Here is a 55,034-nt window from a genome sequence, read left to right on the forward strand (position 1 = left end):
CCCGGCGAGGCCGGTGACGGGCTCGTTGACGACCGCCTCGCGTCCGATCACGGCGTCGCAAACGCGCGCGCGAGGGCCCAGCCGCGCGCCTTCCCAGACCACGGAGTTTTCGATCCGGCACCCTGGCGCCCGTTGCACGTTCGGACCGATCGCGGCAAAGCCCCGGGTATCGGCCGGGCCGGGCCGGCCGGCACGCCGCCCGCGCTTCAGGATTTCCGCGTGGGCTTCCAGGTACTGGCGCGGCGTGCCGAGGTCGGCCCAGAAACAGTCCGGGACGCACACGCCCGCGATGCGCTCGCCGCGTTTCATCGCGCGCTCGTAGGCGGGCACGATGCCGGCGAAGCCCTCTTCCGGCAGGAAGTCCAGGATGCGCGGCGAAAGGAGGTGCAGCCCGCAGAAGGTGAAGGTTCCGCCCGCGCCGGGAACCGGCGCGCGGAACGACGTGACCAGGCCGTTCTCCATGCTCACCGTCCGCGGGCCGAGCTCGGGATGGAGCCACAGGGCGGCGAGCGGGCGGACGCGGGCGAAGGCGCGGAGCAGCGGGGCCGGCTTGAGGTCCGCGGCGACGTCGGCGTTGATCAGCCAGAAAGGCCGGTCATCCAGGAACCAGGCCGCGCGCCGCAGGGCCCCGCCGGTGCCGAGGATCTCCGGCTCGAAGGAGAAATTCACGCGCAGCCCCGCCACCGGGCGGCCGGCGGCCCACCGGATCAGTTCGCCGGGCCGGTGATGCGTATTGACCAGCACGTCGCGCACGCCCCAGTCGCGGAGCAGGAGCAGGACATGCTCGAGGAGCGGCCGGCCCCACAGCGGCATCATGGGCTTGGGCAGGTCGCGGCTCAAGGGGAGCATCCGCGTGCCGAATCCGGCGGCGAGCACGAAGGCCTTGTTCGGGAGCGCCGTGCGCATGCGGGAAAATGTAGAGCATTTCCCGCGCAAAGCCAACGCCGCGCCGGGGCGGACGCCAGGACTGATTCATAAAGGATCGCAACCCGTTCCAACCATGGAAGAACAAGGCCCGCGCACACCAGGGCCTGCGCCGGCCTCGAGGGCGAGGCCGCGCTACACGGACGCCGAGGATGCGGCACTCGGCGTAGCCCGCGACCGCCCCCGGTCGCGGAGCCGGTTGGCCCCGCGGATTCCGGCCCCCCACGTTTCGCAAGGTGAGTCCCATCGAGAAAAATCGCATTCCCTTCACGGATCGAGGCTTCACCATTCTCATGAATCAGTCCGGGGCGGACGCCGATCCCGATCTTTCGGGCTTGACCGGCGCGGCCCCGGCTGGAAGCGTAGGGCGCGACAGGCGCAGGAGGACCGTCATGGGCAAGACCGGCAAAAAGGGCGCGGCCTACGCGCGGGCGGGCGTGGACATCGACGCCAAGATGAACGCGCTGCGCGCGGTGCGGGCGGACATCCGCGGCACGTTCACGCGCGGCGTGGCCGGGGATATCGGCCATTTCGGCGGGCTGTTCCGCGCGCCGGGCCGCGACCGCCTGCTCGTCGCCAGCACCGACGGCGTGGGCACGAAGCTCAAGGTCGCCTGCCTCGCCGGCCGCCACGACACCGTGGGCGAGGACCTGGTCAACCACTGCGTAAACGACATCCTCGTGCAGGGCGCGGAGCCGCTCTTCTTCCTCGACTATGTCGGCATGTCCCGGATGAACCCGGTCGTGTTCCGGCAGGTGGTGCGCGGTCTCTGCCGCGCCTGCCGCCGCAACGGCTGCGCGCTGATCGGGGGCGAGACCGCCGAGCTGCCGAACCTGTACCCGGACGGCGAGTACGACCTGGTCGGCACCATCGTCGGGTCCGTGCCGCGGCGGGAATTGATCACCGGCGCCGGGATCCGGCCGGGCGACGTGCTGATCGGCCTGCCGTCCAGCGGCCTGCACACGAACGGCTACTCCCTCGCGCGCCGCGTGATCCTCGAGGAGGCCGGGCTGAAGCTGCGCGACCGGCTGCCCGGCACGCGCGGCACCGTCGAGCGGGCGTTGCTGGCGGTGCACCGAAGCTACCTCCAGCCCGTCCGCGCGCTGAAGCGCGTCGTGCCGATCCGCGGGATGGCCCACATCACCGGCGGCGGATTCCCCGACAATATCGCCCGCATCCTTCCGCCGGACGTTCGCGCGGTGGTGGACCGCGCCCTGTGGCGCCCGCCCGCGCTGTTCCGGTTCATCCAGGAGGCCGGCCGCGTGGACCGCGACGAGATGTACCGGGTCTTCAACATGGGCGTGGGCCTGGTGATCTTCGTGCGCGAGGGCCGGGCCGTCGAGGCCGTGGAAGTCCTGCGCGCGGCGGGCGAGCGGGCCGTCGCGATCGGGCAGGTGGAGAAGGGGCGGGGCGAAGTCGTGCTGGCGGATTGAGCGATTCCGGCGGACCCCGGCGGGCTGGTCCCGCCGGTGAAGAGGGTTGCGGGAACGGGTGGCGTAGCGTCAGAACTGCCGCCCCTGCCGCGCAAGGCGGCAGGGGGCGCAGGGAGATCGGTTATGAAAATCCAACGGGCGCTGATCAGCGTGTCGGACAAGACGGGCGTCGCGGAGTTCGCGCGCGCGCTGGCGGGGATGGGCGTGGAGATCCTCTCCACCGGCGGCACGGCGAAAAGCCTGCGCGAGGCCGGCGTGCCGGTGCGCGAGGTGTCGGACTTCACGGGGTTCCCCGAGATGCTCGACGGCCGCGTGAAGACCCTGCACCCGAAAATCCACGCCGGGCTGCTCTACCTCCGCGGCAAGCCCGACCACGAGGAGACCATGACGAAGCACGGGCTCCTGCCGATCGACCTCGTCTGCGTCAACCTCTATCCCTTCGAGGCCACCGTGGCGAGGGACGGGGTGCTGCTGTCGGAGGCCGTGGAGCAGATCGATATCGGCGGGCCCTCCATGCTGCGCTCCGCCGCCAAGAACCACGCGGCGGTGACGGTGGTGACCGACCCGGCCGACTACCCGCGCGTGCTGGAGCAGATGCGGACGCACGGGGGCGGCACGACACCGGACCTGCGCCTGGAGCTGGCGCAGAAAGTCTACGCGCGGACCGCCGCGTACGACGCGGCCATCGCCGCCTTTCTCGCCGGCCGGCTCGACGCCTCGACGCCGCCTCCGCTGGCGCTCTCGGCGTACGATCCGGTGAAGCTGCGCTACGGGGAAAACCCCCACCAGGAGGCCCTGTTCTACCGCGAGCCCGACCCGCGGACGGCCTGCATCGCGCGGGCAGAGCTCCTGCACGGCAAGGAGATGTCCTACAACAACTTCCTCGACGGCGACGCGGCCCTGGAGTCCGCGCGCGAACTGTGCGGGTCGCCCGCCGCCTCGATCATCAAGCACAGCAATCCCTGCGGGTACGCCACCGGCCGGACCCTGGCCGCCGCCCTGGCCGCCGCGTGGGACGGCGACCCGGTCTCCTCCTTCGGCAGCGTCATCGCGGTGACCGTGCCCTTCACGCTCGAGGCCGCGCAGTTCCTCAAGGGCCGTTTCGTCGAGGCGCTGATCGCGCCGGACTACGAGCCGGACGCGCTCGAGTTCCTGAAAGCCAAGAGCAAGGACCTGCGCATCCTGAAGCTCAACCGGCCGCTAACCCCGCCCATGCGCGGCCGCGTGCTGCGCCAGGTCCACGGCGGCCTCCTGGTCCAGGATCGCGACGTGATGGAGATGGAGCGATGGGTGATTCCGACCGAGGCGCTGTTCCCGGAGGAGAAGCGGGCCCTGGCGGAGTTCGGTATCCGGGCGTGCAAGCACATCAAGTCCAACGCCATCGCCATCGTCCGCGAATACGAGCCCGGCCAGTTCGCCCTGCTCGGCATGGGGGCGGGGCAGCCCAACCGGGTGGACGCGCTGCGGAAACTGGCTGTGGCCAAGGCGCGGGAGAATCTTGCCCTGCTGGCCAAACACGCATCCACCTACGGCCAGGCGCCCAAGGAATTCGAGTGCCGCGTCATGGGCGGGTGTGTGCTCGTCTCCGACGCCTTTTTCCCGTTCGCGGACAACATCGAGGCCGCGGCCGAGGCCGGTATCCGCTACATCGTCCAGCCCGGCGGCTCAAAAAAGGACGAGGAAGTCATCGCCGCCTGCGACAAGTTCGGCATCGCCATGGCCGTCACCGGCGTCCGGCACTTCCGGCATTGAAAAACTACGGCGCCCGGAGCGGCCGGAGACGCGGGGGAAGCTTCCGTATTTTATCGCCCCTGGCCTCGTCCAGCAGGTTCCAGTCCACGCGGGACTGGATGGACGGCGGCTCGTATTTTTCGGTGATGACCGTGCCGTCGGTCGCCAGGACGCGGATGCCGTAGCCGGCGATGTCGTCCTTGACGACGCCGGGATTCGTTCCGTCCGTCCATTCCCGGGCTTCAAGTTCGACGGGCTCGGTCTCCAGCTTGACCGATTGCCCGAGCGGCAGGCTGACGCTGCGGCGGCCCCAGGTTCCCGGGAATACACGGCCACCGCCCCCTTCGACCAGGATCAGCCACTCGACATTCAGGTCCGTCGGCGTCGCCGCCGACCAGCTCTTGAGTTCGATTTCGTAGGCAACCTGCTTGTTCACCGACCGGCTGGTGCCGCGCCACAAATCCTGTTCGTTGCCCTTGAGGGTGTCCAAGGTCTTTTTGGTGGCCGTGATCTCGATGTGGTCCCGGGCGCCGGCCACGGACACCAGCAGGCCCAGGATCAACCCGAATAGGATATACCGCTTCATAAGGGTTCCTCCCTCGTTGCATTCATGCTAATCCTCCGGGCCGGTCGCTGTCCAGTCCTGCCGCGTGCTAGGACTGATTCATAAGGGATCGCCACCTGCGCCGGCCTCGAGGGCGAGGCCGCGCTACACGGACGCCACGGATGCGGGGCTCGGCGTAGCCCGCGACCGCCCCCGGTCGCGGGCCGGCCATGATCAGTTGTTCGGTGGCGCGGCGGGAGCCGATCCCGCACTGGGCCAGGTACTTCTGGAGGCGAATCATGCTTCGAGCAGGGCGCGGACGAGCCGGCCGGACACCCACTTCCGGTACGCGGCCGTGGAGCGGATGTCGTCAATCGGCCGGACCTCTTCGGACGCGCGGCGCTCGACCTCTTCAAGCAAGGCGGCATCCAACGTCCGGCCGGCGACCCACGCCTCGAGTTGGGGCAGGCGAACCGGCACGGGCGCCACGCTGCCCAGCGCGACGGCCAACGACACGACCGATCCATTCTGCATATCGACGCGGCAGGCGCCCATCACTTTGGAGATCGCCTGCGCGGCGCGCGTGCCGATCTTGTGGAACGTTTCCCGGGCGCCCGCCGGCAGGGCCGGGAGCGTGAAGGATACGATCAACTCGTCCGGCCGAAGATCGAGCTGGCGGTAACCGAGGAACAGTTTCGTGAGCGGAACTTCCCGCCGGCCCGACGCGGAGGCCACGGTGGCCGAGCCGCCGGTGATCAGCAGGGCGGGGGCGAGGTCGCCGGCCGGGCTGGCGTTGGCGACGTTGCCCGCGATGGTCCCGCGGTTCTGGATCTGGCGGCCGCCGACGGTCGCCGCGGCGGCCGCGAGCGCCGGGAGCTTGCCGCGGACAAGGGGCGACGATCGCAACTCGGTGTGCGTCGTCAGCGCGCCGATCTCGATGCCGCGCGGAGTTTCCCGGATGCCCTTGAGCTCCTTCAAGCCCCAGAGGCTGACCGCGCGCTCGGGGATGGCCGCGACCCCGGATTCCCACTGGACCATCAGGTCCGTGCCGCCCGCCAGCGGCCGGCCGCGCGTCTTCTCGTCCGCCTGCCACGCCAACGCCTCGGCCAGGCTGCCGGGGAACCGGATTTCGATGTCTTCCACCGTTCTCATTTTTCGGGCCACCGGTCGGCGGCCTGCTTGACCGCCTCGATAATTTTTTCGTAACCCGTGCAGCGGCAAATATTACCGGCGTGCGCCTCGCGGATCGCCGCGTCGTCCGGCGCGCGCGTCTTCGAGAGCAGCGCGAACGAGGACATGATCATGCCCGGGATGCAGAACCCGCACTGCGCCGCGCCGCGCTCGATGTACGCCTCCTGGAGGATGCGCCCGCCCTCGGTCTTCTCCAGGCCTTCCACGGTCATGATCTCGGCGCCGTCGGGGACCTGGCCCGCGGCGACCAGGCAGGAGGTCACAGGCTCGCCGTTCAGCAGGACCGTGCAGGCCCCGCACTCGCCCTCGCCGCAGCCTTCCTTGGTGCCCTTCAGTCCCAAATCATTCCGGAGCGCGTCGAGCAGCCGCCGCCCGGGCGGGAGTTCCACCGTCCATCGCTCGCCGTTCACGATCCACGTTCTCTTGACGGTGTTCATAAAATCAGGTCATCACGATGGTGCGAGGGGGCGTCGCGGGAGCTCCGCCCTCCAGAAGAAGGCCTGGAATTGGAGGGTCGAGCTCCTGCGAGACCGACTATCCACCCGTGCTCGTCCGCTCTCTTCATTTCGCGCCTTTCGCGTGTTTCGCAGTTAACTCCTCAAAGAGCTTTTCCGGCGTGATGGGCAGGTCGCGGAGGCGGAGCCCCGTCGCCGCCTCGATCGCGTTGGCGATCGCCGGCGCAAGGCCGTCCATCGGGAGCTCGCCGACTCCCTTGGCGCCCGGCGGCGCGTGGTCAAAGGGAAACTCGACGAAGTGCAGGTCCATTTCGGGGACGTCCTGCATCGTCGGGATGATGTACGTCTGCATCCGGCTGGCGTCGAACCGGCCCTTCTTGCCGATGCCGACTTTTTCCATCACGGAGTAGCCGAGGGCTTGGACCAGGCCGCCCTCGATCTGGCCCTTGGCCAGCACGGGATTGACAACCTTGCCGATGTCGTAGAAGGCCGTGATCTTCTTCACGCGGATTTCCAGCGTGCGCGGGTCGACCTCGACCTCGGCGACGTTGCAGCCCCACGAGTAGCCGGGATAGGAGTCGCCCTTGAAGGTCTTCTGGTCCCACTGCGTGCCCGGCGGCAGGACGAAGAGGTGCTCCACGCGCAGGCGGCCGTTTTTGTTGAGGTAGGCGGAGGCGATCTCGTCGAACTCCTCGCCCGACGTAATCGGCCGCCCCGCAAATTCTTCCAGCGCCTTTTTCAGCTTGCCCGCGGCGCCGTAGACGCAGCTGCCGACGACCATGGTCGTGCGCGAGGCGACGGTCGGGCCGCTGTTGGGGACGAGGGCGGTGTCGGGGAAGGGGCAGAGCACGCGGGAGAGGTCGAGGCCCAGCCCGTCGGCGGCGAGCTGGCTCAAGACGGTCAGCGCGCCCTGGCCCATCTCGGTGGAGCTGACGCGGACGATGCCGCCGGGCCGGCCGGGCGCGAGCCAGTCGAGGTCCATCGCCGCTCGCGCCTTGATGCGGGCCTCGCCGTCGCCGGTGAAGGCGGCGCCGTGCGCGAAGAAGGAGACGCCGATGCCGTACCAGTTCTTCGCGCCGGGCTTTCCGCGGCTGCACTTCTTCCACTGCTCGCCGAACCGGCAGCGCTCGAGCGATTTCTCGAGCACGGCGGGCGAGCCGACGCTCCACTTCAGCACCTGGCCCGTCGGCGTCGTGTCGCCCTGGACGAGGCAGTTCTTCAACCGGAACTCGTGCGGGGTCATGCCGGCGGCGGCGGCGAGGGCGTCCACGTGGCTTTCGAGGCCCCAGATGGCCTGCGGCGCGCCGAAGCCGCGGAACGCGCCGGAGGGCACGGTGTTCGTGCGCGCGACGAGGCCGTTGACGAAGACGTGATCGCAGCGGTAGCCCATCGCCGCGTGCAGGATGCCGCGGTACATGACCACGTCGCTCAAGGTCAGGTACGCGCCGCCGTCGAGCAGGAAGTCCACGACGATCGCCGCGATCGTCCCGTCCTGGTTCAGCCCGGCCCGGTAGCGGGACCACACCGGGTGCCGCTTGGTCGTGTAGAGGATGTCCTGGTGCCGGTCATAGACGATCTTCACCGGGCGCTTCGCCTTGAGCGCGAGCAGGGCCACGTAGCCGGCGAGCCACGTCGGGAATTCCTCCTTGCCGCCGAACGCGCCGCCGACCGCCGCCTGCTTGACGCGGATCTTCTCCGGCGGCAGGGCGAGGGCCTCGCAGAGCTCGTGGACGATGAAGTAGGGGCACTGCATGCTGCCGTAGATGAACACGCCGCCGTCCGCGGTCGGCTCGGCGACGAGGCCCTGCGGCTCGATGTAGAGCTGCTCCTGGTGGCCCGCGGTGTATTCCGCCTCGACGACCTTGTCGGCGCGGGCGAGCGCGGCCTCCGCGTCGCCCTTGCGGATGGTCTGGCCGCAGAGCTTCACGAGGGCCGGGTCGTTCCGCTTGAACTGGTCCGCGACCTCCCGCAGCGTCAGGACGGCGGGCAACTCCTCGCAGTCAATCCGCAGGTGCTCCGCGGCCTCCCGGGCGAGCCGCAGCGTGGGCGCGGCGATCAGGGCGACCGGCTCGCCCGCGTACAGGAACTCGTCCGACGCGATGACGGGCATCGAGCGGTCGTGGCTGACGATGCAGTTGGGCCCCGGGATGTCCTTCGCGGTGACCACGACCACGCGCGACCAGTCGAAGGCGGGATCGGGCGTCAGCCCGCGCAGCCGGCCGTGGGGGACGGGCGCGCGGACGACATGGCCGAACCAGCCGTTCGGAACCGGGAGATCGTCGACATACTGGGCGCGCCCGCGGACCTTGTCCCCGGCGTCCACGCGGGGGATGCCCTGGCCCACCCAGTGAGGGGCGCGTGTCTGCACGGTCGTCGGCATAGGTTGCTCCAACCCATGGAATTTACACGAGCCCGGACGTATTTGAAGCAGAAAAACTCGCGCCCGGCGGGGTCCGGAAAGTGACACGGCCGTCCCGGCCGTGCCGGGCGCCGGCCGTGACCGGCTTCCGGGGCTTCAACTGCCGGAAGAAGGAAACCAGTCCGAGCAGGGCGCCGATCGAGTAGCCGATCGCCCACGGGAGCGACCGCGACTCGAGCCACGCGTACCGGGCTAAAAGGATCGCGACCGGGACGACCGCCGCGCCGGCGAGGGCGCAGGGCAGGGATCGACCTCTATTGACGAGGCCCCACAGGCTTAGCCCGAGAATGATCAATGCCGCAAGCAGTATGAGGGCGCCGGCTCCATGCATGTTATTTCCTTTGTGTGTTTTTTACCTTGGGTCCGTTAAACCGCGGCCGGGACCGGGGCCGTCGCCGGCGCGGCGCGCGCCGGCTCTTTTCGTTTGGCCGGGTCCCACCCGCGAATCTTCCACCGGAACGTGCGCCCGTAGTAGGCGAGGTTCACGGCCGCCAGGTAGGGAAGAGAGGCCAGCCCGCCGGGCCGGAACGCGTGTCGCCACATCCGGCGGACGATGCGCCAGGGACGGTAAAACTGGTGCGTCACCCAGTCGTGCCCCGCCTGCAGGTCCGCGGCCGACATGTTCCGCGGCCGGAATACCGCGTGGTGGAAATCGTAGTGCGACCAGTCGCCGTCCGCGAGCCGGTCCTTCATCATCGCGTACCGGGGCGTCCCGGGCAGGGGCGTGAAGATCGAGGCCTGGATCACGTCGATCTCCAAGTCGTCCAGCTGTTTCAGCGTGGCGGAAAAGACGTCCGGCGTGTCGCCGTCGAACCCGAACACGATCCCGGCCTCCACGGCGATGCCATGGCGGTGCAGTCGGCGTACGGCCTCGCGGTACCCGCTGACGCGGTTGAACGACTTGCTGACGCCGTCGAGGTTGCGGTCCGAAAAGGTCTCCAATCCCACGAAGACGCCCTTGCAGCCCGCCCGCGCGGCCAGGGCGACCAACTCCGGGTCGTCGGCGATGGCCAGCGTGGCCTGCGTGATCCACCATTTCCGCAGGGGGACCAGCGCCTGGAACAGGCGGCAGGCGTAGTCGCGGTCCGCCGTGAGGTTGTCGTCGACGAAGATGATGAACTTGCCGGGGATGGCGGAGACCTCGGCGATCAACTCGTCCACGGGGCGCTGCCGGTGGGTCTTCCGGTTGAACGCGGAGATGGCGCAGAAGTCGCAGCCGTGGGGGCAGCCGCGGGTGGCCTGCACGGCGTGGGCCGTCGCGTAGCGCCGGCCGTGGAGCAGGTGCCGGGGCGGCGGGCGCAGGCCGCGCAGCGAGTGCAGGGCGTCGGACCGGTAGATTCCCCGCAGGCGGCCGGCGCGCGCATCCTCGACCAGGCGGGCCCACAGGCCCTCCGCCTCGCCGGCCAGGACGGCATCCGCGTGCCGGATGGCCTCCTCGGGGCAGAGGGACGGGTGCATGCCGCCGAGGACCACGGGCACGCCGCGCGCGCGAAACCGGCCCGCGATCTCGTAGGCGCGGGGCGCCAGCGCGGTCATGCACGTGATGCCCACGAGGTCCGCCTCGGCGTCCCACGGGATGTCCTCGATCTGCTCGTCCACGATGCGGATGTCCACGTCCGCCGGCGTTTCCGCGGCCACGCTCAACAGGCTCAACATCGAGAACCGGAACACCCGGCCCCCGAACAACCGGCTCTTCCCGACGCGTGTCCACCGTCCGCTCGCCGGCGCGATCAACAACAGTTTCATGCGATCCCCTTTCCGTGGTTCCCTGTCCGCCTTCCCTCTTAGCAGCAAGCCTGCCAACCGGAAGGGGGGAATTTGTAACATCCTTATAATGAAGAATTTATTAGATAACCGCGAGGCCATGCCGGGTTTGTATTCATTCGTTTGCATTCATTTTATGTATATGATATATACATTTAATGTATGACAAGTCGCCTTCACATACCGGCCTCCGATCAGCCGCTGTTCCGGCTGGTGGAGGCGGCCGCGATGGCCAATCCGTTCAGTGACGACCGGTTCGAGGTGGAGCGGCACATCGCCGGCGCCGCGGGCGCGACCGCCGCGCAAGTCCGCGAGCGCGCCATTCAAAGGGTGCGCGAGCGGATGGCGGAGTACGCTCGCCGGGGCCGGGCCGATATCCGGCTCTATCCGCGCGGGGACGCGGAGCGGCTCCGGACGGTCATCCTGTTCGACGTGTTCCATCGATACATCCAGGAGATGGACGCGCTGATCGTGCGGCAGCAGGAAGCGGGCGATATGCCGATCGAGGTGCCCTTCGCGGCGGGTATTCTTCGGGAGATGACCGAGGCCGGGCTGCCCCTCGAGGGCGCGCAGCACGTCCTGGCGGAGTTCTACCAGTTGCGGCGCGCGTTCTACTTCATCCGCCACGCGGCGCTGGGTTCCAGCCCCTGCATGCAGGCGCTGCGGTGCGAGCTCTGGACCAACGTGTTCACGCACGATTTCCACCTGTACGATCGCTTCCTGTGGAACCGCATGGAGGATTTTTCGACGCTGCTCCTGGGCGAGACGGGCACGGGCAAGGGCATGGCGGCGCGGGCCATCGGGTGTTCGGGGTTCATCCCCTACGACCCCGCGAAGGGGCGTTTCGCCTGCAGCTTCACCCGGACGTTCATCTCGCTCAACCTGTCGCAGTTCCCGCCGTCGCTGATCGAGTCGGAGCTGTTCGGCCATCGCAAGGGGGCCTTCACCGGGGCGATCGAGGAGCACCCGGGCATGCTGGCGCGGTGCAGCCCGCACGGGGCCATCTTCCTGGACGAGATCGGGGACGTGGACGCGCCCATCCAGATCAAGCTGCTGCAGGTCCTCCAGGAGCGGACCTTTTCGCCCGTCGGCAGCCACGAGAAGAAGCGGTTCCAGGGCCGGGTCATCGCGGCGACGAATAAGCCCCTGGATCAACTTCGGCGCAGCGGGCGGTTCCGCGACGACTTCTACTACCGGCTCTGCTCCGACCAGATCATCTTGCCGCCGTTGGCGCAGCGCCTGCGCGAGAACCCGGCGGAACTGGGCGACCTGGTCGGCGCCATCCTCCGGCGATTGTGCGGCGAGGACTTCGCCGAGCTGAAGGCCGTTGTCCTGGACGCCCTGGAAAAAAGCCCCGGGAGGGACTACGCGTGGCCCGGCAACGTGCGCGAACTGGAGCAGGCGACGCGGCGGATCCTGCTCAAGGCCGGCTACGAGGGCGACGCGAAACGCGCGGACGGCGGCGCGGAGGCCGAACTCCTGGAAGGAATCCGCGCCGGGACCGCGGACGCGGCCGCGCTGCTCGCCGGGTACTGCAAGGTCCTCTACGAGCGGCACGGCACCTACGAGGAAGTGGCGCGGCGCACGGGCTTGGACTGGCGCACGGCGAAGAAGCATATCGCCGCGGGCCCGTGAGGGCGCGGCGCCCAGGATCCGCGCGTAAGGATGGCGTTCACTCGGACATTCCCTGCGCACGCCGCCGTCGTTGCGGCTCGCGTGGACGCTCGCCCTCCAGAACGCTTTCTGTGCGAAGCGGATAGATTTCCCGCCTGGAGGGCGAGCGTCCCCGCGAGCCATGACAGCAAAGGAGAACCCGGGTGGAATCGCGCAGGGTCGGAGGTCGTTACGCGCGGATTCGCTGGCGCACATCGGGCTTGTCCTGCGGGACGGGGGTATGGCATCGTGCGGCCATGTTCAAACCTTCACTCCTGGTCGCGGCCGGCGTACTGATCGCGGCGGGCTGTCGCTCGCCGCAGGTGGGCGAAATCCGCCCGATGACCGACGGGGAACTGCGCGCCGTCTTTTCCCGCGCGCAGGACCCGCGGCGGTTCTGGATCACGGTCTACGGCTCGGAGGAGGGCGCGGTTTTTGCCAACGCCAACCGCCTGCACCCGGAGCAGGTGGTCGCCCTGCCGTTCGCCGGCGGGAAGAGCCGGCCGGACTGGCCCCTGGTCAGCGTGCAGTCGACCACCAAGGAGTCCTTCCTGGCCCTCGTGGACACGAGTTCGCGGGACAGTTGGGGGGCGCCCGACGTCGTGCTGGGCCTGCGCGGCGCACCGCTGGGCCCGCCGGCCTACGAGGCCGCGCCCGAGCACGTCCTGGAGCCGGTCAAGGGCTACGCCTGCGTGATCCCGACGATCCGGTACGACCTCATGCAGATGGAAAACGTCGTCGTGTACCTGCGCGCCGCCCGCGGGCCGCTGGGCTACCTGGCGCGCCGGGACGAGAAAAAGACGCCGCCGGTCCTGGTGTTCGGCATGGCCTGGATCAACGTGTTCTCCTTCGTCCAGCTCAACTACCCGGAGCAGCTCGTGTTCCTCTCCTCCACGTCGGCCTACGGGCCGTCCGCCGAGCAGTTGCTCGCCGAGGTGCCGCTGAAGACCGTGCGCGGGGCGCTGGCCGTGGAGGGCCTCGTGGACGGCGAGCCCGCGACGCTGATCCTCGATTCGGCCGGCGATTTCGAGCTGGCGATGACCGAGCCGCCGGCCGAGCCCGTCCGGGTGAGCGTGGGCGACCTGGTCTTCCCCCGCGCGAAGGCCGTGGCCTCCCGCGAGCACGCGCTGGGCCTGCCGGACTACCCGCGGATCGGCGCGAAATGGCTGGCGAAGTACAAGGTCACCATCGCCCCGAAGGCGAAGGTCGTCTACTTCGAGCGGCCGTGAACTGGAGCCGGGATCGCCGATCCCGGCCACATCACGGCTCGGTCACGCCGATCTTGTAGAACCGGTTGGTCGCCAGGTTCGGATGCGGCGAGGTCTGGGTGCCGTCGTCCGTCCACTCGTACAGCGCGCCGGTCCCCGCGACGCCCCCCGGGGTGGCGTTGGACCATGACTGGTTCAGCAGGCCGGTGTTGTTGTAGTAGATGTAGTAGGTCCGTCCGTTGGCCGTGTCGAACCGCACGATGAACCCGTTGGCGGCCCGCGCGGTCGAGGCGACCGCGAAAAAGTCGTCCTCATCCTTCGGATCGGTGTCGGCGACCTGCTCCTGCCAGTCCAGCAGGGCGTCTCCATCCCAGTTGCTGTCCTCGTCGGCGGTGGTCAGGTTGCCGAAGTTATCGAGTTCCCACTGGTCCGGGATGCCGTCGCCGTCGCTGTCCGTGTCGCCGGTGTCCTGGACCGAGAAGCCCATCGAGAAGGAGAAGACGTTGGTCCCCCAGATCTCGACCTGGTGGGTCTGGGCCTGGTTGCGCATGTTGATGGTGAACACGGCGTTGCTGCCCGGGAGATCGTCCACGGCCAGCAGGTTGAACGCGGTATTGTGCCCGGCGTCGCCGTAGCCGAGTTTCGCCTCGACGGTCTTGCCGCCGCCGAGGTTGGCGAGGGTCATGACGCCGCCGGAATGCTCCTCCACGCCGAGGGTGTTCTGGCCCTGGCGGAGCAGGTTGTCGAGGTTGGGCGAGAAGCCGTGGCGGATATAGAGCACGCCGCCGTTGAGCGTGTTGGTCACGTTGTAGGACACCTGGAACAGGTTGGTCGCCGGGTTCAGGGTGATGGTCTTCCGGATCTTGCCGTCGGCGGACGCCATGCGCCAGCCGTTGGTCCAGTACGTGAAGGTGTAGAGCTGGTTGACGTAGTTCGTCGTGCCCGGCCACCAGTCCTTGAGGCCGGAGGTCCGGTACCCGAGGGTCGTCCCGTTGGTCATCACGTGCCCGGTGCCCTCGACCTCGGTCTCGACGCCCGCGTAGCTGACGGGATTGCCCAGCACCTGGCGCACGGCGCCGTCGGACGGGTCGCGCGCGAACGCGACGGTCATGCGTCCGCCGATCCGCTCGAAGACCGCGTAGAGGCGGTCGTTGTACAGCACGTACTCGTTCTCGCCGTCGAGGTCCACGTCGGCCTGCGCCGCCTGCGGGGTGGTGACGCCGGCGGCGATGGCGGCCCAGTCGTCCACCTCCTCGTACAGGGCGGCGAACCGGGTCTGGGCCTGGGCGGTCTTCGCGAAGTCGATCAGCGTGAGGTAGCTTTCCGAGGGATAGAGGTACTCGCCCGTGCTCCACCGGCGCAGGTCGTTGTTGTCCTCGTTGTGGAAGGCCGTCTCGAAGACCGAGGCATGGATCACCGCGCGGGCCAGGCGGGCGATGTTCGTGTCCGCGATGGACTCGACCTGCGCCCACGCGCTGCTGACCACGCCGCCGAAGTAGAGCATGCCGTAGGCCTGGGAGACGTTCGTGCCGGGCCGGATCTCGAAGACCTTGTTCTGCAGGCCCTCGCGCTTGGTGGCCTCTCCGACGTACCAGTTGTCGTAGTCGCCGCGGGTGGCATGGTTGATCCAGTCGTGGCTCTGCTTGGAGAGCGACGGCGAGCCGCGATCCAGCTTCCACCAGGCATTGCCGACGTCGTCGCCGTCGGTATCGATCGCGCCGGACAGGATCTCCTCCAGGCCGACCAGCTGGATCCACGGCCGGTTGGCGATCCAGCGGATGTTGCGGTCGTACGCGTCCGCGTCGTCGTTGTCGCTGAAATCCTCCCAGTTGCTGAAGATCGTCGTCACGCGCTGCTGGTCGCCGCGGGCGCGCCGGTTGAACAGCGCGCGCAGGGACAGGCTCAAGCCGCTGTCGGAGTTCGAGAACCGGTAGCTCGTGGGCAGGTTGTTGATGACGAAGCAGTCCACGTTGCCGATGCGGTTGATGCTGTAGCCGTTGTCGCCCATCGAGTCCGTGCGCCCGAACCAGTAGTACAGGTGCGTGTCCTGGTCGAGCACCGTCGCGCGGAAGCCGGCGTTGGTGATCTTGGCGAGCGTGTCGTCGTCGAGCACGCGCTCGGGCGTCCAGAACACGCTGTTGGTGCCGAAGCTCGCGCCGTAGATTTCCCCGAGGTACTCCGAGGCCAGCCGGATGTTGTCGGCGTTGAACTCCTTTGTGAAGTACGGGAGGATGTGGTCGGAGAAGGTGCTGCCGAGCATCCAGACCACGTTGGTTTCCACGAGGCGGCGGACGGTCTCGTTGAGCGTCGGCCCGTCGCGCCACAGCGGGCTGGCGTTGGTGTCCACGCGCGCCCACTGGAGGGAGGCCGCCAGCGTCGGCGTGACGTGCAGGTTGAGCGCCTCGCCGAAGACCTCGTGCGTCAGCAGCGGCCGATGGTAGCCGGCGCCGTCGCCGGTATTGACCAGCAACTGGGCGACGTGGCCGGGCTGGTTGTGCTGGTTGCCGTGGATGACGATCGCCGCCTTGGCGCGGCCGGCCCGGACCGTGCCGGGGATCCAGTTGTACAGCACGCTGTTCGCGCCGCTCAAGCCGGCCTGGGCGTCCCAGTAGTCCTCGGCGATGTAGTCGTTCCAGATCGCGTCGCGGATGTCGCTGCGCCCGCCGATGTCGCCCGCGCCGACGGGGCTGTTCTGCGTGCCGTCGCGCGTCGAGTAGACCTGGAAGTTGAGCGAGGCCATGCTGCCGTTCCAGCCGATCGCCGTCAGGGCGGTCCGGCTGATCGAGAACTCGACGGCGTCCAGCTCGTGGTTGTAGTAGGAGCCGACGAAGTGCTGGGGCTGGGCCTGCACGCCGCCGTAGGTGAACAGGTCCTCGGCGAAGGTGCTCGTATTCTGGCCGGGATTGGTATCGACGTACACGGTTCCGGCCGACGAATCGTAGAGGGCCACGACCGCCTCCCAGCGCATCTCGGTCAGCGTGTCCACGTCGTCCGGCAGCTTGCGCTCGCCGATGGACTGGTTGCCGGTGTCGATGACGACGTAGAGATCCAGGTTCCCCTGCTCGGCCAGCGCCTTGAGGTCGTAGAAGTCGAACCGGAAATACAGCTTGCCGTCCGCCTCCCCGCCGTCGCGCGCGTAAAAGGCCAGGAGGTCGCGCGAGTTGTCCCAGTCGTCCCAGGCCTTGTAGATGTCGCCCTGCTGGTTGTTGTTGCCGCCGCCCTCGTAGTAGTCGAGCGCGCGCAGGTCCGCCCAGGTCCAGTCCGTGAACTCCTGGTAATTGGTCGTGCCGTTGATCACGCCCAGGGCCTCGCCCCGGCCGATGACGATGGACCCTTCCGGCGGCGGCGGGCTGGTGACGCACACCCGCGGGTCGGTGCCGCCCAGGTAGTGCTGGTAGTTGTTCACCCCGCAGCCCGTGAGGTCGCCGTCGGCGCCCTGGCGCGTGTTGGTGGGGCTCATCTGGCCGGTCCGGACATTGTACCAGCCGTCGTCGAACGGATCGAGGCCGTACTGCTGCTCCCACCCGTCCGGCAGGCCGTCCTCCTCCGTGTCCCGGTCCAGCGGATCGGTTTCCAGCACCAGCAGGCGCGGCCAGACGTTGGTGTTCTGCCACGTCCCTCCGCTATACGTCGGCCGCGGGTAGTCGGTCCACAGCTTGCTATAGTCCAGGGCGCGCGAGCGGATGCCGGCCAGGCCGTGGCCCAGGATATACGTGTTGTTGGTGTCCCACGTGACGGTGAGCGCGGTGGTCGTGCCGGCCGGCCACAGCAGGGCCAGGTCCACCTTGTTGTTGAGGTTGGCGTCCTCGGAGCCGTCGGCCAGCCCGTCCTCGTCCGTGTCGCCGTTGTTGGGATCGGGCTCCAGGAAGCGGGCGTTGGCCGGGAACGAGTCGCTGTCCACCTTCGAGGAGTTGTAGACCGTCGGGATGTTCGGGTGCGCCAGGACGCCGGTGGCCACGCCGCTGCCGTTGAGGGTGCCGATGTCCACCCGGCCGTTCCGGTTGAGGTCCTCCTGCCCGTCCAGCAGCCCGTCGTAATCCGTGTCCGGCTTGCTCGGGTCGGTCATCGTGCCGCAGATCTGGTCCGTGCGGGACTTGTTGAAATTGTAGCGCGAGTATCCCGAGTTGTCGGTCGTGTTGTAGATCGGGATGTCCTGGTCGGCGAGGAAGTTCTTCCACCCGTCGCCGTTGGTGTCCTCGTTGGTATCGGTGGCCGCGAACGCGTAGTTCCAGCCGCTTTCGAGCCCGTCGGGCAGGCCGTCGTTGTCCGTGTCCGGGCTCAACGGGTCGGTCTTGCCGTAGATGATCCAGATGTGCACGTCGCCGTTGATCCATGTCTCCGGGTTCGTGTCGGGCAGGTTCGTCGGGTTGGCTTCCGGGTTGTCGTAGAGGCCGTCGTCGTCATCGTCGTCGTCGCCGGCGTCCTCGTCCACCATCTGGGTGAGCACCACGCGGGCGTTGCGCAGCGCCGAGGCGTGCTTCGTCGTGCCGGAGGCCGAGTTGGTGTCCGCGTGCGCGTAGAACTGGAACTGGCCCGCGGTCATGTTGGTCCACAGGAAACCCCAGAGCTGCTTGCTTCCGGAGACCACGGGGTTGGGATCCACTCGCCACGCCGTCAGGCCGGAGGCCGTGGCGCCCGGGTAGACGGCCGTCAGGATCAGCTGGTTGCTGGCCACCACCTGGGAGACGACCATGAAGTTCGTGCTGATCCGGATCGTGTTGCCGATGCTCAACTGCTCCTGGAACAAGGTCCCGGTTCCGTTGACGACGTTGGACCCGGTCGTCACGGAGACCGTGCCCGAGAGCTGGTTGCTCGTCGAGGCGATCCGCGGCGCGAAGCCGGCCGAGTTCGTGAACTCGATCCAGACGTTCTTCGCCTTCAGGTCCGTCTCGACCTGGACCCGGTACTGCCGCTGCGTGGGCGACGGGCTGGGCACATCGGGCAGGATGATCCGGTACGGAGCGCCGTCGGAATCGTATTCCGGCGGATCGGTGATCTGGATCAGGATGCTGTCCGCGCCGGACTGCGCGCGCACGATGCGGCTGGCCTGCAGCGTGATCCCCAGCCCGGCCGCGTTGGTGTGCAGGATCTGCAGGTTGTGCAGGAAGTTCGTGTCGCCGTTGTACATGTCCGACAGCGGGATGGCCAGGGCGTGGTGGCTGCCGCTGACGTCCCACTCGTAGTACCAGCCGTCGCGGCCCTGGGCGACGTCGTTGATCTTGAACAGGAACCGGTTGTTCAGCGTGTTGGTGTCCACGCCGTCCGCGAGCGTCTTGCTGAACCAGACCTTGGCGTGGTAGCCGGACCAGACCAGGTCGCCGTCGTAGGGCGGGTAGGCGACGTAGAGCTGGTACGCCGGCGCGTCGGTCTTCACGCCGCGCGTCAGCGTGGTGAAATGCCCGTTCGTGTCCGAGAGCGCCAGGTTGGTCGAGGAGGAGAGCTCGCGCAGCTTGACCGTGATCGTCGCGTTCGAGTTGCCCGACGGGATGTTGCGGTAGGTGAACCGCCACTCGTCCGGGTAATCGCTCGGGATGTAGAGGCTCGGCGTCACCTTGTAGGCCTTCGCCCAGGAAAGCTGGCCGACGGCGTTGGTGCCGATGCCGTTCGTCTGGCCCGTCGCCCCGTCGTCGTTGGACTTGTCCCAGTCGCTGATATTGAACCAGACCTCCGTCACCGTCGGGTCGGTCCGGACCACGGCCCCGTACTCCTTCGAGCCCAGCGTCTCGCTCTCGGCCGGGTACTTGATCTCCCCCGTCGGCCGGTCCACGTCGAGGTAGAACGGCTGGGTGAAGGTGCTGTAGATCGAGGCCCGCTTGCCGTTGCCCTCGGCCGCGCCGTCGCGCTGCAGGAAGGCCCGGCCGCGGACCACGTGGAACCCGTCCACCAGGCCGGTGGACACGATCCCGAAATCGTTGTGCGGATAGTAGGTGACCGTCCGGGTGTTCAGGTTCGTCGCCTGCCAGACGCCCATCAGCGTCTTCTTGCGGTTGATCCCGTCGTCGGAGTTCGGGAAGAGCACCTCCCACGGGAAGCCGTCCGCCCCCTGCTGCCGGTAGGCGCCGACCTTGTAGCGCAGCACCGTGCCGTTGGTCATGGCCGGGATCGTCGCGTACCACCAGTCCGGCGTGCCCGTGCCGTCCCACGCCCCGTTGGTGTACCAGCCCAGCGGCACGACCTTCGTCGTCCCGCGCCCGATGCCGCCGGCGCCCTCCGGCCAGGTCGCGCCGTCCGTCGTGTAGTACAGCGCCAGCCGGTTGACGTAGGTCGAGGAGTACCCGACCTTCACGCGCACAGTGACGTTGGAATTCGCCGCGTTCTGCGGCAGCGGGAAGAACTGCTTGTTGGCCGACTCGTCGTTGTCCGACGGGTTGTGGTAGACCCACGCCGCGGTCTCCGCGCCGCTCCAGTCGTTCGCCCCGTTGCCCGCGTTGATGTTGTACCCGGAGCTGCCGATGGTGGCGATGTACGTCCCCGCGCCCGCGGAGCCGATGGTATTGTGCGCCGCGTTCGTGTCCGCGAACTTCTCCCGGTGCTGGCGGTGCACGAAGTCCGCCTGCTCGTAGCCCAGGAAGGCGTCCATCGAGCCCTCGTTGCCGGGCGGGTAGTCGCGCGAGTCGCCGCTGCCGTGGTTGAGGGTGTTCAGGTTGATCCCGCCGTCGAGCTTGAACAGGACGTTGTACGCCGAGCCGTCCACCATGGTCATGAACTTCAGGTTGGTGGAGGAGGTGACGCGGGGCAGGCTGTAGGTGTAGGTGAAATCCGTGGTGTTGCTGTCCGCGACGCCGTACGGATTGAAGCCCGGGTCGCCGTCCGGCCCGTCGCGCCGGGTCACGGTCACGTCGCCGGCCTCCTGCCCGTTCTGGAAGATCGTGACGGTCCGGCCGCCGTGGCAGCTCCACAGGTCCGAGGCCTCCGGGTTGCGCCAGGAGAAGGCGAAGTAGCCGCCGGGCGGGATGATCAGGTCTCCGATGTACCGGCTGGAGGGCACGGTGTAGTAGAAGCCGGGCCCCGAGGCGGAGTACTGCCACAGCTTGGAGCCGCCGGGGAAGGTGGTCTGGATTTCGCGCGATGCGCCGGAGGCGTAGTTGTCGTTGATCATCACCAGCAGCACGACGCCGTCGCCGTCGGTCATGCTCGTGTTTTCGTGCTTGTCCCACCGCTCGTAGGCCGCGACGTCGCCGTCGCCCCATTTCGAGATGTGCCAGCCGCGGGCGAAATGGCCGTGGATGTAGGCGAGGTTCGGGATCCGCCCGTCGCCCCACTGGCCGAGGTAGGTGGTGTTGGCGTGGCGCGGGAAGGCGCCGCCGCTCTGCCCGAGGGTCTCCGCGTGGCGGTTGCCGTCCGTGTAGATCACCGGCAGGCCCGCGCGCGTCAGGTTGAAGGCGTTGTGCAGTTCCTCGCGGAAGGCGATGTTGTCGTCGTGGCTCTTGGCGTAGTACACGCCGAGGTACTGGCCCATCTGCTTGCCCGAGATGTAGTCCGCGGAGTCCAGCCCCGACAGCGAGCCCCAGGGATTGCCCAGGTTGTCGTTGAAGGTCGAGTGCGTGCGCGCGTCGAGCAGCCGCATCCCGGCGGCCCAGTAGTCGCCGTACGGCGGCGGTTCGCCCATGTGCTCGCCGAACATCATCGCGTCGTTGCGGCCGTAGGATTTTTCGGTGTCGAAGACCGTGTCGCGGTGATTGTCCCAGTCGCTGAACCCGCGGCTCATGTTGAACTGCCACTGGGCCTGGCCGCAGTAGCCGGCGCTGCTGGAATCCTTGTCGCCCGCCCACTGCTCGCCGAAGAAATAGCCCGGCACGTGCTTGACTGCGTCCAGCCGCAGCCCGTCCACCTTCGTGTGGTGCATCAGCCAGCGGACGTTGCGGCAGAGGTACGCCCCGACGTCCTCCTCGTAGAAGGACTCGTTCAGGGCGATGACGTTGGTCGTGATGTTCGTGTTGTTGAACCCGACCCAGCCGAGGGTGGGGTGGTAGTCGTACCACTCGGGATGGGTGCGCTGGCGCACGAACGAGATCTTCGGGTACGTGTCGCCCTCCGACCGGCCGAAATTGGCGTTGGGCGTTTCGTGGGCGATGTCGATCAGGTCGGAAAGGTTCCGGTTCTGCACCTCCCACGTGCTGCCCCAGTTCACCGTGTTGTCCCACTTGCGGAAGAACCCCTCCTCCGTCACGCGCAGGTGGAAGTCCTCGGGGAGCATGCCGGGATAGATATCCACCGCGGTGTATTCGTCCCATCCCGGCACGTCGAACGCCCGGTGGTTCATGATGTTGTCGAAGTACACGCGCATCCCGAAACGGTGGGCCAGGCGGATCAGGCGAAGCAACTCCTCCTCCGTGCCGTACCGGGTCTTGACCGTGCTGCGCTGGTCGATGCCGCCGAGGTCGAAGGGGTCCCAGAGGTCGTAGCCGACGGAGAGCCCGCCGCTGGCCTTCTGCGGTGGCGGCAGCCACAGCGCCCCGTAACCGGCTTCCGCGAGTTCGGGCAGCTTGTCGGCGATCTCGTTCCAGGAGTTGTTGAAAAACTGCAGGACGACTTCCGCGGAGGCGTTCAGGCTCGCGAGGAGCAAAACCACGGTCACGGCGAGGCGAGCTGAACGAGTGCTCATGTGCGTCTCTCCCTTTAGCCAAAATACCCTATCTTCCCGGACGATGAAAGTCCGTGGCCGGCCGTTTTTCAAACCCGGCTTCCGCGCTCCTTTTCCGACCCGGCACTTACACGATACCCTCGCGTTAGAACCGTGTTAAGTGTAGCGCTTTACTTTTCGTGGGGACAGAGATCAGAATGGGGCCACGAGGAATACTGCTACATCCCAAAGAACGTGGCTTGAAATAATTACAAATTCAGAATCAGTGGCAATGTACAGCCAGCCCCAGAACAGGCCGGCGGTCAAAGCGGCCAGGACGAGAACGGGATTCCCGCTGCCGGCATGCACACCGGCATAGAGCAAGGCCCCCGCAAGCAGCCCGCAGGCCGTGCCGAATCTAGAGATCAGGGCCCGCTGCAGATACGCGCGCCAGAACACTTCCTCGCCGGGCCCGATGATGAAAATCATCAGGAGAGCGATGCACCAGTCCGGAAGCGCCGGGCGGACGAGATAGACGCTGGAGATGTGCTCTCGGGAGGCGGGCAGGAAATGGAGCAGCAGGAATCGGCCGGCAAGGAAAATGGCATACAACGCGGCCGCCGAGGCGATGCCGAGGCCGGCCTTCTTCATCCGTCCGCCCGAGAAATCGGCGAGCAGCCGCCGGCGCAGATCGGGGCGCCATGCCAGCAGCGCTCCGTTCAGGATAACCAGGAGCCCCGACATCCACCACCAGAACACCCCTGGCCGCTCCAGCCCCCAGCGAAACAGCGGCGCGAACAAGAGAACGGCGATGATCGAGACCCGCCCGGCCGTGCGGCTGGAAGGGCGCGGATTCACGCGAGCAGCTTGGCGATGACGAACCCCGCGGTGCAGAGCATTCCGAACGCCAGGTTCAACTGCGCCGTCGCGCCGTCGAGGGTGATGAAATCCAGCGGGTGGTCCGGTGTGGCGCGTCGGAGGGCCTTTTTCCATCGCCCGAGGGCCATGGGAAAAGCCAGCCACACGAGCAGCGCCGGCCAGGGCATTCCCCACGCCGCCGCGGGAGAGAGCAGGCGCGCCGCCACGAACACGGTCATGATCGCGAAAGGCGCGAATACCAGGAACCCGTAGTAGGTCAGCGATCCCCGGTCGCCCAGCAGGGCGGCCACCGTGGTGATGCCGGCGCGCTCCCGGTCGGTGGCGATATCCCGCCAGTTGTTCGCGTGCAGGATGCCGATCACGAGAAGCCCTATGGGTATGGCCCACAGCGCGGGCAGGACCGAGGGCCGTCCCGTTTGCACGGTCCACGCGCCGAGCGCGCCGAGGACGCCGAAATCGAGGAAGACGGCCAGGTCGCCCAGCGCGTGGTACTTCAGCGCCGGGCCGAGCGTGTAGCCGGCCCCGATGAGCACGCCGGCCAGGCCGATCCACAGCAGCGGAAGGCCGACGAGGGCGACGAGCCCCAGCCCGATCAGCGAGCCGAGGACGAGGAGCCCCAAGGCCGCCCGCCGCACCTGCGCGCCGGTCAGGTAGCCCCGGACAATCGCGCCGCTGACGGGCGAGACCTCGCGATCCAGGCCCTTGCGGAAATCGGTCACATCGCTCAACATGTTGGCGCCGGTGTGCAGCAGCATCATGCCGATCAGCGCGGCGAGGAACAGCCCGGGGCGGAACGCGGCGCCGCCGGCCGTCACGGCGGCTGCCGTGCCGAAGACCACGGGCATGGTCGAGGCCGGCAGGGCAAAGGGCCTGGCCGCCACGAGCCATTTCTTCACGGCATGGGGGGTGTTGAACATGCTCTATGGATATCCCTTTTTCCCCGGAAAGCAACAGGCCTTGTTTTCAATCCCATCGCGGCCTGCTGGTCATGGTGGAGGGTAGGGTAGCGTCGTCGAGGCCGCCGGGGTGCGCGGTCGGCGCAGGGTCAACTCGGCGCGGGACTGTCCCGCGGGACATACGTCCGACCTGGCGATGTCTTCATAAAGGGGTCGGGCGAACGACTTTCACACTTATCGAAGTGTGAGAGTTCAAAGTTCATTTATAATATATTGCATGATATGTTGTTATAATCAATAATGCAATTATGATGTTTGAAGGACTATGCTCACACTTCGAAAAGTGTGAGCATGGGTTCCGGTCATGGCTCGTGCCGGTTGCCGAAGGGCGGGTTTGTTCCGCGGTGTCGCAGGGGGACGCCCGCGAGGGCGGGGCTTGAAAAACAGATGGAACTCGAAAGGCCCTGATGTATGGTAGGGCCGTGCAGGACCCCTTGCAGTTTCATATGGACGTGAGCCGGCTGCCTGCGGAGCGCGAACTGCGCGGGGGCCGCAGTTTGGGGATTTTCCTGGTGCTGTTCTCCGCGGTTTGGGGCGGACTCCCGGCCATCATGCTTGTCGTGAGCCTGTCGAAGGGAGGCTTCGAGCCGGCCATGGCCGCGACCCTGCTGTTCCCGGTCATCGGCACGGCGCTGTTTCTCGTCGGCCTGAACCAGTTCTTCATCCGTGGCCTGATCCGCGTCACGGAAACCGAGGTCTATTACGATCGCAAGAGCCTGTTTGGACACACGGTATGGAGCGAGCCGCTGGCCAAGTATCCCGGCCTGCTGTTCCGGACCGAGTATCATTCCGGCGGCAAGAACCGGCCTTCCTACACGCTGCACATTGTGGAGCTGCACCACCCGGAGAAGGCGAGGCGGGTGGTCATTCACCAGTCGAAATCGCCCGAGGGCGTACGGCGGGTCTGGGAGGAGTCCTGTAGGACGCTGAAGCTGGCGGCGCTTGAGGAGGCCGGCGGGCAGGTGATCCAGCGCGACGCGGCCGACCTGGACAAGTCGGTCCGCGAGCTGGCGCGCGAGCGGAAGATCAAGGTGACCTTTGATCCGCGCCAGACGCCGCCGGAAGGGATCCACGTGGAGGTGGGCGAGGGGACGCTGACGATAGCGCTGGACCTGCCCCGGATGCCGATGAAGGTGGCGGCGCCCTGGTCGCTGGCCGCGATCGGGATGATGAGCCTTCCCTTCGTTGTCGGGGCGCCCATGATTCTCCTCGTGGTGGGGTTGGCCTTTCTGGCCGTGCCGGTGGCGTGGACGCTGTTCGCCGGCTGGATCCGGCAAACGATCGCGGTATCCCCCGCCGAGGTGCGCGTCGCGTGGCAGACCCCGTGGGGCGCCGGGGCCGAAACCGTCCTGCCGGCCGGGGAAATCGAGCAAGTCGAAGTTCGCAAGGGCGCGGGCAGCACGACGCCGGCGCTGCACGTCGTGACCGACCAGCGCGAGGTGGTCGTCGGCCCCTTCCTGAAGCCCGAGGCCCGCGACTGGCTTCGCCAGTGCATCCTGGCCGTCATTACTCGCTGATCGCGCGCGTTTCTACGTAGCAACCTCGGCGGGCTTCTGACATACTGAATCCGGCAGATCGGTGTGTACCCGTGGAACCGCGTGCATCGGCCATGAGCATCAAACAGGTTGCCGCCATGAAGAAAAATCCCGGGGGCCGTCCCCCCAAGTTCCTGGAGTCCCGGAGGCCGATCACGGTGACCCTGCCGGACCGAATCCTGCGCTCGCTTGAAAGCGTGGACCCGGATCGCGCCCGCGCGATCGTGCGGGTGACCGAGACGGTGACCGGGCAGAAGGAAGACCGCTTCAAGCCGGTGGAGGTCGTGGAAGTCCTGCCGGGCAAGGCCATCATCCTGGTCGGCCCATGCGAACCCCTGCGCCGCGTCAAGGGCCTGCACATGGTCGAGATCACCCCCGTGCGCTACCTGCTGACCATTCCGCCCGGCACGCCCGTGGAATCGCTGGAGGTCGCCATCTTGGATGTCATGGAAAGCGCCCGGGATATCAGCGAACATGAACGCGCCATCCTGGTCGAACTGCGCGGCCTGCTGTCGACGCACCGCCGCGGCAGCCAGATGACCAAGGGCGAACTGCTGTTCGTGGAGACCCGCCGCCGGAAATGACCCGCGTCAGGACGCCGGGCCGGACGCCGTGACGGGGCCGTCCGCCGCCGCGGGCGCGGCCGGTTCGGACGTCAGCGAGATCAGGTCGCTTAAAATCTGCAGGGTCTCGTTGAGCATGGCGTCGGCCTGCTCGTCCTTGCCCGCGTCCTTCTCCCGGAGCTGCCGGCTCAATTCCTTTTCCGCGCGGGCCAGTTCGAGGCGCTTCTCGAAGTTGAGCGAGACGGCCGGCTCCTTCTGCCGCTCGGCGAGCCGGTTCAGCAACTCCAGGTAGGCCTGATACCGGGCGTCGTTCCGGCGCCGCTCTTCGACTTTCTTCTGCAGCGCGGGAAGCGCCTCGCGCAGGGGCGTGGCGAAGGCATAGGTCAGGGTCCGGATTTGCGACCAGGGCAGGGCGTGCGGCAGGGTCTCCTCGCCGATCTCCAGGGTGTCCAGGCTGGACGGGGTCACGATGTCCGGCTCGACCCCGCGCAACTGGGTGGAGCCGCCGTTGATCCGGTAGAAACTGGCCGTGGTGATCTTCAGTTTGCCCAGCGCGGGCTGCCCGTCCTTCAACTCGGCCAGCGTCTGCACGGTGCCCTTGCCGTGGGTCTTGGAGTCGCCCGCGATGACCGCCCGCCCGTAATCCTGCAGCGCGCCGGCCAGGATCTCCGACGCGGATGCGGTCTGCCGGTTGACCAGCACGATCATCGGCCCGTCGTATACCACCTCCGGGTCGGAATCGCTCATCACCTGGCTGCGGCGGCCGTCGCTGACCTGCACCACGGGGCCGCGCTCGATGAACAGCCCCGTCATGCGCACGGCCTCCGCCAGCAGCCCTCCGCCGTTGTTGCGGAGGTCCAGCACGAGCCCCTCGACGCCGTTGGTCCCGAGTTCCTCCAGCAGCCGGCGCACGTCCTGCGCCGAGCTGCGCGGCTCGGGCCCGCGCCCGCGCACCGGCCGGACATCCGCGTAGAAGTCGGGCAGCGTGATCACCCCCAGCTTGCGCGTCCGGCCGTCGGACCCGGCGACCTCCTGGATGGAGGCCTTGGCGGCCTGGTCCTCGAGCTTCACCTCTTCGCGGATGAGATCGATTTTGACCACGGTCGTGCCCGCCGGGTCGGACGCCGGGATCACGGAGAGCACGACCTTGGTGTTCTTCTCCCCGCGGATCAGGCGGACCGCCTTGCTCAACGGCCAGTGCAGGATGCTCACGGGCTCCCCGTCGCCCTGGGCCACGGCGATGATCTTGTCGTTCGGCTTGAGCCGCCCGTCCTTCTCGGCCGGGCCGCCGGGGATGAGCTGGTCGATCTTGGCGGCGCCGTCCTCGCTGGTCAGGCGGGCGCCGATGCCGACGAGGGAGAGCTGCATGCCGATCTCGAAATCCTCGGTCTGGCTGGCGGACATGTAGTCCGTGTGGGGGTCGTAGGCTTGGGCGAAGGCGGTCAGGTAGCGGTCCGCCGGCCACTCGGCCCGGTTGTCGTTGAGGACGTCCAGGTACTGGCGGTAGCTCTTCCGGATGGCCTCCTCGGGCGCGAGGCGCAGGTCGGTGGGCGGGTCGATTTCTTCCGCCGGCTCCGCGGGCGTGTCTTCCGGCGCGGCCGCGGCGACCGCGTTCGTGGCATCGGCCAGTTCGCGGTTGACCAGGTGCGCGATGTACTGGTTCTTGATCTTCCGGCGCCACAGGTCGTCCCAGGCCGGCTCGTCGGCGGGCCACTCGGCGTCCTTGCGCTTCCAGACGTAGGTCTCGTCCTGCCCGAGGTCGAAGGGCTCCTTCAGCAGGCCCTCCGCGAACGCGACGCGGTTGCTCACGCGCTCGCGCAGCACGTCGTAGACTTCGTAGGCGAAGGCGACGTCGCCGGCGGCCAGGCGGTTGTCCAGGTTGGTGACCGCGGTCCGGAACCGCTCGACGTCGGCGGCCAGGAAGTAGCTCCGGTCGAAATCCAGGAAGGCCAGGAACCGGTCAAGGGCGTCGGCGGCGCGCTGGTCGTCCATCGGCAGCGCCGACAGGTGCCACTGGGGCAGGCGGCGGGCCACAAGCCGGGCCGCCTCGGACGGGGCCGCCTCGGCGGGCGCCGAGGGGCTCCGGGCCGCGGCCCAGACGATCCCGCTGGCCAGCAGCAGCGCCGGCCCTCCCCACGATTTCCACGCTTTCATTCTCCGGAATCTCCGGCGAGTACTATAAGGCAAACGCCGCTCCATTTCTACAGGACTCTTGAGTTAATCCATGGACCCAATCGCCCCGGCCGGCGTTCATTTTTTCCCGCCCCGGCCCCCGCGCGCGGGGGGCTGCGCACGGGGGCTTGGATTTCGGCGCGGGCGGCGGTAGGATACGGGCGCATGAACTGGTACGACGTGAAACGGGCCGCCGGGGTGGCCGGGCTCATGGTGCTCGGCGCCGGCCTGCTTTTCGCGCTGCTGATCGGCTCCTCCCTCGGGTGGTTCGAGAGGAGCCGCGGCGCGCCCGCTCGGCCCGCGGCCCCCGCCGTCCGTCCCTCGGCGTCCGTTCCGCGGCCCGGCCCGGCCGCCGCGGAGCCGACCGCGTCATACACGCCGGCGTCGGTCCGGGCGGCCTCCGACCGGGAGGCGGACCCGCGGGCAACCCGCCTCCGCGAGCTCGAGCTGGAAAACCGGCGGCTGAACGGCGAGGTCCAGGACCTGCGGGGCCGGCTCGTGGGCGTGCTGAATTGGGTGCTCACGAACTTCAAGGGCACCTACCCGCTGCCGGAGACGTTCATGGCGCGGCTCCAGGTGCCGCCGGTGACGGAGGACTTCACGCTGCACCCCGAGGCCGCCGCGCTCATCAAGGTGACCCCCGAGGAGGAGCAGAAGATCAACGACATCTTTGCCTACGCCCGCTCCTACCTCGCCGAGATCGAGGCGGCCATGCTGACGGTCACCAGCCCGCGCCCCGACAAGGTCATCCTGCACATCCCGCCGTTCGCCGAGGACGGGGCCGCGCTGCGCGAGGACATGTACGCGGCCATGGAGATCACGCTCGGCCCGGACCGGTTCGACCGCTTCATCAAGGTCTCCGAGGCGGGCCTGAAGTCCAGCTTCTACCGGTTCGGCGAGGCCTCGCGGACGCTCGTGTTCGAGCTGGTGTACGCGGGCGCGGGCGAGCCGCCGCGGCTGAAGATCAAGGACGGCTGGATCATGGAGACCGCGCCGGGCGGCAAGGAAATCACGGCCGTCGAATCCACCGTCACCAACCTGCCGGCGGGGTACGCCGCCTACTCGCCGTGGCTGCCCGATACCCTCGTGCAGGGGTTCATGGGCGGGGCCGTTCGGTAGCCTGCGCGTTCTTCCACTTGTCCATTTCCTTCCGGTAGCAATCCGGGCAGATCCCGTGGCTCACCTTGTTCATCTCGCCGGGCTTGACGTCGATCCACTTGCCGCAGGCGGCGCACTTCACGTACATCAGCTCCGCGGACTCCTTCGCGCTTTTTTTATCCGGGCGGCTCACGGCATCCTTTCGTCGGCTCGGCCGCGCGGGGCGGCGACCCCGGCTTTGTGACAGGAAACGCGCGCCGGGGCAAGCCTTCTCGCCGGCCCGGAACGCGGCGATTTTTCCGCTTGAAAACAACGCCTCCGCGGCGGAGGGTTACGGCCATGCGGCGGAACATCATCGACGTGCATACGCACGTGTTCCCGGACGACCTGGCGGCGCGCGCCCTGAAGCACCTGGCCGGCAACTCCGGCGAACAGGCTTTCACCGACGGCACCGCGGGCGGCCTCCAGGCCTCCATGCGCCGGCACGGCATCGCCTTGAGCGTCACCCAACCGGTGTCCACGCGCCCGGCCCAGACGCCCACCATCAACGCCTATGTCATGGCCCTGCGCCAGCCGGACTTGATCCACTTCGGCACGCTGCATCCCGATTACGAGAACCCGGGCGCCGAGATCGAGCGCCTGGCCCGCGGCGGCATCAAGGGCATCAAGTTCCACCCCGACTACCAGAACTTCTTCGTGGACGAGGAGCGGATGTTCCCGGTTTACGAAAAAATGGCCCGGGCCGGACTGATCGCCTTTTTTCACGCCGGGGTGGACATCGGCCTGCCGCCGCCCGTTCACTGCCCGCCGGACCGGCTCGCCCGGGTCCTCGATCGCGTCCCCGACTTGACCGTGGTCGCCGCGCACTTCGGCGGGTTCAAGATGTGGGACGAGGTGGACCGCCACCTCGTCGGCAGGAACCTGTGGCTCGAATCGTCCTTCACGCTGGCGTGGTTCCCGGCCGCCGAGTTCGTCCGCATGGCGCGGCGGCACGGGATCGGCCGCGTGATGTTCGGCACGGATTCGCCGTGGGCCGACCCGGGCGCCGAGATCGCGCTGATGGAGAAGACCGGCCTGGACGAGGCCGAGCTTGCCGCGGTCTTCCACGACAACGCCGCGCGGCTGCTCGGACGGTAAGACGCCGCGGAGGCCCGGTTTCGGCGGGCAGGCGCGGCGCCTGCGGAAGCTATCCCTTCAGCCTCTTTTCCTTTACCCAGCAGTACAGCACGGGCGCCATGAACAGCGTGATCACTTCGATGGCCATGCCGCCGAAGGCGGGGAGCGACATCGGCACCATGATGTCCGCCCCGCGGCCCGTCGAGGTCAGCACGGGCAGCAGCGCCAGGATCGTGGTCGCCGTGGTCATCAGGCAGGCCCGGATTCGCCGCTGGCCGGCATACACGGTGGACTCCCGGATTTCACCGACGGTGGCCGGCTTCACCTTGCCGAACCGCTGGTCCATGTACGTGCAGATGACCACCGCGTCGTCCGAGGCGATCCCGAAAAGAGCCAGGAAGCCCACCCAGACGGCGATGCTCATGTTGACGGGATGCACCTGGAACAGGTGGCGCAGGTCCACGCCCAGGATCGATACGTTCAGGAACCACGGCTGGCCGTACAGCCAGATCAGCAGCAGCCCGCCGGCCCAGCAGACGAAGATCGTGGCGAACACCAGCGAGGTGGTGATCACCGAGCGGAACTGGAAGTAGATGATCATGAAGATGACGAACAGGGTCATCGGCAGGATGACCGACAGCGTTTTCTGCGCGTGGAGCTGGTTCTCGTAGCTCCCGGCGAACCGGTACGAGACGCCGGGCGGGAGCTTCAATTCACCCGACGCTTGCTTGGCCGCCAGGTAACGCTGGCATGCCTCGACGACGTCCACCTCGGCCTGCCCGGGCTTCTTGTCGAAGAGCACATACCCGATGAGGAACGTGTCCTCGCTCTTGATGGCCTCCGGGCCGCGGACGTAGCGGATGTCCGCCAGTTGCGCCAGGGGGATCTGCGCGCCGCCCATGGCGGGCACCAGGATCCGCTCCAGGGTCTCGACGCTGTCGCGGAGTTCGCGAAGGTAGCGCACGCGGACGGGGAATCGCTTCCGGCCCTCCACCGTCGTGGTGAGGCGCGCCCCGCCGATGGCCACCTCGATCACGTCCTGCACGTCCGCGATCTGCAGGCCGTAGCGGGCGATGGCCTCGCGGCGGATATCGATCTCCAGGTAGGGCTTGCCGACGATCCGGTCGGCGATGACGGCGGCCGGTTCGACTTCGGGCACCTCCTTGAGAAACCGCTCGATCTCGAGCCCGCCCCGCTCCACGCTGTCCAGGTCGGGGCCCTTGACCTTGACCCCCATGGGCGCGCGCATGCCGCTCTGGAGCATCACGATACGCGCCGCGATCGGCTGAAGCCGCGGCGCCGAGGTGGTCCCGGGCACCTGCGCCGCGGCGACGATCTCCTTCCAGATGTCGTCCGGGCTCCGGATTTCGTCGCGCCACTGCCGGAAGGGCCGGCCTCGCGGGTCGGGGATCAACTCGCCGTTTTCGCGGACGAATTCACGGAGTTTCTTGTCGTAGCGGAAGGAGAGCCGCCGGCCGTCGCGATCGGCGATGTATTCGGGTTTGTACGTGATGACGGTCTCGATCATGTTGACGGGGGCCGGGTCGAGCGCGCTGTCGGCGCGCCCGATTTTCCCCACCACGGACTCCACTTCCGGGATCGCGCGAATGGCCATGTCCTGTTTCCGGATGACGTCCAGCGCCTCGCCGAGCGAGGCGTGGGGCATCGTCGTGGGCATGTAGAGGAACGAGCCCTCGTCGAGCGGCGGCATGAACTCCTTGCCCAGGCCGGGGAAAGCGTGCACGAGGGTGGACCAGACGCGGGTCCGGCGCACGGAAGCCGCGTCGATCCCGACCTTCTCGGCCGCCCGGGGCACGAACCCGAACAGGGTCCCGAAGCCCAGCCACCCCATGTAGCCGACCGCCACCATCGCCGCGGGCATGGCCAGGAAGGCGAGCTTGTGCGCCAGGAACCAGCGAAGCATCGGCGCGTAAAACCGCTGCGCCAGGTGGAAGAGCCCCAGCAGGCCGCCGATGAATACCGCCACGAGAATGAAATTCCGCGCAAAGCCCGCCTCGAGGCCGAGCGGCAACCAGTTCCGGGTGAGCAGGACGCCGACCGATAGAATAACCAGCGCGTTAGCGAGCCACGGGGTGAACCGGCGCACGCGCGCGGGGAACCGGTCCGCGACCAGGAGATAGAGTCCGACGATCGCCAACAGTGTCCCGGCCGACCACCAATGCAGCCGGAGGCCGAGCAGCGCGCCGGCGGCGATCAGGCCGGCAGGGCCGAGGCGTTGGGCCGTTTTCGACCGGACCTTCCCGGAAAACAGGATGTGCGCCGCCGCTGGGATCACCGTCAGGGCGACGATCACCGAGCCGATCAGGCAGAACGTCTTGGTGAAGGCCAGCGGGCGGAACAGCTTGCCCTCGGGGCCGGTCATGAAAAAGACCGGCAGGAATCCGACCACGGTCGTGGCAATGGCCGTCAGAACCGCGCGGCCGACTTCGGTCGCAGCCCGGTAGATCACCTCCAGAGAGGTTTCGGGGTTCAGGGTTCGGGGTTCAGGGGGGGTGTTTCCTGAACCCTGAACCCTCCCTCCTGAACCCTTCGCATCCTCGAGGTGCTGGACTATGTTCTGGCAGAGGATGATCCCCATGTCCACGATCGTGCCGATGGCGATCGCAATGCCCGAGAGCGAAACGATGTTGGCTTCCACGCCGACCACTTTCATGGCGATAAAGGCCATGAACACGGCCAGCGGCATCACGGCGCTGATCAGGAGCGAGAGGCCCAGCTGCGAGGCCATGACGATGACGACGATGGTCGTGATGAGCACCTGCTCGTAGAGCGCATTGTTGAGCGTGCCCAGCGTTTCATAGATCAGCCCGGTCCGGTCGTAGAAGGGCACCAGGGTGATGCGGCTGGTGGTGATCCCCTTCGGCCACTGCTCGCGGGGCGTGGAAGCCAGCCACGGCGCCCAGGACTCCTGGTTCAACTCCGCGCCGGCATAAGCCTCGAATCCGCGGCCGCGGGCGAAGGTCTCCAGTTCGGCGCGCGTGGTCCGGTCGTAATCCACGACGGCCTTCACGGGGAGCGACGGCGCGATCTCGGCGATCTTTTCCTTCACGTTCCGGATCGCGGCCAGGGGGTTGTAGCCGTGCCGGACGACGACCACGCCGCCCACGGCTTCCGTCCCTTCCTTGTCCAGCGCGCCCTCCCGGTAGGCCGGCCCCAGCGCGACCCGGGCGACGTTCTTCACGTAGATCGGCACGTTCTCGTTCACCTTGACGACGGTGTTCTCGATGTCCGCGATGTTCCGGATGAACCCCCGCGCGCGGATCAGGTACTCCACCCGGTTCAGTTCGATTTGCCGGGCGCCCACGTCGAGGTTCGACATGCGCACGGCGCGGAAGACCTCCTCCAGCGACACGTCGTGCGCCCGCATGGCGTCGGGGTCCGCGTCCACCTGGTATTCCTGGGCAAACCCGCCCACGGGCGCGACTTCCGTGATGCCCTCGGCGGCTTGCAGGTGATAACGGACCGTCCAGTCCTGGATCGTGCGCAACTCGTGCAGGTCCCAACCCCCGGCCGGCTGCCCGTCCGGGTCGCGACCCTCGAGGGTGTACCAGAAGATCTGGCCCAGCGCCGTGGCATAGGGGCCCAGCGCGGGCTTCACGTCCGGCGGGAGAATGCCGGCGGGAAGCCCGTTCAGCCGCGCGATGACGCGGTTCTGCGCGGCCTCGAAGGGCACGGCTTCCTCGAAGATGACATAGATCATCGAGAATCCGAACATCGAGGTGCTGCGGACCGTTTTCACGCCCGGAATGCCGAGCAGGGAAACCGTCAGCGGGTAGGTCACCTGGTCGTCCACGTCGCGGGGCGAGCGGCCCATCCATTCGCTGAAGACGATCTGCTGGTTCTCGCCGATGTCGGGAATGGCGTCCACGGCCACCGGGTTGCGCGGCAGCCCGCCGAGGTTCCAGTCGAACGGCGCGACCATGACGCCCCACGCGATCACGAAAAGCACGAGCAGCGCGACGACCAGCTTCTGCTCGAGGCAGAAGCGGATGACGCGGTCCAGCAGGCCGACCGGCCGGCCTTCGTCAGTGGTCATGGCCTTCTCCGGGGAGACGCTCGGGTTCTATTCCCGCCGCCCGCATGGCGGCGATATGCTTGTCCGGGTCCTTGGCGAACTCCGCCTCGCAGCCGCCGCAGCAGAAATAGATTCTCAAGCCCTGGTGGTCTGCATACTGCGTCTTGTCTATTTTGCCTCCCATGATCGGGCACAGGGTTTGGGGGCGCGGGGCCGGCGCGGCCACCGGCGGGGCGCCGCTCCCCGGCGCCATCAGGCTGGGCTGGCCCTGGATTTGCAGCGAGCTGTCGAGCTTGAACGCCCCGTTCACGACGACCCGTTCGCCTTCCTGCAATCCCTCGCGGACGACAAACCAGTCGCCCGCCCGAGGCCCGAGAACGATGTCGCGGCCTGCATACGTCCCCTCGGTCCCGGGCAGGGCCACGTAGACCACCGCCCGCTTGCCGGTGAGCAGGGGGGCGGTCGCCGGGATGACGAGCGGCGGGCCGCCCGGCCCGGACATCCCGGCCCGGACGATGGCGCGGACGAACATCTCCGGTTTCAGCCGGCCGTCGTCATTCGGCGCGTGGACGCGCACCTTGACCGTCCGGGTCATCGGGTCGAGCAGCGGATCAATGAACGCGATGGCGCCCTTGAACGATTCGCCCGGATACGCCTCAGCCTCGAACTCGACCTCCTGGCCTTCCCGCAGCAAGGCGATGTCCGACTCGTAGGCGTCGAGGATCACCCAGACATGGGTCAGGTCCGCCACGGTGAACAGGCGCATCCCCGGCTCCACGTACTGGCCTTCCCGCGCCTCCTTCTCCACCACGACGCCGCCGAGGGGCGCGTAGAACGTCACATGCTCGCGCACGGCGCCGCTTTGCTCGATGCCGGCGATCTGCTCGGCGGTCAGGCCCCAGAGCCGCAGGCGTTCGCGCGCGGCATCGAGGAGCCCGGCGCCGGCCGGGTTCTTGAACGCCTGCAAAAGTTCCTGCTGGGCCGAAACCAGGTCGGGGCTGTACAGCTCCGCCAGGGGATCGCCGGACTTCACCGCCAGGCCGGCGTAGTTCGCATGCAGCCGGTCAATGCGTCCGGGGATGCGCGGAGCGATAGTGGCCAGGCGCGTTTCGTCGAACTGCACCTTGCCGACCATGCGAATCTCCACGGGGACATGACGACGCTCGACGGGCGCGACGGCCACCTCCGCCAGGGCCCGGGCCGCCGGCGACAGCGTCAGTTGGCGCGGTTCCGCCTCCAGGGCGGAATCCGTTTCCACCGGGATCAAGTCCATGCCGCACAACGGGCACAGCCCGGGCTTCGACTGGCGAATCTGCGGGTGCATGGAACAGGTCCAGAGTTCCGCCTTGTCCTCGAGGTCTTTGGAAGGCGCGCCCGAAGGGTTCCCTCCGTGTCGGTCACAACTCCGGCCGGCAAGGAATCCGATCGCCAGGAGCAGGATCGCCGTTCCCACATATCCGCTTCTTTTCATGGGTCCGCTCCTTCAGGGGCCGGTGCGCGCGGGGGTCCCCAGCGTCTCCTGAAGCTCCGCCCCGTATTTGCCGATGCAGCAGCCGATCTCCACCACGGCCAGTTCCAAATCCACCAGCGCGCGCTCGTACGACAGCCGGAAATCGAGCAGCGTCCGCTGCGCGTCCACGACGTCCATGAAGTCCGTCCGTCCGGCCACGAAATCCTGCCGGACGACCTCATAGGTCTGCTCCGCCTTGGGGATCAGCGAATCCCGGAACAGCGCCACCCGGCGCGCGGCGTCCCGGTGCATCACGATCGCCCGGCGCAGTTCCACCGTGAGCGCGTTGCGCTGATCGGCCTTCCGGTTCCGGGCCGATTCCGCCAGGGCCGCGGCCTCCCGCCTCCGCGCCGCGTTCTTCCCGCGCCACCACGGCAGCGTGATGCCCACCATGAGCGAGGCGTCGTACTCGTCCCCGCCTCCCTCCATGCCCGGCATGCTCATGACCCCGGCCCCCAGCATCAGGTCCGGCAGGCCGACCCGCCGGGCCAGCTTTTCGGTATATCGATTTTTTTCGATCAGGGCCTGCGCCGCCTTCAGCTCCGGGTTGAGGTCGTCGATCAGGCCGAACAACACGGCGTCGTCCGGAAGCGCGGGGGCCGATGGAGAGGTCTTCGGCCAGGGCAGGGGCTCGTACACGGTCAGGTCCAGCAGGGCGGCCAGTTGGTCCGACCGGAGACGCCGCTCGTCCCGCAGGGCGGCCGCTTCGCTGGAGGTCCGTTCCCGCTCCACCTGCGCCTTCGTCACGTCCGCGAACCGGGCCGTGCCGGCCTCGTACCGGGCCCGGGTCACGTGCTCCAGGTCGGCGAGCAGCCGCTCGTGTTCCTCCAGCGCGGCGAGGGAGCGGCCTTGCAGGTGATAGTCGTAAAAGGCCCGGCTGACCCGGTCGTAGAGATCCAGCCGGGCCGCCTCGAATTCATGGCTCGCCGCTTCGGCTTCCGCCGCGGCTTCCTTTTTCATTAGCCCGCGGCGGCCGAACAGGGGAATCGCCTGGGTCAGCGCGACCTGCCAGCGCACGTCCTTCTGCTCGACAAACTGCTCGAAGGACAACTGCGGATCGTCCAGGGCGCCCGCCTGCGTCGCACGCTCCACGGCGGCCTGCCACTCCTGGCGAACCCCCTTCAACCCGGGATTCTCGCGGAAAGCCCTCTCCAGGTATTGATCCAGCGTGGCGCCGTCCTCCGGGCCCGGCCAGTCCCCCGCGCCCGCCTGTCCGCGCGCCACGACGCCGCCCACCGACAGCAGCAGGACCGCGGCATTTCGCCAGGGCGTCCGCGTCATACTCACGCCTCGCTTCGGACCGGCCACCCGAGATTCTCCTCGTGCCGCGTCTTCAAGTTTTTCATCGGATCCTCCGGCGCCCCAATATACCCCATGGGGGTATAAGGTCAAGGCGGGCCGCCTGGTCCAAATCCGCGCGCAAGGATCTTCGACCCCATGCCCTCCCGCGCAGGTTCTCCTTGGCGGTCACGGCTCGCGGGACGCTCGCCCTCCAGGCGAGGAACCTATCTGCATGGTATAGACAGCGTTATGGAGGGCGAGCGTCCACGCGAGCCGCAAAGGCGGCGCCGTGCGCAGGGATTGCCCCAGTGACCGCAATTCTTACACGCGGATTTGGGCCCGGGGACTCCGTGAGGCCGTCCAAATGCGGCTTGAGCGGGGGTCCTTCCGGGAGTATCTGTAGGCTGTTGCCCGGGACGTGCCCGGCGACGGGAAGGTACGTATGACCCGCAATATCCTGGTGCAGTGGGCGCAGATCCAGCGGAAGCTGACCGGCCTGTCCGACCACACGCTCGAGCCTCATGGCGCGGGGGCCTGGTCGCCCAACACGGACGTGTACGAGAGCGCGGACGACGTGGTGATCAAGATGGAGTTGGCCGGCGTGCCGGCGGAGAGCCTCCACATCGTCCTCGAAAACCGCGTGGTGCATGTCGAGGGGCTCCGCCGCGACCCGCACAGCGGCGAGAGCGCCGCCGGCTACCGGTTCCGCCAGATGGAGATCGAGTACGGGGCCTTCCGCCGGACCCTCGAGCTCCCGTTCGCCGTGGACGGGGAGCAGGCGGCGGCCCGGATGCAGAACGGCATCCTCACGATCAAGCTCCCCCGCGCCCGGGAGTCGAGCGGGCAGAAGATCACCGTCACCACGGAAAGCGAGCCATGAGCGAAACGCCCGAACCCGGCGGGGCCGCCCCGGTTCCTCCGGCGGAGCCGCAGAACGGGGAGCGCACGAATTCGTTCCCGCCGGTGCTGCCCGTGCTGCCGATGAGCGACTTGGTGCTGTTCCCGTCCATGGTCGCGCCCCTCGTGGTCAACACGCCCAAGTCGACGAGGCTGATCGACGCCGTCACCGGGGGGCCGCGCCTGCTGATCACCGTCCTCCAGAAGAGCCGGGCGGCGTCGGACGACGCCGTCGGGTTCACGGACCTTTACGAATACGGGTGCGTGGCCCGGCTGATCAAGATGCTGAAGTTTCCCGACGAGACCGTGCGGATCCTCGTACAGGGCCTCTCGCGCTGCCGCCTGGCGCGGCCCCACGAGAACCCCGGATACCTGGAGACCTACCACGCGATCCTCAAGGACGAGGTCGAGGATTCCGTCGAAACCATGGCCCTGGCGCGCAACGCCTCGCAGAAGTTCCAGGAGATCATCACTCTCTCGCCCACGCTGCCCGAGGAGCTGAAGATCGCCGTGTTCAACGTCGACGGGCCGGGCGCGCTGACGGACCTGATCGCCTCGCACCTCAACATGTCCCTGGAGGACCGCCAGGCGCTGCTCGAGGAATACCGGGTCAAGGGCCGCTTGAGCCGCCTGACCACGCTGCTGAACCGCGAGTTCGAGGTGCTGCGGATGGGCACGGAGATCCAGCACAAGGTCAGCGAGAACTTCGCCAAGACCCAGCGCGAGTTTTTCCTGCGCGAGCAGATGAAGGCCATCCGCCAGGAGTTGGGCGAAAAGGACCAGCAGCAGATGGAGGGCCAGGAGATCGAGAAGAAGATCGCCGCCGCCAAGCTGCCGCCGGAGGCCCTCGAGGCGGCCCACAAGGAGCGGGAGCGGCTGCTGACGATCCCCAGCGCGTCGCCGGAATACGGCGTGATCCGCACGTACCTCGATTGGCTCACGGAGTTGCCCTGGGCCGCGGCCACGGAAGACGTGCTGGATATCACCCGGGCGCGCGCGGTGCTCGACCGGGACCACTATGACCTGGCCAAGGTCAAGGACCGCATCCTGGAATACCTGTCCGTGCTCAAGTTGAAGAAGGACCTGAAGGGGCCGATCCTGTGCTTTGTCGGGCCGCCGGGCGTCGGCAAGACGTCGCTGGGCCAGTCCATCGCCCGGGCGCTCGGCCGCAAGTTCGTACGCATGTCGCTCGGCGGCATGCGGGACGAGGCGGAGATCCGCGGGCATCGCCGCACCTACGTGGGCGCCCTGCCGGGCCGGATCATCCAGGGCCTGCGCAAGGCCGGCTCCCGCAACCCGGTCTTCATGCTCGACGAGATCGACAAGCTGGGCCAGGACTTCCGCGGCGACCCGTCCGCCGCGCTGCTGGAGGTGCTCGACCCCGAGCAGAACGCCTCCTTCACCGACCATTATCTCAATGTGCCCTTCGATCTTTCCTCCGTGTTGTTCATCACCACGGCGAACCTCGTCGATCCGCTGCCGCCCGCGCTGCGCGACCGCATGGAGACCCTGGAACTGCCCGGGTACACGGAGAACGAGAAGATCCACATCGCGGCCAAGTACCTGGTGCCGAAGCAAGTGGCCGCGCACGGGCTCAAGCGCGCGCAGGCGGTGCTGCCCCGGACAACGCTGCAGCGGATCATCGGCGAATACACCCGCGAGGCGGGCGTCCGGAACCTGGAGCGGCAGATCGCGGCGATCTGCCGCAAGACTGCGCGACGCGTGGCCGAGGGCCGCCGGGGCTCCAGGACGGTGTCTCCCGAGGCGCTGCACGGGTTGCTGGGGCCCCGGCTTTTCGAGGCCGAGATGGCCGAGCGGCAGTTGGAGCCCGGCATCGCGACCGGCCTCGCGTGGACGTGGGCCGGCGGCGACATCCTGTTCATCGAGGCGACCCGCATGCCGGGGCGCGGCCAACTGACGCTCACGGGTTCGCTGGGCGACGTGATGAAGGAATCCGCGCAGGCGGCGTTGAGCTACGTCCGGGCCAACGCGCGGAAGCTGGGCCTGCCGGCCGACGTGCTGAAAAGCACGGACATTCATATCCACGTCCCCTCGGGCGCGATCCCGAAGGACGGCCCCTCGGCGGGCATCACGATGTTGGCGGCCCTCGTGTCGCTGCTTTCGGGCCGGGCCGTGCAGGCGGGCGTGGCCATGACCGGCGAGATCACCCTGCGGGGCAAGGTCATGCCCGTCGGCGGCATCAAGGAAAAGGTCCTCGCGGCGTCGCGCGCCGGCATCCGGCGGATCATCCTGCCCGCCCGGAACCGGCGAAGCCAGGAGGACGTGCCCTCCGAGATCCGCCGCAAGATGAAGTTCGTCTTCGTGGAAAACGCGGAGGCGGCCCTGCGCGCGGCGCTGGGACCGGCCCGCCGGGGGGAGGCATGATCCGGCGCGCCGCGGGGATGGTCCTGCTGGCCTGCGGCGTGCTCGGGGCGCGGGCCGCGATGGACGACGGCCCGCTCCTTCAGCCGGAGGCCTCCTGGCCGGATGCCGGTGAGTTGGTCCGCGGCGTGGTGGCCGGGCTGCCCGACGTCCCCGTGGTGATCCACGCGCAGTTGCAATCGAAGGACCGGCGCGGCGTGATCGAGGGCGTGTTGAACGCCGAGATGAAGCTGGACTGGTATGGCCGGCCGCCGACGGCCGACTACCTGATCCGCGACGCGTTTGGCGCCGGCCGGGAAGCGCTCCGCTTGAGCTGGTCCGAGCCCGGTCGCCCGGCCTACGGGTATCGGCGGGGCGACCCGCCCGCGGAGGCGGCGCTGCCGGACCTGTACCGGCCGATCGAGGGGACCGACATCAGCTGGGTGGACTTGAGCCTGTCCTTCCTCTGGTGGCCGGGCGGCCGCACGGTCGGCATGGAGAAGATCAAGGGCCGCATGTGCTATATTGTGGATATCCCGGCGCCGCCCGGGGAGCCGGGGAACTATGCCGGCGTCCGGCTCTGGATCGAGCCGCGCATACGCATCATGCTCCAGGCCGCGGCTTACGACACGGGGGGCGAGGTGCTACGCCTGGTCGAGGTGAAGAGCTTCAAGAAGGTGCGCGACCTGTGGCTGATCCAGAACCTGGACGTGCAGACCTTCCCGGGGCGGCACCGGACGAGCCTGCGTGTCCGGCGCGTGGAAGTGGCCGGCGAGTCCGTGGAAGAGAGCGAGCCGGACGATCGTGGAGACGGGTAAGGAGGCGGCCGTGGCGGATATTCAACTGAAATGCGCCCAGTGCGGGAAGGAAACCGCCGTTTCCGAGTTTGTGTCCGTGGAGGCGCTGACCTGCCCGGCCTGCGGTGCGGCGTTGTGCATGCCGGAGCGGAAGGAGGAGGCGGCCCCGCTTAAGATTCGCCTCCAGGAGCGCGAATCCAAGACCGGCCTGACGGGCCGCGAAATGGACGTGGATGTCCTGGCGCGCGCCGTGGCGGCGAAGGAGACCGACTCGGTCCTCGGCGAAGTGCACAAGGCCCGGACCCAGGTCCGGAAATCCACCGGCCTCTGGCTTTGGGTGATCCTGCTCCTGGTTGGGGGCGGGTTGGTCGGCTGGCAGCATGCCGTGGCCGAGGGGCTCGGCCCCGAGTGGCTGGCGGACGGGTATCCGGTGGTCCGGTCCGTCGTCTCCGGCCTGGCCATGGTCACGGTCCTGGTCGTGGCCTTCTACGAGAGCTGGGTGCAGGGCGTGTTATGCCTGCTGCTGCCCTTTTACATCCTGTACTACTCGATCGTCCGGATGGAGTTCAACCTGGTGCGCGGACTTTTCCTGGGCGTGTGCGTGGCCCTGGCCGCCGAGGTCAAAATCCTGCCGAAGCAATCGCTCCTGATCGCCGCGCAGGGCGGGTTCGAGCAGATGATCGTCAACGTGAACCAGTTGATCCAGCGCGCCGGGGAGCCGCCGAACATGCCGCCCAGCCGGAAGCGCGGGCGTTCCAAGCCGAAATCCTTCATGCCTCTGCCGCCCCGCGGGGGACCGTCCGTTCCGATCGTGGGCCGGGCCTTTATGCTTGGCCATCAAGCTTCTTGAATGGCTGAAAAAAGCATTCCACACCTTGCAAGGTGTGGAAATGCTCTGGCGGGGCGAGTGGTCCGTCCGCGGGATGTGGCCAGGAGTGCGTCGCGGAAAAAACTTTATTCCATCATGGCCAGCGTCGCCGCGCCGATAACGCCGGCGTCGTTGCCCAGTTCCGCGGGCTTGATCACGATCCGCTCCGCGAACACCGGGCTCAACCGCTCGGACAGGTGCCGGCGCAGGGGATCGAACAGAACCGGACCGCTCTGCGCCACGCCCCCGCCGACAATGAACGCCTGGGGCTGGATCACGTAAGCCACCGACGCGAACGCCGCCGCCAGGCAGTCGGCCATGAAGTCGAAGATTTCCAGCGCCAGGACATCGCCCTGTTTCGCCGCGCGGGCGATGAGCTCGACCGTGATCGCGGCCGGGTCCCCTCCCGCGAGGTCGCGGATCAGCGACGCGCGGCCCTGCTGGAGGGCCTGCGCGGCCCGCTCCACCAGGCGCCGGTTGCCGACGTATTGCTCCAGGCCGCCGCGCCCCTGCGGGGACTTGATGCCGTCCATGCGGATCGACACGTGCCCGATCTCGCCGGCCATGGAATAGGCCCCGCGGTAGAGCTGGTTGTTGATGACGATGCCGCCGCCGACGCCGGTGCCCAGGGTCACGAACACGGCGTGCTGGTAGGCGCGGCCGGCCCCGTAGGTGCATTCGCCCAGGGCCATGACGTTGACGTCGTTGTCCACCCGGACGTGCAGCTTGAACCGCTCCTCCAGCCTCGGCGCGAGATGAACGTTGGTCCAGCCGGGCACGTTCGCCAGGTCGTAAATGAACCCGCGCTCGAAATCCACGAACCCGGGCACGCCGACGCCGAGGCCGGCCAGGGGCGCGTCCGCGGAAGCCGTCTTGTCCTTCAACTGCTCCAGGCCGCGGCCGACGGCGTCGAGCCAGCCGTCCAGCCCCGGGGCCTCCTTCGTCGGGATCTTCGCCCGGGCCTCGACCTCGCCGCGTTCGTTGACCCGGGCCATCTTGATGAAGGTTCCGCCGAAATCCACGCCGATGGCGTGGCGCATGCCGCTGCCGTCTTTCATGATTTTGCTCCGAGAAAAAGCCTCTCCGCGTTCGCCGTGGTACTATGCGCGATGCGTTCGAGGCTGTCATTTCGAATTTTGGCGAGCGCCTCGGCCACGGGCACCACCCAGGCAGGCTCATTGCGTTGGCCGCGGTGCGGTACGGGCGCGAGGAAGGGCGTGTCGGTCTCGATCAGCAGCCGGTCCGCCGGGAGGCCCCGGGCCACTTCGCGCAGCGGGCCGGCGTTGCGGAACGTCAGGATGCCGCTGAAACTGATCATCAGGCCCAGGTCGATCAGCCGCGCGGCGAAGTCCGCGGTGCCGGTGAAGCAGTGGAGCACCCCGATCCGCTCGGGATCGCCCCGCCACGCGGCGGCGTGCTCGCGCAGCAGGTCCAGCGTGTCCGCGTCCGCCTCGCGGCTGTGCACGATGACGGGTTGCCGGCGCCGGCAGGCGATCTCCAACTGGGCGGCAAAAAGCGCCTTCTGGGCCGCCGCCGTTTCCGGCTCGTAGTGATAGTCCAGGCCGATCTCGCCGAGCGCCACGACGCCGGGCCGGGCGAGATCATCCTCCAGGACGGCCAGGGCCGGCGTGGCGCAGGCCTGGTCCCGGTCGAACCCGAGCGAGGCGAGCACCTGCGCGGGCGCCTCGGCCGCCGCCGCCAGGGCGGCCCGGTTCAGTTCCGTCGATCCGCCGACGGCCACGATCCGCGCGACCCCGGCCGCGGCCGCGCGCGCCAGGACGGCCCGCCGCTCCGCGGGGGCCGGGAAGATGTCGAAGTGGGCGTGGGTGTCGAAGAACATCGGGGACCGGCGTTCAGGGCTCGGGGTTCGGGGTTCGGGGTTCAGGAGGAAGGGAATCCACGCGGCCGGATTCGAGCCACGGCAGCACCGGGCTGTCCTTCCAGCGCTCGCGCAGCGCCCGCTCCAGGGCATCGGCTTCCGGGCCGCGGTCCAGCGCCCGGAGGATGCGGAGCGCGAGCGCGCCGGAGCGCACGGCGGTTTCCGCGGTGGCGGCCTGCTCGGCCGCGGCCCGGTATTCCGCGATGGCCTCCGCGTAGAGATCGTTGCGGGCGTACAATTCGGCCAGTTTTTCCTTCAGGAGCGGGCTGCCGGTTTCCGCGATCCAGCGCCGGCAGAGCCCCAGCGCCACGTTGAAGCGGCCGGCGCGCACCAGCCGGTTGACGACGCGGACGCGGGCCCACCCCGGGCCCTCCTCGTGCTCCGCCTGCGTTTCCGCCGGGCGGAGGAACGGCCGGTAGAGCGGGTCGCCGATCACGGTGACCTGCCACGAGAGGACCGGCTGGGCGAGATAGGCGCTCTCGCCGAACGTGAGCCCGCGGCACAGGCGATCGGTGAAGATCGACAGGTACGGAGTCCAGTTGAGCAGCGGTTCGCCCACGCAGCCCATCGTCGCCGCCGCCCCGGCGGCCAGCAGCGGCCCGGCCCAGTGCTCGGAGGCCGTGCGCAGGATCGCCGCGCTGCCGGAATGGATGTGATAGGCCACGGCGCCCGGCTCGAAGCGGAACCCGGGCCGGAGGAAAGGGCCGGACACGTGCTCGGCGTACCAGCCCAGGTAGAAGGCCGCGTGCTCCATCGGGAAGGCGGGGCCCCAGACGGGCTCCGCGGCATCCTCGACGACCTCGAGGCCTTCCCGGGCGAGACGCTCCGCCGCCTCGGCCAGCCAGTAATCGCCCATCGCGTAGCCGCCCCGCTTGATGCCGCGCCGGTCCACGTAGGCGCGCCCGCTCAACCCGAGCCGCTCGGCCGCCGCGGCGTCGTCGATCATGCGCCGGACCGTGGCCGGGTCCGGGCCGTCCAGCCGGGCGGCGATCAGGACGCGGGACGCGGAGGCCGGCGCGTCGGCCTCGCTCATCTGGTTGAACAGGGGATTCGTGTACGGCCCGCGGATCGGGTGGGCGGCGTGGAGCAGCAGGGCCAGTTCCGAATCCACGGCGGCGGCGTCCTTGAGATCGAGCCGCCGCAGCCGGTTGGCGACGATCTCGCCGATCCGCCAGCGGGTGTCGGTGATGCGCACGGGCACGCCGTACATGCAGACCAGGTAGCGCACCGAGGAGGAAAGGGTCTGCCACTCGCTTTCGTGGCGGCGCACGGAGTCCGCGGGCCGGCGCGCCTGCTCGATCAGGCGGCGTTCGCGCAGGAAGGCCAGCAGCGGGTCCCGCAGACGGACCTCGTACACTTCGCGCAGGAGGGTCTCGCCGGCGGGCAGGTCCAGGGCGCAGAGGTGATCCTCCGGGATGCCGCGGACCTGCAGGTAGTGGCGGGCCAGTTCGAGGGACTCGGGCACCCGCCGGTTCGCGACGACCACCGTGCGGCGGGCGAGATCGTCGGCCCGCGCGGCGCCGGCCCACAGCGCCAGCGCTAAACAAAAGAGCCGGGCGCCGCTGTATCGCGCCACGCCCGGCCCCTTTGTCCGCATGGCCGATCCCTACTTCAGGAGCGGGCTGACGGCCTTCAGGATGGGCGCGATGACCAGGGCGACCACGCTCATCAGCTTCATGAGGATGTTCAGCGACGGGCCGGCGGTGTCCTTGAAGGGATCGCCGACGGTGTCGCCGACCACGGCCGCCTTGTGCGCCGGCGAGCCCTTGCCGCCGTGCGTGCCGCCCTCGATGTGCTTCTTGGCGTTGTCCCACGCCCCGCCGGCGTTGGACATGAAGAGGGCCATCAGCACGCCCGAGGCCGTGACGCCCGCGAGCAGGCCGCCGAGCATTTCCTTGCCGAACACGAAGCCGACCACGACGGGCGTCAGGATGCCGAGCAGGGCCGGCACGCTCATCTTCTTGATCGCCGCCGCCGTGGAGATGTCCACGCACCGGGCGTAGTCGGCCTTCACGCCTTCCTTGCCTTCCAGCAGGCCGGGGATCGTCTTGAACTGGCGGCGGACCTCCTCGACCATCGCGAAGGCCGCCTGCCCGACGGCCGTCATGGCGAAGGCGGAGAAGAGGAACGGCATCATGCCGCCGATCAGCAGGCCGGCCATGACCTTCGGATCCGTCACGTCGATGACCGGGAGATTCACGGTTTCGCGGAAGGCCGCGAAGAGGGCGAGGGCGGTAAGGGCGGCGGAGCCGATGGCGAATCCCTTGCCGATGGCGGCCGTCGTGTTGCCGACGGCGTCGAGCTTGTCGGTCCGCTGCCGGACTTCCTTCTCGAGGCCGGACATTTCCGCGAGGCCGCCGGCGTTGTCGGCGATCGGGCCGTAGGCGTCCACGGCCAGCTGGATGCCCGTGGTGGCCAGCATGCCGAGCCCGCCGAGGGCGATGCCGTACAGCCCGGCCATCCGGTAGGTGAGGATGATGGCCGCGCCGAGCACGAGGACCGGCAGGGCCGTCGAGAGCATGCCCACGCCGAGGCCGGCGATGATGTTCGTCGCCGCGCCGGTTTCCGCCGCGTCCGCGATGCTGTTGGACGGGCCCTTGCCCTCGGCGGTGTAGTACTCGGCCAGCAGGCCGATGATCACGCCGGCGACCAGGCCGACGATCGTGGCCCAGTAGATGCCGGTCGCCGTGTAGACCTCCTGGAACGTCTCCACCACGCCGCCGCGCAGGGTCATGGCCGTGAGCTCGAAGGTCGCCGGGGCGATGGCCTTGACGATCCAGTAGGAGACGATGGCCATGATGAGCCCCGCGCCGATCGTGCCGGTGTTGAGCGCCTTCTGCGGGTTGCCGCCTTCGCGCGTCCGGACGAAGAACGTGCCGATGGCGGAGAACACGATGCCGGCGCCCGCGATGACCAGGGGGAGGAGCACGAGATTCAGGACGGGCTTGTCGGCGGAGGTGACCAGGGCGGTGGCGCCCAGCACCATGGCGCTGACGATCGCGCCGACGTAGGACTCGAAGAGGTCCGCGCCCATGCCCGCGACGTCGCCGACGTTGTCGCCGACGTTATCCGCGATGACGGCGGGATTGCGGGGGTCGTCCTCGGGGATCCCGGCCTCGACCTTGCCGACCAGGTCCGCGCCGACGTCCGCGGCCTTCGTGTAGATGCCGCCGCCCACGCGGGCGAAGAGGGCGATCGAGCTGGCGCCCATGGAGAAGCCCGTGATGATCGGCAGGACCGTCGCGCGGAGCGTCTCCACGTCCGACGAGGCCGTCACGCCGAACTTCTTGAAGAAGACGATCGTCAGCAGCGAGATCCCGGCGAGCCCGAGCCCGACCACGCACATGCCCATGACGGCGCCGCCGGAGAAGGCGACCTGGAGGGCGGAGGCCAGTCCCTTGCGCGCGGCGTTCGTCGTGCGCATGTTGGAGGCCGTGGCCACCCGCATCCCGAAGAAGCCCGACACGCCGGAGCAGAGCGCGCCCACGACGAAGGAAACCGCCACGAGCTTGACCGCCCCCTGGTTCAACCACGCCAGCAGCGCGGCCACGACGACGACCACGATGGCCAGCACCTTGTATTCGCGGGAGAGGAACGCCATGGCGCCCTCGCGGACGGCCGCGCCGATGGCCTGCATTTTTTCCGTTCCGGGCTCCTGCTTGTAGATCCACGCGGTCTTCCACCAGGCAAAGACCAGCGCCAGGATCCCGGCGCCGAGCGACAGGTAGAGCAGGGTCGTGTCCATCTGAATCTCCTTATTATTCCGGCACATCAGGCCGCTTTCCCGGCCGGACCCACAACCGGACGGGCGGACACTCTAGGGGGCCGGCCCGGTGGTGTCAATCCCGCAGGCGGGGCCGAAAAAGGTTGCATCCGCCGCCGGAACCCGGGAAAAGAGAGGCGCGGAGCACACCCATGCTGAAACTGAAACTCGACAGGCCGCTGGCCGTCTTCGACATCGAGTCGACCGGAATCAACAAAAAGGCGGACCGGCTGATCGACCTGGCGGTCGTCAAGTTCTGGCCGGACGGCCGGACGGAATCCTGCACCTTCCGCGTGAATCCCGAGCGGCCGATCCCGCCGGACGCGACGGCGATCCACGGCATCACGGACGAGATGGTGAAGGGCTGCCCGACCTTCCAGCAGGTCGCGCCGCGCGTGATGGACGTCCTCAAGGACTGCGACCTGGCCGGGTACAACATCCTGGGGTTCGACATCCCCTTGCTGACCGAGGAGTTCTCCCGCGCGGGGCTGGTCTTCGACATGCAGAATCGCCGCGTGCTGGACGCCCAGCGGATTTTCCACAAGAAGGTCCCCCGCGACCTCCCCGCCGCGCTGGCCTACTACTGCGGCGAGATGCACCTCGACGCGCACGACGCCATGGCGGATGTCCAGGCCACGGTCCGCGTGCTGGAGGGGCAGTTCGAGCGCTACGCCGACCTGCCCCGCGACCTGCAGGCGCTGGACGAGTTCTGCAATCCGCGCCACCCGGAATGGGTCGACCGCACAGGCCGGTTCCGGTGGGTCAACGGCGAGGTGGTGATCAATTTCGGAAAGAAACAGGGCGTGACGCTGGCCGATATGGCTAAAAACGACCCCGGGTTTCTCAAGTGGATGCTGAAAGGCGATTTCGCGCCGGACGCCCTGGAGATCGCCAAAAACGCCCTCGACGGAAAATTTCCGCGCCTGCCCGCCGGCTGATCTTCAGTCCACCCGTTCGACCGACAGGTCCGGGTTGACGACCTCGCGGAGCTGGGCCTCGATGCCGTGATGCAAGGTCATCAAGGCCCCGGGACAGCCGCGGCACGCGCCGAGGAGCTTGAGCTTGACCACCTGTCCCTGCAGGGCGACGAATTCCACGTCGCCGCCATGGGACTGGATGTACGGGCGAATCTGCTCGATGTAGGCCTTGACCTGTTCTTCCATGTCCGGAACCTTTCGTTGGAGCCCCAAGATTCCCCATCCGGGCGCGACTTGCAAGCGGGCATTTCCGGCGGCCCGGTCAGCGCCGCGCGTCCCGGACCCGGAAGCGCATCGTGATGGGCGTGTGGAGCGGCGGCACGGCCTTCTTGTTCACGGCCAGGATCTCGTCGTCGGCGCCGACGGCATCGCCGATGTTGACGATGGCCCACGGATCCCAGTAGGTCGCCACCAGGCTTTCCTCGGCCAGGGCCTTGAATTCCCCGTCCTCGATCGCCGATCCCGTGAACAGCCAGGGGGTGTTTTTCAGGGGCCTGTTGCGCCCCACGTGCAGGAGGAACCGCTCCGCCGGCAGAGAGCGGCGCTTCCCCTTGATCTCCCAGTCCACCCGGATATCCAGGACGGGGCCGGCGGCCCCCGGCTGGCCGAGCCCCGCGGGGGGCGTGCCGGGCTGCAGGCCGAGCAGCAGCAGGCCGGTCTGGAGGTCGAGCGGATGCACGTCGAGGACGAAGACGCTCTCATGGGTCTTGCCGCCCTTGCCGCAGGCCAGCAGTTCGATCGCCCCGGAGACCTGGTTGACCCAGCCGGTCGCCAGGACCGTGCGCGTGGAGGGATCGACGCGCACGGACCCGAGGACGGCGACGCCGTCCTTCCACACGGGCGGAGCCGGGGCGGCGGCCGGGTCCCCGCCCCGGGCCGGGATCCCGGCGGCCAGGGCGAGCAGCACCGTGATTCGAAGAAGGGCGGGCTTCATTCGATGATGGACATGGCCTCGGCGGCGCGGCGGCATTTCTCCATCTGGCGCCGGTACTCGGCGATGTTGCGCTCGGTGCCCCGTTCCGCGGCGGCGAGGTCGAAGGCGATCTGGGCGGCGCGCTCCGCCCGGGCGTACTGGCCGAGGATGTAGTAGGACTCCGACAGCGTGCTCCAGACGTGGTAATCCTTGGGGGCCAGGAGCAGCGCGTCCTGCGCGAGCTCCAGGGCGCGGGCCCCGTTGCGGATGTGGTTGTCCTTGGCCGTCGCGTAGAGCCAGGCCAGGTTGTTCTTGAGCGAGTAGTCGCCCGGGTTCTCCGCGACGAGGGCCTCGAAGATGTCGCGGCCTTCCTCGTACTGCTGAAGTTGGATCATGATGTTACCCAGGCCGAACCGGGCGCGGTGGTTCTTGGGGTCTAACTTCAGCACGCTGCGGAGCTGGGCGAGGGCGTCCTGGATGCGACCCCGGTTCATGTTGCCGTAGGCCTGGTCCAGGCGCCGGTTGATCTCGCGGAGCGCCTCGCGGGTCTGCGCCGGTTCCTGCGGCGGCGCGTCCGGGGGCGCCGCGGGCTCGGCCGCCTTGGCCCAGCTGGCGAAGGCGAAAATCATCAGGTCCGCGTCCGCCGGGCCGGCGCAAAACCCGGCCAGCAGCCACGCCCCCGCGACGACCTTCAGGGTTTGGCGCCATGCATGCATTACGGTTCTCCCCACGTCACCGTGACCACGGGCGGATCCATCTTGACCACGGTCAACCCGGGCGGCACGTGGACCCGCAGCGGCAATTCATAGGTGCCTGCCTTCTCCACGTCCGAGCCGTCCGCATACACCCGCACGTCGCGCGCGTCCAGTTTTTTCAGCAGTTCGGCGCGGCCGCGCACGGACAGGGAGATCGACGGCGGCTCGACGGACAGGCGCTCGCGGGCGCCCGGCCGGGCCAGCACCCCCACGGCGACGTCCGTCCAGGTCTCGGCGCTCGTGCGCTCGCCCATGGTCACGTCCACGGAGACCTGGCCGGGGATCGGCTCCAGCAGGATGGTTTCCGGCGGAACCTGCACCGGGACGCGCGGCTTGCGGAACGACTTGGTGCGGCCCTCGATATCCAGCGGGGCCGTAGGGACCGACTCGATCTTCTGCAGCCGGCTGCGGGGCCCCGCCAGGGTGATCGTCGCCGGCGTGCAGACCCAGCGTTCGACCTCGAATTCGTCCGCCGGCGCGCCCTGGAAATCCGCCTTGACCGGCACGACCTTCTCCTCCTGGCGGTCCAGGTTCACCGCGATCTCGTTGGGCCGGATCTGGACCGGGCGGACCGTGTTCGGCGCGTTGATGTGCCGCGGCAGAATCTTCAGCCGGGCGGGCGGGTTGGTGCCGTTCAGGGCCCGCGGGCTCACGTCGATCTCGACCTTGACCTGGTCGCGGTTCAGGAAGCGGATATCCTCCTCGGAGCCGCGGAACACGATGTCCACGGCGGCGACCGACTGGTCCAGCACGGCCCAGCCCTCGGGCAGGCGCAGTGCGACGGGCACCTCGCGGATGCGCGCCTCGAAGTTGATGACGGACTGGATGCCGTACCACGTCACCGTGGCGAGGACCACGGCCGCCAGCTTGCCCCCCCAGTTGCGCCGGAGCATCTCGAAAAGCCTGGTCGCCCAGCTAGGCATTCGGGCGGGCCTCCTGTTGCCGGGCGGCGTCGGTCTTGGCCACGCCCTCCGGCGTGAGGTCCAGTTGCTCCTTCACGCGCCCCATGCGGCTCTGCGGCCGGGGCCCCTTGAGCAGCACCGCCGAGAGCATCCGCCGCAGCCGCTCCTCGTCCAGGCCGCGGCTCAACCGACCCTTGTAAGCCACGGAAATCGTCCCGGTCTCCTCCGAGATGACGACCACCAGGGCGTCCGTCTCCTCGGTCAACCCGACGGCCGCGCGGTGCCGCGTGCCCAGCGCCTTGCTGATTTCCTCGCGCGCGGACAGCGGAAACATGCAGCCCGCGGCGACCAGCCGGTTGCCGCGGATCAGCACGCCGCCGTCGTGCAGCGGCGTGTGGGGGTAGAAGATGCTCGCCAGGAGTTCGGGCGTCACCACGCTGTCGATCCGCACCCCGGTCTCGTGCACCGCCCGCGTGCCGATCTCGCGCTCCACGGCGACCAGCGCGCCGATCTTCCGCTCGGAGAGCATCAGCGCGGCCTGCACGATGTGCTCCACGACGGTGCGTTCGGCCGCCGGGGAGGCGAAGACATGCGGCTTGCCGAGCTCCGCGAGCGCGCGCCGGATCTCCGGTTGGAAGATGATCACCAGCGCCACCGCCAGGTAGATCGACGCCCGCGCGACCAGCCAGTTGACCGTGTCCAGGCGCAGCACCCGGGTCAGCACGATCATCACGCCCAGCACCACGGCCAGCCCGAAGAGGATCTGCACCCCGCGCGTGCCCTGGAAGAACATGATCACGTAATAAAACGCGACCGCGAACAGGGCGATTTCAAGCAGGCCCGTCCAGCCGGGCCACTGGATCTGGTGCAGGAAATTCACGTTGGGCTTTCCTGCCTCAACATATCCACGACGCGGACCGCATCGCAAGTCTCCTTTACGTCGTGCGTGCGGATCAGGTGCGCCCCGCGCGAGATCGCCCAGGCGGTCGCGGCGAGCCCGCCCGCGAGCCGCTCTCCCGCCTCGCGTCCCGTGATCCGGCCCAGGAAACTCTTGCGGGAGAGCCCGACCGCCACCGGCCGGCCCAGCCCGGCCAGCGCGTCCAGGCGGCGCAGGAGGGCCACGTTGTGCTCCAGCGCCTTGCCGAACCCGATGCCGGGGTCCACGGCGAGCGACTCCGGGGCCAGTCCTTCCGCCGTGAGGCCGGCGATCCGGCCCGCCAGGTAATCGCGGACCTCGCGGACCACGTCCTCGTACCGCGGGTTCGCCTGCATGGTCCGCGGCGTCCCCTGCATATGCATCAGGATCACCCCCGCGCCGTACCGGCCCGCCACGGCGGGCATCTCCGGGTCCGCGGACAGGGCGGAGACATCGTTGACGATGTCCGCTCCGGCCTCGAGGGCGCTTTCCGCCACCGCCGCTTTCGTGGTGTCGATGGAGAGGGGGATGTCGCTCTCGGAACGGATGGCTTTGATCACCGGCCGCACGCGCCGGATTTCCTCCTCCGCCGGCACGGGCGCCGCGCCCGGCCGTGTGGATTCGCCGCCGATGTCCAGCAGGGCGGCCCCTTCCGCGATCATCCGCCGGGCCTGTTCCAGGGCGCGGGCCGGGTCGAGGAACCGGCCGCCGTCGGAGAAGGAATCGGGCGTGACGTTCAGGATGCCCATGACGAGCGTGCGCCGGCCGAGTTCGAACCGGCGGCGCCGCGCGGTCCACAGGAGTGTCGGCTGCTCGTTCATGTCCCGGTTTCCGCTATGGCCGGGCCCCCGGCGGATCAGGCGGGAGGGCTCGGCGGGGGCGTACCCGGCGCCGCGCGCTCGGCCTCGGACAGGATCCGGCCGTGCTCGATGATCTCCGCGACCTCGCGGCCGTCGAGCGTCTCCCGCTCCAGCAGCAGCTGGGCCACGCGGTCCAGGCTGGCGCGGTTCTCCCGGAGCATGCCCAGGGCCTTGTCGTGGGCCTCGCGGACGATCCGGCTGATTTCCTCGTCGATCTGCCGGGCCGTCTCCTCGCTGATCTCGTTGGTCCGGGAGACTTCGCGGCCGAGGAACAGCAGTTCCTCGCGCTGGCCGAAGTTCAGCGGGCCGATCTTCTCGCTCATGCCCCACTCGGTCACCATCATGCGCGCGATGTGCGTCGCCTGCTTGAGATCGTTATGCGCGCCGGTGGTGATGTCGCCGAAGACGAGCTCTTCCGAGGTGCGCCCGCCCATCATGCCCACGAGGGTGGCTAGCAGCTTGGCCCGGCCCTCGGTGTAGCGGTCCTTCTCCGGCAACTGCATCGTCGCGCCGAGCGCCGCGCCGCGCGGGATGATGGTCACCTTGTGCAGCGGCTCGCACTCCTCGAGCAGCTGCAGCAGGATGGCGTGCCCGGCCTCGTGGTACGCCGTCAGCTTCTTCTCCTTCTCGTCCAGCACGCGGCTGCGCCGCTCGCGGCCCCAGCGAACCTTGTCGCGGGCTTCCTCCAGCTCGCGCTCCGTGACGGCATCGAGGTTCTGGCGCGCGGCCAGCAGCGCCGCCTCGTTGATCAGGTTGGATAGGTCCGCCCCGGAAAACCCCGGCGTGCCCCGGGCGATCCGCCGCAGGTCGGTGTTCGGCGCGAGCTTCACGCGGCGGGAGTGGATGCGCAGGATCGCCTCGCGGCCCTCCAGGCCGGGCAGGTCGATGATGATCTGCCGGTCGAAGCGGCCGGGCCGGAGCAGGGCGGGGTCCAGCACGTCCGGCCGGTTGGTCGCGGCAATGATGATCACGCCCTCCTGGGTGTCGAAGCCGTCCATCTCCACCAGCAGGGCGTTGAGCGTCTGCTCGCGCTCGTCGTGCCCGCCGCCGATCCCGCTGAACCGGCTGCGCCCCACGGCGTCGATCTCGTCCACGAAGATGATGCACGGCGCGTTCTTCTTGCCCTGCTCGAACATGTCCCGCACGCGGCTGGCGCCGACGCCGACGAACATCTCGACGAAGTCCGAGCCGCTGATGCTGAAGAAAGGAACCTGGGCCTCGCCGGCGATCGCCTTGGCCAGCAGGGTCTTGCCCGTGCCCGGCGGGCCGACCAGGATCACGCCCTTCGGGATGCGCCCGCCGAGCTTCTGGAACCGTTTCGGGTCCTTCAGGAACTCGATGATCTCCTGGACCTCCTCCTTGGCCTCGTCGATGCCCGCGACGTCGGCGAAGGTCACCTTGTTGCGCTCGCGGCTCATCAGGCGGGCCCGGCTCTTGCCGAAGCTCATGGCCCCGCGCCCGGCCATGCGCATCTGCCGCACGAAGAAAAAGTAGATGATGCCGAACACCAGCAGGAACGGCGCCACGCTCGACACGAGCTGCCAGATGTACGGGTTCTGGGTCTTGAACTCGAACGGCACGCCGTTATCCCGGAGGAAGCGGATCAGGTCGTCGCCGACGACGATCTCGGTGCGGAACCGCTTGGGCCGTCGGGTCCGGGCGTCGGTGTCCAGCAGTTCGCCCCGGACGTAGTGCAGGCCGGACACCTCCACCATCACCTCGGCCTTGCGGATGCGGCGCTGGTTCACCAGTTCGACGAAGTCCGGGCTGTAGGGGACGCGCTCGTAGCGCTCCTGCTGCTGCGAGAACATCTGGTATACCGTCAGGAACAGCGCCAGCAGCAGCAGCCACAACGCCAACCCCCGGAGGGGGACGTTGGTCTTGCCCGCGCCGCTGTCCTTCGGACTGTAGATCGGAGGTTCCATGTTGTTATACGTTGGGGGAACGTACCACCCCTCCGCGCCGCATGCAACGCCGATGCGAACCCCTGTGGTGAGGATTTCAAAGTTTCCGTTTTTGTGCGGTCAAACTTTCCGAATGGGGGTCCATTGGAGCAAAACCACGGGATAACGGTCTGGGGCGGGCCTATGGCGCAGATAGGAGATACTACCGTCC

The 55,034-nt window shown here is 68.3% G+C and carries 39 protein-coding genes (1 of these 39 only partly in view); 13 read left to right on the top strand and 26 right to left on the bottom strand.

Translation table 11 applies throughout. The features are described from left to right. Positions 1–906, bottom strand: the start of a protein-coding gene (locus KA248_03915) for a phosphotransferase (GenBank protein MBP7829043.1). Its footprint begins 999 nt before the window's first position; only the first 906 of its 1,905 coding nucleotides appear in the window; its start codon is at positions 904–906; its stop codon lies off the left edge, out of view. Positions 907–1,316: 410 nt separating this feature from the next. Between KA248_03915 and KA248_03920 the strand changes: the two genes are divergently transcribed. Together KA248_03920 and purH are read left to right on the top strand one after the other, a co-directional pair. Then, entirely contained in the window at positions 1,317–2,357 is a 1,041-nt protein-coding gene (locus KA248_03920; protein ID MBP7829044.1) for a phosphoribosylformylglycinamidine cyclo-ligase, read from the top strand. Between the two features lie 123 nt (positions 2,358–2,480). Then, positions 2,481–4,109 carry a bifunctional phosphoribosylaminoimidazolecarboxamide formyltransferase/IMP cyclohydrolase gene (gene purH / locus KA248_03925; protein MBP7829045.1) on the top strand — a complete coding sequence of 543 codons (1,629 nt, stop codon included), beginning with the start codon at positions 2,481–2,483 and terminating at the stop codon, positions 4,107–4,109. Positions 4,110–4,113: 4 nt separating this feature from the next. Here the strand turns inward: purH and KA248_03930 are convergent, their stop codons facing one another. From KA248_03930 to KA248_03955, 6 genes are all read right to left on the bottom strand, one after another. Continuing rightward, the gene (locus KA248_03930; GenBank protein ID MBP7829046.1) at positions 4,114–4,674 is read right to left on the bottom strand and encodes a hypothetical protein; all 561 of its coding nucleotides are present in this window, start codon (positions 4,672–4,674) and stop codon (positions 4,114–4,116) included. Positions 4,675–4,929: 255 nt separating this feature from the next. Beyond that, positions 4,930–5,784, bottom strand: coding sequence for a xanthine dehydrogenase family protein subunit M (locus KA248_03935; protein MBP7829047.1), 855 nt, complete (start codon positions 5,782–5,784; stop codon positions 4,930–4,932). Continuing rightward, positions 5,781–6,260, bottom strand: coding sequence for a (2Fe-2S)-binding protein (locus KA248_03940; GenBank protein ID MBP7829048.1), 480 nt, complete (start codon positions 6,258–6,260; stop codon positions 5,781–5,783). The genes KA248_03935 and KA248_03940 overlap by 4 nt, the downstream gene beginning before the upstream one ends. A 124-nt stretch (positions 6,261–6,384) precedes the next feature. Continuing rightward, positions 6,385–8,658, bottom strand: coding sequence for a xanthine dehydrogenase family protein (locus tag KA248_03945; protein ID MBP7829049.1), 2,274 nt, complete (start codon positions 8,656–8,658; stop codon positions 6,385–6,387). Positions 8,659–8,680: 22 nt separating this feature from the next. Further along, complete coding sequence (locus KA248_03950) at positions 8,681–9,028, bottom strand: hypothetical protein (GenBank protein MBP7829050.1); 348 nt, start codon at positions 9,026–9,028, stop codon at positions 8,681–8,683. A gap of 35 nt (positions 9,029–9,063) precedes the next feature. Then, positions 9,064–10,443, bottom strand: a complete 1,380-nt coding sequence (locus KA248_03955) for a B12-binding domain-containing radical SAM protein (protein ID MBP7829051.1) — start codon at positions 10,441–10,443, stop codon at positions 9,064–9,066. Between the two features lie 180 nt (positions 10,444–10,623). Here KA248_03955 and KA248_03960 point away from each other — a divergent pair, with 180 nt between their 5' ends. Beyond that, positions 10,624–12,096: a sigma 54-interacting transcriptional regulator gene (locus KA248_03960; protein MBP7829052.1), complete on the top strand. Its 1,473-nt coding sequence runs from the start codon at positions 10,624–10,626 to the stop codon at positions 12,094–12,096. A 275-nt stretch (positions 12,097–12,371) separates the two neighbouring features. Further along, positions 12,372–13,343 (top strand): hypothetical protein, encoded by a 972-nt coding sequence (locus KA248_03965; protein MBP7829053.1) that lies wholly within the window; start codon positions 12,372–12,374, stop codon positions 13,341–13,343. 31 nt (positions 13,344–13,374) lie between these two features. On the opposite strand, the gene KA248_03970 is transcribed toward KA248_03965, so the two are convergent. The 3 genes from KA248_03970 to KA248_03980 all read right to left on the bottom strand — a co-directional run bounded on the left by KA248_03970 (position 13,375) and on the right by KA248_03980 (position 23,681). After that, positions 13,375–21,927 carry a hypothetical protein gene (locus tag KA248_03970; protein MBP7829054.1) on the bottom strand — a complete coding sequence of 2,851 codons (8,553 nt, stop codon included), beginning with the start codon at positions 21,925–21,927 and terminating at the stop codon, positions 13,375–13,377. 171 nt (positions 21,928–22,098) lie between these two features. Continuing rightward, entirely contained in the window at positions 22,099–22,644 is a 546-nt protein-coding gene (locus KA248_03975; protein MBP7829055.1) for a CPBP family intramembrane metalloprotease, read from the bottom strand. A gap of 95 nt (positions 22,645–22,739) precedes the next feature. Continuing rightward, on the bottom strand, positions 22,740–23,681 hold the full coding sequence (locus KA248_03980; protein MBP7829056.1) for a prenyltransferase: 942 nt from the start codon (positions 23,679–23,681) through the stop codon (positions 22,740–22,742). Positions 23,682–24,172: 491 nt separating this feature from the next. Here KA248_03980 and KA248_03985 point away from each other — a divergent pair, with 491 nt between their 5' ends. Then, entirely contained in the window at positions 24,173–25,237 is a 1,065-nt protein-coding gene (locus tag KA248_03985) for a DUF2244 domain-containing protein (GenBank protein MBP7829057.1), read from the top strand. 116 nt (positions 25,238–25,353) lie between these two features. Beyond that, on the top strand, positions 25,354–25,839 hold the full coding sequence (locus KA248_03990) for a hypothetical protein (GenBank protein MBP7829058.1): 486 nt from the start codon (positions 25,354–25,356) through the stop codon (positions 25,837–25,839). A gap of 6 nt (positions 25,840–25,845) precedes the next feature. Here the strand turns inward: KA248_03990 and KA248_03995 are convergent, their stop codons facing one another. Continuing rightward, positions 25,846–27,972: a carboxy terminal-processing peptidase gene (locus KA248_03995; GenBank protein ID MBP7829059.1), complete on the bottom strand. Its 2,127-nt coding sequence runs from the start codon at positions 27,970–27,972 to the stop codon at positions 25,846–25,848. 183 nt (positions 27,973–28,155) lie between these two features. Here KA248_03995 and KA248_04000 point away from each other — a divergent pair, with 183 nt between their 5' ends. Next, entirely contained in the window at positions 28,156–29,109 is a 954-nt protein-coding gene (locus KA248_04000; protein MBP7829060.1) for a hypothetical protein, read from the top strand. Here KA248_04000 and KA248_04005 read toward each other — a convergent pair. Beyond that, positions 29,087–29,281, bottom strand: coding sequence for a hypothetical protein (locus tag KA248_04005; protein MBP7829061.1), 195 nt, complete (start codon positions 29,279–29,281; stop codon positions 29,087–29,089). The two genes, KA248_04000 and KA248_04005, sit on opposite strands and share 23 nt — an antisense overlap. Positions 29,282–29,427: 146 nt before the next feature. Between KA248_04005 and KA248_04010 the strand changes: the two genes are divergently transcribed. Beyond that, positions 29,428–30,225, top strand: coding sequence for an amidohydrolase family protein (locus KA248_04010; GenBank protein MBP7829062.1), 798 nt, complete (start codon positions 29,428–29,430; stop codon positions 30,223–30,225). Positions 30,226–30,274: 49 nt separating this feature from the next. On the opposite strand, the gene KA248_04015 is transcribed toward KA248_04010, so the two are convergent. Genes KA248_04015 through KA248_04025 form a run of 3 tightly spaced genes read right to left on the bottom strand, consistent with a single transcriptional unit; the run spans position 30,275 to position 37,037 of the window. Then, positions 30,275–34,261 carry an efflux RND transporter permease subunit gene (locus KA248_04015; protein ID MBP7829063.1) on the bottom strand — a complete coding sequence of 1,329 codons (3,987 nt, stop codon included), beginning with the start codon at positions 34,259–34,261 and terminating at the stop codon, positions 30,275–30,277. Beyond that, positions 34,251–35,711 (bottom strand): efflux RND transporter periplasmic adaptor subunit, encoded by a 1,461-nt coding sequence (locus KA248_04020; protein MBP7829064.1) that lies wholly within the window; start codon positions 35,709–35,711, stop codon positions 34,251–34,253. The genes KA248_04015 and KA248_04020 overlap by 11 nt, the downstream gene beginning before the upstream one ends. A gap of 12 nt (positions 35,712–35,723) precedes the next feature. After that, positions 35,724–37,037 (bottom strand): TolC family protein, encoded by a 1,314-nt coding sequence (locus tag KA248_04025; GenBank protein MBP7829065.1) that lies wholly within the window; start codon positions 37,035–37,037, stop codon positions 35,724–35,726. A gap of 436 nt (positions 37,038–37,473) precedes the next feature. Between KA248_04025 and KA248_04030 the strand changes: the two genes are divergently transcribed. Genes KA248_04030 through KA248_04045 form a run of 4 tightly spaced genes read left to right on the top strand, consistent with a single transcriptional unit; the run spans position 37,474 to position 41,936 of the window. Next, the gene (locus KA248_04030; protein MBP7829066.1) at positions 37,474–37,911 is read left to right on the top strand and encodes an Hsp20/alpha crystallin family protein; all 438 of its coding nucleotides are present in this window, start codon (positions 37,474–37,476) and stop codon (positions 37,909–37,911) included. After that, positions 37,908–40,313, top strand: a complete 2,406-nt coding sequence (lon, locus tag KA248_04035) for an endopeptidase La (protein MBP7829067.1) — start codon at positions 37,908–37,910, stop codon at positions 40,311–40,313. The genes KA248_04030 and lon overlap by 4 nt, the downstream gene beginning before the upstream one ends. Beyond that, complete coding sequence (locus KA248_04040; protein MBP7829068.1) at positions 40,310–41,107, top strand: outer membrane lipoprotein-sorting protein; 798 nt, start codon at positions 40,310–40,312, stop codon at positions 41,105–41,107. Before lon ends, KA248_04040 begins: the two co-directional genes overlap by 4 nt. A 10-nt stretch (positions 41,108–41,117) precedes the next feature. After that, positions 41,118–41,936 carry a hypothetical protein gene (locus KA248_04045; GenBank protein ID MBP7829069.1) on the top strand — a complete coding sequence of 273 codons (819 nt, stop codon included), beginning with the start codon at positions 41,118–41,120 and terminating at the stop codon, positions 41,934–41,936. 104 nt (positions 41,937–42,040) lie between these two features. On the opposite strand, the gene KA248_04050 is transcribed toward KA248_04045, so the two are convergent. The 4 genes from KA248_04050 to KA248_04065 are packed head-to-tail and all read right to left on the bottom strand — an operon-like array spanning position 42,041 to position 47,578. Beyond that, positions 42,041–43,012 (bottom strand): ROK family protein, encoded by a 972-nt coding sequence (locus KA248_04050; protein ID MBP7829070.1) that lies wholly within the window; start codon positions 43,010–43,012, stop codon positions 42,041–42,043. Then, complete coding sequence (locus KA248_04055; protein MBP7829071.1) at positions 43,009–43,794, bottom strand: TatD family hydrolase; 786 nt, start codon at positions 43,792–43,794, stop codon at positions 43,009–43,011. Before KA248_04055 ends, KA248_04050 begins: the two co-directional genes overlap by 4 nt. Positions 43,795–43,807: 13 nt before the next feature. Beyond that, entirely contained in the window at positions 43,808–45,430 is a 1,623-nt protein-coding gene (locus tag KA248_04060) for a TIGR03790 family protein (protein ID MBP7829072.1), read from the bottom strand. Positions 45,431–45,439: 9 nt separating this feature from the next. Continuing rightward, complete coding sequence (locus KA248_04065) at positions 45,440–47,578, bottom strand: sodium-translocating pyrophosphatase (GenBank protein ID MBP7829073.1); 2,139 nt, start codon at positions 47,576–47,578, stop codon at positions 45,440–45,442. A gap of 170 nt (positions 47,579–47,748) precedes the next feature. Between KA248_04065 and KA248_04070 the strand changes: the two genes are divergently transcribed. Further along, a complete protein-coding gene (locus KA248_04070) occupies positions 47,749–48,534 on the top strand; it encodes a 3'-5' exonuclease (GenBank protein MBP7829074.1) in 786 nt (261 codons plus the stop codon). 3 nt (positions 48,535–48,537) lie between these two features. Here KA248_04070 and KA248_04075 read toward each other — a convergent pair whose 3' ends face one another. The 7 genes from KA248_04075 to ftsH all read right to left on the bottom strand — a co-directional run bounded on the left by KA248_04075 (position 48,538) and on the right by ftsH (position 54,844). Beyond that, entirely contained in the window at positions 48,538–48,759 is a 222-nt protein-coding gene (locus KA248_04075; protein ID MBP7829075.1) for a NifU family protein, read from the bottom strand. 76 nt (positions 48,760–48,835) lie between these two features. Beyond that, complete coding sequence (locus tag KA248_04080; GenBank protein ID MBP7829076.1) at positions 48,836–49,507, bottom strand: hypothetical protein; 672 nt, start codon at positions 49,505–49,507, stop codon at positions 48,836–48,838. Continuing rightward, the gene (locus KA248_04085; protein ID MBP7829077.1) at positions 49,504–50,202 is read right to left on the bottom strand and encodes a tetratricopeptide repeat protein; all 699 of its coding nucleotides are present in this window, start codon (positions 50,200–50,202) and stop codon (positions 49,504–49,506) included. Before KA248_04085 ends, KA248_04080 begins: the two co-directional genes overlap by 4 nt. Beyond that, complete coding sequence (locus KA248_04090) at positions 50,202–51,164, bottom strand: hypothetical protein (protein ID MBP7829078.1); 963 nt, start codon at positions 51,162–51,164, stop codon at positions 50,202–50,204. The genes KA248_04085 and KA248_04090 overlap by 1 nt, the downstream gene beginning before the upstream one ends. Further along, a complete protein-coding gene (cdaA, locus tag KA248_04095) occupies positions 51,157–52,023 on the bottom strand; it encodes a diadenylate cyclase CdaA (protein MBP7829079.1) in 867 nt (288 codons plus the stop codon). Before cdaA ends, KA248_04090 begins: the two co-directional genes overlap by 8 nt. Next, on the bottom strand, positions 52,020–52,880 hold the full coding sequence (gene folP, locus KA248_04100) for a dihydropteroate synthase (GenBank protein ID MBP7829080.1): 861 nt from the start codon (positions 52,878–52,880) through the stop codon (positions 52,020–52,022). Before folP ends, cdaA begins: the two co-directional genes overlap by 4 nt. Positions 52,881–52,915: 35 nt before the next feature. Continuing rightward, positions 52,916–54,844 carry an ATP-dependent zinc metalloprotease FtsH gene (gene ftsH, locus KA248_04105; GenBank protein ID MBP7829081.1) on the bottom strand — a complete coding sequence of 643 codons (1,929 nt, stop codon included), beginning with the start codon at positions 54,842–54,844 and terminating at the stop codon, positions 52,916–52,918. Positions 54,845–55,034: the final 190 nt, after the last annotated feature.

This window comes from Kiritimatiellia bacterium (assembly GCA_018001225.1).
Taxonomy (GTDB): Bacteria; Verrucomicrobiota; Kiritimatiellia; order CAIQIC01; family JAGNIJ01; genus JAGNIJ01.

Coding starts and splice junctions, on each gene's coding strand:
- KA248_04070 (MBP7829074.1), top strand. CDS start 47,749: ATGCTGAAACTGAAACTCGACAGGCCGCTGGCCGTCTTCGACATCGAG.
- KA248_04065 (MBP7829073.1), bottom strand. CDS start 47,578: ATGGACACGACCCTGCTCTACCTGTCGCTCGGCGCCGGGATCCTGGCG.
- KA248_04090 (MBP7829078.1), bottom strand. CDS start 51,164: ATGCCTAGCTGGGCGACCAGGCTTTTCGAGATGCTCCGGCGCAACTGG.
- folP (MBP7829080.1), bottom strand. CDS start 52,880: ATGAACGAGCAGCCGACACTCCTGTGGACCGCGCGGCGCCGCCGGTTC.
- KA248_03995 (MBP7829059.1), bottom strand. CDS start 27,972: ATGAAAGCGTGGAAATCGTGGGGAGGGCCGGCGCTGCTGCTGGCCAGC.
- KA248_03940 (MBP7829048.1), bottom strand. CDS start 6,260: ATGAACACCGTCAAGAGAACGTGGATCGTGAACGGCGAGCGATGGACG.
- purH (MBP7829045.1), top strand. CDS start 2,481: ATGAAAATCCAACGGGCGCTGATCAGCGTGTCGGACAAGACGGGCGTC.
- KA248_04075 (MBP7829075.1), bottom strand. CDS start 48,759: ATGGAAGAACAGGTCAAGGCCTACATCGAGCAGATTCGCCCGTACATC.
- KA248_03990 (MBP7829058.1), top strand. CDS start 25,354: ATGAAGAAAAATCCCGGGGGCCGTCCCCCCAAGTTCCTGGAGTCCCGG.
- KA248_04000 (MBP7829060.1), top strand. CDS start 28,156: ATGAACTGGTACGACGTGAAACGGGCCGCCGGGGTGGCCGGGCTCATG.
- KA248_04060 (MBP7829072.1), bottom strand. CDS start 45,430: ATGCGGACAAAGGGGCCGGGCGTGGCGCGATACAGCGGCGCCCGGCTC.
- KA248_03980 (MBP7829056.1), bottom strand. CDS start 23,681: ATGTTCAACACCCCCCATGCCGTGAAGAAATGGCTCGTGGCGGCCAGG.
- KA248_04010 (MBP7829062.1), top strand. CDS start 29,428: ATGCGGCGGAACATCATCGACGTGCATACGCACGTGTTCCCGGACGAC.
- KA248_03945 (MBP7829049.1), bottom strand. CDS start 8,658: ATGCCGACGACCGTGCAGACACGCGCCCCTCACTGGGTGGGCCAGGGC.
- KA248_03965 (MBP7829053.1), top strand. CDS start 12,372: ATGTTCAAACCTTCACTCCTGGTCGCGGCCGGCGTACTGATCGCGGCG.
- KA248_03950 (MBP7829050.1), bottom strand. CDS start 9,028: ATGCATGGAGCCGGCGCCCTCATACTGCTTGCGGCATTGATCATTCTC.
- KA248_03930 (MBP7829046.1), bottom strand. CDS start 4,674: ATGAAGCGGTATATCCTATTCGGGTTGATCCTGGGCCTGCTGGTGTCC.
- KA248_03970 (MBP7829054.1), bottom strand. CDS start 21,927: ATGAGCACTCGTTCAGCTCGCCTCGCCGTGACCGTGGTTTTGCTCCTC.
- KA248_04055 (MBP7829071.1), bottom strand. CDS start 43,794: ATGTTCTTCGACACCCACGCCCACTTCGACATCTTCCCGGCCCCCGCG.
- KA248_04030 (MBP7829066.1), top strand. CDS start 37,474: ATGACCCGCAATATCCTGGTGCAGTGGGCGCAGATCCAGCGGAAGCTG.
- KA248_03955 (MBP7829051.1), bottom strand. CDS start 10,443: ATGAAACTGTTGTTGATCGCGCCGGCGAGCGGACGGTGGACACGCGTC.
- KA248_03960 (MBP7829052.1), top strand. CDS start 10,624: ATGACAAGTCGCCTTCACATACCGGCCTCCGATCAGCCGCTGTTCCGG.
- KA248_03920 (MBP7829044.1), top strand. CDS start 1,317: ATGGGCAAGACCGGCAAAAAGGGCGCGGCCTACGCGCGGGCGGGCGTG.
- KA248_03935 (MBP7829047.1), bottom strand. CDS start 5,784: ATGAGAACGGTGGAAGACATCGAAATCCGGTTCCCCGGCAGCCTGGCC.
- KA248_04020 (MBP7829064.1), bottom strand. CDS start 35,711: ATGAAAAGAAGCGGATATGTGGGAACGGCGATCCTGCTCCTGGCGATC.
- KA248_04080 (MBP7829076.1), bottom strand. CDS start 49,507: ATGAAGCCCGCCCTTCTTCGAATCACGGTGCTGCTCGCCCTGGCCGCC.
- KA248_04040 (MBP7829068.1), top strand. CDS start 40,310: ATGATCCGGCGCGCCGCGGGGATGGTCCTGCTGGCCTGCGGCGTGCTC.
- ftsH (MBP7829081.1), bottom strand. CDS start 54,844: ATGGAACCTCCGATCTACAGTCCGAAGGACAGCGGCGCGGGCAAGACC.
- KA248_04050 (MBP7829070.1), bottom strand. CDS start 43,012: ATGAAAGACGGCAGCGGCATGCGCCACGCCATCGGCGTGGATTTCGGC.
- KA248_04085 (MBP7829077.1), bottom strand. CDS start 50,202: ATGCATGCATGGCGCCAAACCCTGAAGGTCGTCGCGGGGGCGTGGCTG.
- KA248_04015 (MBP7829063.1), bottom strand. CDS start 34,261: ATGACCACTGACGAAGGCCGGCCGGTCGGCCTGCTGGACCGCGTCATC.
- lon (MBP7829067.1), top strand. CDS start 37,908: ATGAGCGAAACGCCCGAACCCGGCGGGGCCGCCCCGGTTCCTCCGGCG.